General features: G+C 69.7%; 49 protein-coding genes and 2 pseudogenes (2 of these 51 cut by a window edge). 24 read left to right on the top strand and 27 right to left on the bottom strand.

The genetic code is table 11. The features are described 5' to 3' along the window. Together ABZW18_RS08510 and dapE are read right to left on the bottom strand one after the other, a co-directional pair. A protein-coding gene (locus tag ABZW18_RS08510; RefSeq protein ID WP_356183978.1) for a TIGR00730 family Rossman fold protein crosses the window boundary here: on the bottom strand, window positions 1–81 show its 5' portion. Its footprint begins 666 nt before the window's first position; the window shows 81 of its 747 coding nt (coding positions 1–81); the start codon lies at window positions 79–81; the stop codon falls past the left edge of the window. A gap of 145 nt (window positions 82–226) precedes the next feature. Continuing rightward, window positions 227–1297 (bottom strand): succinyl-diaminopimelate desuccinylase, encoded by a 1071-nt coding sequence (dapE, locus tag ABZW18_RS08505; protein ID WP_356183953.1) that lies wholly within the window; start codon window positions 1295–1297, stop codon window positions 227–229. 55 nt (window positions 1298–1352) lie between these two features. On the opposite strand from dapE, the gene ABZW18_RS08500 reads away from it, so the two are divergent. Both ABZW18_RS08500 and ABZW18_RS08495 read left to right on the top strand, forming a co-directional pair. Beyond that, window positions 1353–2306 carry a hypothetical protein gene (locus ABZW18_RS08500; RefSeq protein WP_356183950.1) on the top strand — a complete coding sequence of 318 codons (954 nt, stop codon included), beginning with the start codon at window positions 1353–1355 and terminating at the stop codon, window positions 2304–2306. Between the two features lie 298 nt (window positions 2307–2604). Next, window positions 2605–3036, top strand: a complete 432-nt coding sequence (locus ABZW18_RS08495; RefSeq protein ID WP_356183947.1) for an ATP-binding protein — start codon at window positions 2605–2607, stop codon at window positions 3034–3036. Window positions 3037–3172: 136 nt separating this feature from the next. Here ABZW18_RS08495 and dapC read toward each other — a convergent pair whose 3' ends face one another. Both dapC and fdxA read right to left on the bottom strand, forming a co-directional pair. Continuing rightward, entirely contained in the window at window positions 3173–4267 is a 1095-nt protein-coding gene (gene dapC / locus ABZW18_RS08490) for a succinyldiaminopimelate transaminase (RefSeq protein ID WP_356183944.1), read from the bottom strand. Window positions 4268–4436: 169 nt separating this feature from the next. Then, window positions 4437–4757, bottom strand: coding sequence for a ferredoxin (fdxA, locus tag ABZW18_RS08485; RefSeq protein ID WP_018089397.1), 321 nt, complete (start codon window positions 4755–4757; stop codon window positions 4437–4439). A gap of 138 nt (window positions 4758–4895) precedes the next feature. Between fdxA and ABZW18_RS08480 the strand changes: the two genes are divergently transcribed. Further along, the gene (locus tag ABZW18_RS08480; RefSeq protein ID WP_356183941.1) at window positions 4896–5939 is read left to right on the top strand and encodes a GNAT family N-acetyltransferase; all 1044 of its coding nucleotides are present in this window, start codon (window positions 4896–4898) and stop codon (window positions 5937–5939) included. 17 nt (window positions 5940–5956) lie between these two features. Next, window positions 5957–6796, top strand: a complete 840-nt coding sequence (locus tag ABZW18_RS08475) for a transglutaminase-like domain-containing protein (RefSeq protein WP_356183938.1) — start codon at window positions 5957–5959, stop codon at window positions 6794–6796. 68 nt (window positions 6797–6864) lie between these two features. Here the strand turns inward: ABZW18_RS08475 and ABZW18_RS08470 are convergent, their stop codons facing one another. Continuing rightward, on the bottom strand, window positions 6865–8265 hold the full coding sequence (locus ABZW18_RS08470) for a hypothetical protein (RefSeq protein WP_356183935.1): 1401 nt from the start codon (window positions 8263–8265) through the stop codon (window positions 6865–6867). Between the two features lie 358 nt (window positions 8266–8623). On the opposite strand from ABZW18_RS08470, the gene ABZW18_RS08465 reads away from it, so the two are divergent. After that, window positions 8624–8968, top strand: coding sequence for a hypothetical protein (locus tag ABZW18_RS08465; protein ID WP_356183932.1), 345 nt, complete (start codon window positions 8624–8626; stop codon window positions 8966–8968). A 210-nt stretch (window positions 8969–9178) separates the two neighbouring features. Here ABZW18_RS08465 and ABZW18_RS08460 read toward each other — a convergent pair whose 3' ends face one another. From ABZW18_RS08460 to ABZW18_RS08450, 3 genes are read right to left on the bottom strand one after another with little or no spacing between them, the layout of a single operon-like run. Then, on the bottom strand, window positions 9179–9547 hold the full coding sequence (locus ABZW18_RS08460) for a DUF6113 family protein (RefSeq protein WP_356183929.1): 369 nt from the start codon (window positions 9545–9547) through the stop codon (window positions 9179–9181). Beyond that, a complete protein-coding gene (mshB, locus tag ABZW18_RS08455; RefSeq protein WP_356183927.1) occupies window positions 9544–10425 on the bottom strand; it encodes an N-acetyl-1-D-myo-inositol-2-amino-2-deoxy-alpha-D-glucopyranoside deacetylase in 882 nt (293 codons plus the stop codon). The genes ABZW18_RS08460 and mshB overlap by 4 nt, the downstream gene beginning before the upstream one ends. A 31-nt stretch (window positions 10426–10456) precedes the next feature. After that, complete coding sequence (locus ABZW18_RS08450) at window positions 10457–10651, bottom strand: hypothetical protein (protein WP_356183924.1); 195 nt, start codon at window positions 10649–10651, stop codon at window positions 10457–10459. A 640-nt stretch (window positions 10652–11291) separates the two neighbouring features. On the opposite strand from ABZW18_RS08450, the gene ABZW18_RS08445 reads away from it, so the two are divergent. Further along, window positions 11292–13412 carry a prolyl oligopeptidase family serine peptidase gene (locus tag ABZW18_RS08445; protein WP_356183921.1) on the top strand — a complete coding sequence of 707 codons (2121 nt, stop codon included), beginning with the start codon at window positions 11292–11294 and terminating at the stop codon, window positions 13410–13412. A gap of 58 nt (window positions 13413–13470) precedes the next feature. On the opposite strand, the gene ABZW18_RS08440 is transcribed toward ABZW18_RS08445, so the two are convergent. Further along, window positions 13471–14424 carry a hypothetical protein gene (locus ABZW18_RS08440; RefSeq protein ID WP_356183918.1) on the bottom strand — a complete coding sequence of 318 codons (954 nt, stop codon included), beginning with the start codon at window positions 14422–14424 and terminating at the stop codon, window positions 13471–13473. Window positions 14425–14876: 452 nt separating this feature from the next. On the opposite strand from ABZW18_RS08440, the gene ABZW18_RS08435 reads away from it, so the two are divergent. The 5 genes from ABZW18_RS08435 (at window position 14877) to ABZW18_RS08415 (ending at window position 21084) form a co-directional block, all read left to right on the top strand. Then, window positions 14877–15929 carry an ABC transporter permease gene (locus ABZW18_RS08435; RefSeq protein ID WP_356183915.1) on the top strand — a complete coding sequence of 351 codons (1053 nt, stop codon included), beginning with the start codon at window positions 14877–14879 and terminating at the stop codon, window positions 15927–15929. Between the two features lie 56 nt (window positions 15930–15985). Continuing rightward, complete coding sequence (locus ABZW18_RS08430; RefSeq protein WP_356183913.1) at window positions 15986–17785, top strand: ABC transporter substrate-binding protein; 1800 nt, start codon at window positions 15986–15988, stop codon at window positions 17783–17785. A 110-nt stretch (window positions 17786–17895) separates the two neighbouring features. Then, window positions 17896–18873: an ABC transporter permease gene (locus tag ABZW18_RS08425; RefSeq protein WP_356183911.1), complete on the top strand. Its 978-nt coding sequence runs from the start codon at window positions 17896–17898 to the stop codon at window positions 18871–18873. Window positions 18874–18884: 11 nt separating this feature from the next. After that, entirely contained in the window at window positions 18885–19946 is a 1062-nt protein-coding gene (locus ABZW18_RS08420; RefSeq protein ID WP_356183908.1) for an ABC transporter ATP-binding protein, read from the top strand. Window positions 19947–19959: 13 nt separating this feature from the next. After that, window positions 19960–21084, top strand: coding sequence for an oligopeptide/dipeptide ABC transporter ATP-binding protein (locus tag ABZW18_RS08415; protein WP_356183905.1), 1125 nt, complete (start codon window positions 19960–19962; stop codon window positions 21082–21084). Between the two features lie 200 nt (window positions 21085–21284). On the opposite strand, the gene ABZW18_RS08410 is transcribed toward ABZW18_RS08415, so the two are convergent. Genes ABZW18_RS08410 through ABZW18_RS08390 form a run of 5 tightly spaced genes read right to left on the bottom strand, consistent with a single transcriptional unit; the run spans window position 21285 to window position 27006 of the window. Then, window positions 21285–22394 (bottom strand): dipeptide ABC transporter ATP-binding protein, encoded by a 1110-nt coding sequence (locus tag ABZW18_RS08410; RefSeq protein ID WP_356183902.1) that lies wholly within the window; start codon window positions 22392–22394, stop codon window positions 21285–21287. Continuing rightward, entirely contained in the window at window positions 22387–23421 is a 1035-nt protein-coding gene (locus ABZW18_RS08405) for an ABC transporter ATP-binding protein (RefSeq protein ID WP_356183900.1), read from the bottom strand. The genes ABZW18_RS08410 and ABZW18_RS08405 overlap by 8 nt, the downstream gene beginning before the upstream one ends. Before the next feature lie 11 nt (window positions 23422–23432). Continuing rightward, window positions 23433–24437 carry an ABC transporter permease gene (locus ABZW18_RS08400; RefSeq protein ID WP_356183897.1) on the bottom strand — a complete coding sequence of 335 codons (1005 nt, stop codon included), beginning with the start codon at window positions 24435–24437 and terminating at the stop codon, window positions 23433–23435. After that, the gene (locus tag ABZW18_RS08395; RefSeq protein ID WP_356183894.1) at window positions 24430–25353 is read right to left on the bottom strand and encodes an ABC transporter permease; all 924 of its coding nucleotides are present in this window, start codon (window positions 25351–25353) and stop codon (window positions 24430–24432) included. Before ABZW18_RS08395 ends, ABZW18_RS08400 begins: the two co-directional genes overlap by 8 nt. 30 nt (window positions 25354–25383) lie before the next feature. Continuing rightward, entirely contained in the window at window positions 25384–27006 is a 1623-nt protein-coding gene (locus ABZW18_RS08390; protein ID WP_356183892.1) for an ABC transporter substrate-binding protein, read from the bottom strand. A 614-nt stretch (window positions 27007–27620) separates the two neighbouring features. On the opposite strand from ABZW18_RS08390, the gene ABZW18_RS08385 reads away from it, so the two are divergent. From ABZW18_RS08385 to ABZW18_RS08370, 4 genes are all read left to right on the top strand, one after another. Further along, window positions 27621–28037 carry an SseB family protein gene (locus ABZW18_RS08385; protein ID WP_356183889.1) on the top strand — a complete coding sequence of 139 codons (417 nt, stop codon included), beginning with the start codon at window positions 27621–27623 and terminating at the stop codon, window positions 28035–28037. Beyond that, window positions 28034–28543 (top strand): hypothetical protein, encoded by a 510-nt coding sequence (locus ABZW18_RS08380; protein WP_356183886.1) that lies wholly within the window; start codon window positions 28034–28036, stop codon window positions 28541–28543. Before ABZW18_RS08385 ends, ABZW18_RS08380 begins: the two co-directional genes overlap by 4 nt. Further along, window positions 28543–33222, top strand: coding sequence for a putative T7SS-secreted protein (locus tag ABZW18_RS08375; protein WP_356183883.1), 4680 nt, complete (start codon window positions 28543–28545; stop codon window positions 33220–33222). The genes ABZW18_RS08380 and ABZW18_RS08375 overlap by 1 nt, the downstream gene beginning before the upstream one ends. Window positions 33223–33932: 710 nt before the next feature. Then, entirely contained in the window at window positions 33933–34790 is an 858-nt protein-coding gene (locus ABZW18_RS08370; RefSeq protein ID WP_356183881.1) for an oxidoreductase, read from the top strand. An 82-nt stretch (window positions 34791–34872) separates the two neighbouring features. Here the strand turns inward: ABZW18_RS08370 and ABZW18_RS08365 are convergent. Further along, window positions 34873–34974, bottom strand: a pseudogene (locus ABZW18_RS08365) (ATP-binding protein); the annotation flags it as partial. 272 nt (window positions 34975–35246) lie between these two features. Next, a complete protein-coding gene (locus ABZW18_RS08360; RefSeq protein WP_356183878.1) occupies window positions 35247–35585 on the bottom strand; it encodes a MerR family transcriptional regulator in 339 nt (112 codons plus the stop codon). Between the two features lie 1446 nt (window positions 35586–37031). Here ABZW18_RS08360 and ABZW18_RS08355 point away from each other — a divergent pair. After that, window positions 37032–38024, top strand: coding sequence for a diacylglycerol kinase family protein (locus tag ABZW18_RS08355; protein WP_356183875.1), 993 nt, complete (start codon window positions 37032–37034; stop codon window positions 38022–38024). Between the two features lie 313 nt (window positions 38025–38337). Here the strand turns inward: ABZW18_RS08355 and ABZW18_RS08350 are convergent, their stop codons facing one another. Beyond that, window positions 38338–38748, bottom strand: a complete 411-nt coding sequence (locus tag ABZW18_RS08350) for an ATP-binding protein (RefSeq protein ID WP_356183872.1) — start codon at window positions 38746–38748, stop codon at window positions 38338–38340. 112 nt (window positions 38749–38860) lie between these two features. Here ABZW18_RS08350 and ABZW18_RS08345 point away from each other — a divergent pair, with 112 nt between their 5' ends. Genes ABZW18_RS08345 through ABZW18_RS08335 form a run of 3 tightly spaced genes read left to right on the top strand, consistent with a single transcriptional unit; the run spans window position 38861 to window position 40094 of the window. Beyond that, on the top strand, window positions 38861–39685 hold the full coding sequence (locus ABZW18_RS08345; RefSeq protein WP_356183869.1) for a helix-turn-helix transcriptional regulator: 825 nt from the start codon (window positions 38861–38863) through the stop codon (window positions 39683–39685). Then, entirely contained in the window at window positions 39682–39888 is a 207-nt protein-coding gene (locus tag ABZW18_RS08340; protein WP_356183867.1) for a DUF397 domain-containing protein, read from the top strand. Before ABZW18_RS08345 ends, ABZW18_RS08340 begins: the two co-directional genes overlap by 4 nt. Beyond that, window positions 39885–40094 carry a DUF397 domain-containing protein gene (locus tag ABZW18_RS08335; protein WP_356183864.1) on the top strand — a complete coding sequence of 70 codons (210 nt, stop codon included), beginning with the start codon at window positions 39885–39887 and terminating at the stop codon, window positions 40092–40094. Before ABZW18_RS08340 ends, ABZW18_RS08335 begins: the two co-directional genes overlap by 4 nt. Window positions 40095–40283: 189 nt before the next feature. On the opposite strand, the gene typA is transcribed toward ABZW18_RS08335, so the two are convergent. Together typA and ABZW18_RS08325 are read right to left on the bottom strand one after the other, a co-directional pair. Next, window positions 40284–42155: a translational GTPase TypA gene (gene typA, locus ABZW18_RS08330; RefSeq protein WP_356183862.1), complete on the bottom strand. Its 1872-nt coding sequence runs from the start codon at window positions 42153–42155 to the stop codon at window positions 40284–40286. Between the two features lie 283 nt (window positions 42156–42438). After that, the gene (locus tag ABZW18_RS08325; protein WP_356183859.1) at window positions 42439–44493 is read right to left on the bottom strand and encodes an ABC transporter family substrate-binding protein; all 2055 of its coding nucleotides are present in this window, start codon (window positions 44491–44493) and stop codon (window positions 42439–42441) included. 316 nt (window positions 44494–44809) lie between these two features. Here ABZW18_RS08325 and ABZW18_RS08320 point away from each other — a divergent pair, with 316 nt between their 5' ends. From ABZW18_RS08320 to ABZW18_RS08305, 4 genes are all read left to right on the top strand, one after another. Next, window positions 44810–45106, top strand: coding sequence for a hypothetical protein (locus ABZW18_RS08320; RefSeq protein WP_356183857.1), 297 nt, complete (start codon window positions 44810–44812; stop codon window positions 45104–45106). Between the two features lie 157 nt (window positions 45107–45263). Further along, window positions 45264–46106, top strand: coding sequence for a hypothetical protein (locus ABZW18_RS08315; protein ID WP_356183855.1), 843 nt, complete (start codon window positions 45264–45266; stop codon window positions 46104–46106). Window positions 46107–46140: 34 nt separating this feature from the next. Further along, a complete protein-coding gene (locus ABZW18_RS08310) occupies window positions 46141–48087 on the top strand; it encodes a fumarate reductase/succinate dehydrogenase flavoprotein subunit (RefSeq protein ID WP_356183852.1) in 1947 nt (648 codons plus the stop codon). After that, a complete protein-coding gene (locus ABZW18_RS08305) occupies window positions 48084–48854 on the top strand; it encodes a succinate dehydrogenase/fumarate reductase iron-sulfur subunit (protein ID WP_356183851.1) in 771 nt (256 codons plus the stop codon). Before ABZW18_RS08310 ends, ABZW18_RS08305 begins: the two co-directional genes overlap by 4 nt. A gap of 440 nt (window positions 48855–49294) precedes the next feature. On the opposite strand, the gene ABZW18_RS08300 is transcribed toward ABZW18_RS08305, so the two are convergent. From ABZW18_RS08300 to ABZW18_RS08270, 7 genes and pseudogenes are all read right to left on the bottom strand, one after another. Continuing rightward, a complete protein-coding gene (locus tag ABZW18_RS08300; RefSeq protein ID WP_356183975.1) occupies window positions 49295–51850 on the bottom strand; it encodes a SpoIIE family protein phosphatase in 2556 nt (851 codons plus the stop codon). A 218-nt stretch (window positions 51851–52068) separates the two neighbouring features. Beyond that, the gene (locus ABZW18_RS08295; RefSeq protein WP_356183848.1) at window positions 52069–52539 is read right to left on the bottom strand and encodes an ATP-binding protein; all 471 of its coding nucleotides are present in this window, start codon (window positions 52537–52539) and stop codon (window positions 52069–52071) included. Window positions 52540–52644: 105 nt separating this feature from the next. Continuing rightward, window positions 52645–53046, bottom strand: a complete 402-nt coding sequence (locus tag ABZW18_RS08290) for a (deoxy)nucleoside triphosphate pyrophosphohydrolase (RefSeq protein ID WP_356183972.1) — start codon at window positions 53044–53046, stop codon at window positions 52645–52647. Between the two features lie 180 nt (window positions 53047–53226). Next, window positions 53227–53412, bottom strand: a complete 186-nt coding sequence (locus tag ABZW18_RS08285; protein WP_356183969.1) for an SPOR domain-containing protein — start codon at window positions 53410–53412, stop codon at window positions 53227–53229. A 323-nt stretch (window positions 53413–53735) separates the two neighbouring features. Then, window positions 53736–53975, bottom strand: a pseudogene (locus ABZW18_RS08280) (hypothetical protein); the annotation flags it as partial. A 235-nt stretch (window positions 53976–54210) separates the two neighbouring features. Continuing rightward, window positions 54211–54963, bottom strand: coding sequence for a GntR family transcriptional regulator (locus tag ABZW18_RS08275; protein ID WP_356183845.1), 753 nt, complete (start codon window positions 54961–54963; stop codon window positions 54211–54213). Between the two features lie 97 nt (window positions 54964–55060). Continuing rightward, the gene (locus ABZW18_RS08270) at window positions 55061–56242 is read right to left on the bottom strand and encodes an alpha/beta hydrolase (RefSeq protein ID WP_356183842.1); all 1182 of its coding nucleotides are present in this window, start codon (window positions 56240–56242) and stop codon (window positions 55061–55063) included. Window positions 56243–56525: 283 nt separating this feature from the next. Between ABZW18_RS08270 and ABZW18_RS08265 the strand changes: the two genes are divergently transcribed. Further along, complete coding sequence (locus ABZW18_RS08265) at window positions 56526–56822, top strand: hypothetical protein (RefSeq protein WP_356183966.1); 297 nt, start codon at window positions 56526–56528, stop codon at window positions 56820–56822. Between the two features lie 30 nt (window positions 56823–56852). On the opposite strand, the gene ABZW18_RS08260 is transcribed toward ABZW18_RS08265, so the two are convergent. Continuing rightward, on the bottom strand, window positions 56853–57671 hold the final stretch of the coding sequence (locus ABZW18_RS08260) for a SpoIIE family protein phosphatase (protein ID WP_356183840.1). It continues 1719 nt past the right edge of the window; only the last 819 of its 2538 coding nucleotides appear in the window; the start codon falls outside the window, past its right edge — the gene reads right to left on this strand; it ends in the stop codon at window positions 56853–56855.

Below are 57671 nucleotides of genomic sequence, written 5' to 3'. Positions count from 1 at the left end.
CGCACCCTGCGGCGAGTCCAGCAGACGCTGGTCGGTCGTGCTCGGCTCCACCTGGCCGCGGCGGCGCAGGACCGGCCCCATCCGCTTCCCGTCCGGCGTCCCCTGGGTGCCCTCTCCTTCGGCGTCGTCCACCGTGTGCTCCCTCCGCATGGGGCCTCCCCGCCGTGGGGCAGGGAGGAGTCTTTGCAGTTCAGCGTAGGCCCCCGGGGGTAAAGGGCAGGGGAACTCAGCGGGACAGCCAGGCCGTCAGCTTCTCCTCCGCCTCCAGGACGGCGGCGACCGCGACATGCTCCTCGCGGGTGTGCGCGAGCTTCGGGTCGCCGGGGCCGTAGTTGACCGCGGGCACGCCGAGCACCGAGAAGCGGGCCACATCGGTCCAGGCGTCCTTGGGCGCCGGCTCGGTGCCGATCGCCTCGACGAAGGCGGCCGCGGCGGGGTGGGAGAGGCCGGGGAGCGCGCCCGGCGCGGAGTCGGTGAGCACCACCTCGAAGCCGTCGAAGACCTCACGGACGTGCGCGAGGGCCTCGGCCTCGCCGCGGTCCGGCGCGAAGCGGAAGTTGACGATCACGGCGCAGGCGTCGGGGACCACGTTTCCGGCGTGGCCGCCCTCGATCATCACCGCGTTGAGACCCTCGCGGTAGGTGAGGCCGTCGATGTCCACGTGACGCGGCTGGTACGAGGCGAGCCGGGCGAGGACGGGCGCGGCCTTGTGGATGGCGTTCTCACCGAGCCAGCTGCGCGCGGAGTGGGCGCGCCGGCCGGTGGTCTCGACGCGTACCCGCAGGGTGCCCTGGCAGCCGCCCTCGACCTTGGCGTCGGTGGGCTCGAGCAGCACGGCGAAATCGCCTGCCAGCCAGTCGGGGTGCTTCTCGGCCAGCCGCTTCAGCCCGTTCAGCTCGGCCGCGACCTCCTCGTGGTCGTAGAAGACGAAGGTGAGATCCCGGTCCGGCTCCGGGAGGGTGGCGGCGATGCGCAGCTGGACGGCTACCCCGGACTTCATGTCGGAGGTGCCGCAGCCCCACAGAACACCGTCCCCGTCGAGATTCGACGGGAGGTTGTCGGCCACCGGCACGGTGTCGATGTGCCCGGCGAGGACGACCCGCTCGGCGCGCCCCAGATGCGTACGGGCCACGACCGCGTCACCGTCCCGGTCGACGGTCAGGTGCGGCAGCGCGCGCAGCGCCTCCTCGACCGCGTCGGCCAGGGCTTTCTCGTCGCCGCTCTCGGACGGGAAGTCGACGAGCTGGGCGGTGAGGGCCGCGGCATCGAGGGACAGATCGAGCTTCTGGTGGTCCATACGGCGACCATAGCCCGTCCCGGCACGGCCGGTTCCGGGCCGGTACGGTGGGCATGTGTCCCAGCCGTCCCCCACCCCTCGTCGAGGCCGCCTCCTGCGCATTGGCGCAGCCTGCGCCGTGCTGTTGGCACTGGCCGGGTATCTCGTCGTGCACTTCACCACCGGAGGAAAGGGCGCACCCCGCTGCACGGTAAGGGCCGCGGGCAAGGACGGGGCCGCTTACCGGATGCAGCCGGAGCAGGCCGTGAACGCGGCCACGATCGAGGCCGTGGGTTCCTCGCGCGGGCTGCCGGAACGGGCGGTCACCATCGCGCTCGCCACCGCCATGCAGGAGTCGGGGCTGCGCAACATCAGCTACGGCGACCGGGACTCCATCGGCCTCTTCCAGCAGCGGCCCTCACAGGGCTGGGGTGCCGCGCGGCAGATCCGGGACCCGGTCTACACGGCCGGGAAGTTCTACGACCACCTCGTACGGGTGCCGGGGTATTCGCGGCTGCCGCTGACCGTGGCCGCACAAAAGGTGCAGCGCAGCGGCTTCCCGCAGGCGTACGCCAAGCACGAGCCGGACGCCGCGCTGCTCTCCTCCGCGCTCACGGGCCGGTCGGCAGGGGCGTTCAGCTGTACGACGGGGTCGGACGACGGCACGCCCGGCAGCCCGGCGCGGGTACGGGACAGGCTCATCCGGGACTTCGGCCCGGGCGTGCTGCCGCGTACGGAGGCCGCCGGCGGGGATCAGGGTGCCGCGGGCGCCGGCAAGAGCCGCTCCGGCTCGGTCGTCGTGGTCCCGGTGGCTTCGGCGGCGACTCCGGGCAGCGCGGGACGGCGCGGCTGGGAAGTGGCTCACTGGGCGGTGGCCAAGGCCTCCGGGCTGCGTATCGCACAGGTCTCCTATGCGGGCCGGGTGTGGAGCGCCGAGGATTCCGAGAAAGGCTGGCAGAAGGCCGACGCTGACTCCGGCCCGGAAAAGATCCGGGGCTCCGACGAGGTACTCATCACCACCGCTCAATAGTGCGACCACTCCCCCTAAAGCGGCACGCATTCCGTTTCCCGGAGCCGCTCGCAGCCGTCTGCGGAGGGAATGCGACTTCCTCCAACTCCCTTGGAAATAAAGAGAAGTGACGATCCGGCAGACAGCCACTTCGGTCCTTGTTTGCCCGTTTTAATCCACACCGGATTATGCGACGCATTGCCAATTTTTTACCGGCGTCCGCCGCAACCTTCCAGCTCCTCACGCGGTAGTCACTGCGTCCGCCCTGCGGACATGCCAGATACACCAGAAGCTGAAGTCTTTCGGTCAAAGGAGCACAATGTCCCTCCCCCTCACGCGTCGGATCGCCCGAGCCGCGCTGCTGGTCGCAGCGGGCGCCGCTCCCCTTGTCGGCGCTGCCGGCACGGCAAGCGCCGCGGATCTGCCGAGCACGGCCACCCTCGGCAAGGTGGGCGCCCTCGACGGTGCGCACCTCGGGAAGACCCTCGACGGCACCTCGAAGCGCGTCGGCCAGCAAGCGGGAGACAGCGGCAGCAAGACCGTGAAGAGCTCCGTGCCGAAGGCTGCGAAGACCGTGGGCGGGGTCGGCAAGGCCACCGCTCCGGCCGCCCAGAAGGCCGCGCGTGACGCCGCGGGCACCACGCGCGGCGTGCTCGGCGACACGGCCACCACCGCGCAGAAGACCGGCGGCACGCAAGGGCTGCCGTCCGCGGGCCGACTGCCGGTGCAGGGCCTGCCGACCGGCGGCTGACACCCACGCGAAGGGCCCGGGGAGATCGCTCCCCGGGCCCTTCGCGCATCTCAAGTACGTACCTGCTGCTCGCCCTCGGCATCGGCGTCCCTGTGCGTCCCGCCCTCGTCAGCCGGCGCACGCACTGCCGCTGCCGTCAGCTCAGCCGCCGGACCGCCTCGGCCACCCGCTCGTCGGTCGCGGTGAACGCGACCCGTACGAACCGCTCGCCCGCCGGGCCGTAGAACTCGCCCGGCGCCACCAGAACGCCCCGCTTGGACAGGTCGCCGACCGTGTCCCAGCACGGCTCGTCCCGCGTCGCCCAGAGGTAGAGACTCGCCTCGCTGTGCTCGATACGGAAGCCGCAGCCCTCCAGGGCGCCGCGCAGCGCTGTGCGCCTGGCCGCGTACCGGGCGCGCTGCTCGGCCACATGCGCGTCGTCGCCGAGCGCCGCGGCCGTGGCGGCCTGCACCGGCGCCGGCACCATCATTCCGCCGTGCTTGCGGATCTGGAGCAGCTCCCCGAGGACGGCAGCGTCGCCGGCGAGGAACGCGGCGCGGTAGCCCGCCAGGTTGGAGCGCTTGGAGAGCGAGTGCACCGCGACGATGCCCTCGTAACTCCCGCCACAGACGTCCGGGTGCAGTACGGACACCGGCTCGGCGTCCCAGCCCAGCTCCAGGTAGCACTCGTCGCTGAACACCAGCACGCCGTGCTCGCGCGCCCAGGCGACGGCCGACCGCAGCTCGTCCTTGGCCAGCACCCGGCCGGTGGGGTTCGAGGGCGAGTTGAGCCACAGCAGCTCGAGTCCGGCAGGGTCCAGATCCGTCACGGAGTCGAAGACGACCGGCTCCGCACCGGCGAGCCGGGCCCCCACCTCGTACGTCGGGTAGGCGAGCCGCGGGTGGCCGACACGGTCGCCGGGGCCCAGGCCCAACTGTGTGGGCAGCGACGCCACCAGCTCCTTCGAGCCGACGACGGGAAGGACATTCCCATGCTCCAGGCCGGACGCTCCCAGCCGCCGCCCCGCCCAGCCGGTGATCGCGTCACGCAGCTGCGCGGTGCCCCATACGGTCGGGTAGCCGGGGCTGTCGGACGCGGCGGTCAGCGCGCGCCGGATCAGCTCGGGGACGGGGTCGACCGGAGTGCCCACCGAGAGGTCCACGATGCCGTCCCGGTGGGCGGCGGCGGTCGCCTTGTACGGCTCTAGCCGGTCCCATGGAAAGACGGGGAGACGGGAGGAGACTGTGGGCACGGTGCTCTCTTTCTCGTACACGGATCGGTGCCGGGCGGGCTGGGCCCGGCCGGCGGCCGGGCCGCGACCGCGGCAGGTGGCAGCGCCGCCCCGCCCGCACCTACGCCTCGGTCCCGTACGGAGTCCACCCCCGTACGGGACCGAGGCGGCGCTGTGGCAGCCGCCGGGCTTACTGGTTCTGCGGCGGCAGCGCTGCGATGAAGGGGTGGTCGCGCTCGATCAGGCCGAGCTTCGATGCACCGCCAGGCGAACCGAGCTCGTCGAAGAACTCGACGTTCGCCTTGTAGTAGTCCTTCCACTCCTCGGGAGTGTCATCCTCGTAGAAGATCGCCTCGACCGGGCAGACCGGTTCACATGCCCCGCAGTCGACGCACTCGTCCGGGTGGATGTACAAGGACCGTGAGCCCTCGTAGATGCAGTCGACGGGGCACTCCTCGATGCACGCCTTGTCCTTGACGTCGACACAAGGCTGCGCGATGACGTAGGTCACGCTGTCGTTCCTCCTCGGTAGGGCCGGCGGACCCATTGGCGGCTCCGCCGCGGGCGCGCGGGAGCGCGGCGTCGTCGATGCCCGCACCTAGTATCTCCGTTCCGGGGCACGAGACGAACAGGAGGGGCGGATCAAGCTGTGGAATTCACCACTGGTGGGCGACTCGAAGTCGCCATCACCGCTGCTGACGTGGGCAAAAGGGTATCGGTACGGTCCCTGACGGGTGCCGCCGCGGGTGCCGGGAAATTCACCGACACGGTCGGGATGCTCACATCGTGGGACAGCGGGGTGCTCTGCATCGAACGACGCACCGGTGAGGCCGTCCGGATCGTGGAATCCACGCTGGTCGCGGGCAAGGTCGTTCCTCCGGCGCCCGCCCGCCGCAGGGGCCCGTCGGCGAGCTGGCAGGAGCTCGACCGTATCGCGGCCCGCGGCTGGCCGCCGGTGGAGAGCGAGCGGCTCGGCGAGTGGGAGCTGCGCTGGGCGGGCGGATTCACCCGGCGGGCCAACTCGGTGCTGCCGCTCGGTGACCCCGGCCTCCCCCTGGACGATGCTCTGGAGCGCGTCACCGAGTGGTACGCCCAGCGGAACCTGCCCGCGTATATGCAGGTCAGCACCGGCGCGAAGGGATCCCAGGAGCAGCTGGCCGCAGAGCTGGAAGCGCGCGGCTGGACCCTGGAGGTCACCGCGCTGATACGCGTCGCCGCGCTCGCGCCCATCGCCGACCCCGAGGTGCCCGATCCGCGGCGGACACTGCCCGGCGCTGCCTCCCCGGTGGCGCTCTCCCGCACGATCGACGATGCGTGGCTGGCCCGCTACCAGCGGTCCGCCGAACCCGCCCCCGAGGTGCGGGACGTGCTGGGCGGCGGCCCGTCGGTGTGGTTCGCGACCGTCCCGGGCACGGAGGCCGGCGAGCCGCCGGCCGCGATCGGGCGGTGCGTGGTCGACGGGCGCTGGGCCGGGTTCATGGCCATAGAGGTCGACCCGGCACTACGGCGGCAGGGCCTGGCCTCCGCGGTGATGACGGCGCTCGCCCGCAAGGCCCTGGACGAGGGCGCCTCCGCCGCGTATCTCCAGGTCGAGACGGACAACGAAGGCGCCGGTGCGCTGTACGACGGCATGGGCTTCAGCGCCCACCACGCGTACCACCACTTCCGGGCTCCCGAGGATGGCACCCGCTGAGCGGGTACGAGGCACATATGCACACCAGCGACGGCAGGCGAAAGCGGTTCGCCGAGGCGGCACGTGCCGAGCGGCCCGACCTCGCGCTGCTGTGCCTGCTGGTGGCCGCGGAGGCGGATCCGGAGACGGGCGAGGCGGGGATCGACGAGGCTCAGATCGAACTGGACCGGCTGGCGGGCCTACTGCCGTACCGGCCCGCGGAAGGGGCCCTGGGGTGGGCACACGCGGTCGCCGATCTGCTGGGCGAGCGGTACGGCTTCCATGGCGGCCCGGCCGACTACCGGCGGCTGGAGTCCTCGCTGCTGTCGCATGTGCTGCGGCGGCGCCGCGGCCTGCCGATCCTGTTGTCGGTGGTGTGGATCGAGGTCGCACGGCGGGCGGGCGCCCCGGTGTACGGGGTCGCGCTGCCCGGCCACTTCGTGGTCGGCTTCGGCGACCCGGCCGCTCCGGACACCCAGGTGCTGACGGATCCGTTCGACGGCGGGCGGGTGATGACCGGGGAGGACGCCGAGCTGCTGGTGGCGGGCTCGACGGGAGTGCCGCTCACCTCCGCGATGCTCACCCCGGCCGAACCGCTGGAGATCATCCTGCGGATCCTCAACAACATCCGCGCGTGGGCGGCCGCCCGCCCGGAGCGTACGGATGTCCAGCTGTGGGCGGTGGAGCTGTCGCTGCTGCTCCCGAGCCATCCCGCGCGGCTGCGCTACGAGCGCGCCCGACTACTGGTCCAGCGCGGCGACTTCACGGTGGGGGCATCGGAGCTGGAGGAGTACGCGGAGGTGATCGCCCCGGTCGACCCGGAGGCGGCGGAATCCGTCCAGCGCCAGGCGCTCGCCGCGCGGGCCATGCTGAACTGAGCCGAGCGGGCCCACGGGTCCGCGCGGTCCCGGACGGCACCACGTCCGGGACCGGATGAAGCAGCGGCTTAACGGACGTTGACCTTGATCACGCCGATACGGTCGTCGGGCGTCTTCCCGCGCAGCGCCGTGCGGAGTACACCCGCCACGTCCTGCGGAGTGACCGGGGTCTTCTGGCCGTTGCCGCGCAGGACCTTGACGCCCTCGAACGTGCCGCCGTACAGCTTCTCGAGCGCCTTCAGGTCGTAGGTGTCCACGAGCTTGCCGTTGATCGCCTGCATGCCCAGGAACTTCGGCAGCGAGTTCTCCGGACTGAACGAGATCTTGTGCGCCGCGTCGGTCTGGACGGTGACCAGTCCGGACATCGCGGGCTGGGCGAAGTCCTTCATCGCACGGTCGATCTCGGCCCGGCTGATCGTCGGCTTCTGCAGGCTGACGGGCAGGTCGACGGATGGGCTCGTGCCGGTCTCCGCCCGCTCGCGGTACGCCTTGTCGACCGCCGCGACCGCCTGGCCGACGTCCAGCGCCTGGTGTGTCCGGCCAGGTGTCGGGATGGCCTTGCCCGGCTTGAAGGTGATCGTGCCGTCCTGGTCGCCGCCGGTGTCGCCGGCGAGGATCTTCAGCGCGGCGCTCAGCTTCTCCTCGTCGACCGAGATCTCCGGCTCGGCCTCGCGGGAGCCGCCGAAGAGCGAGCCGATCACCGAGACGGGGTTGTAGTCCCGTCCGGCGGCGGCGCGGACCGTCGACTCGGTGTCGATGGTCAGGCCTGAGGCGGACGGCTTGAGCTTGCCCTCCTTGCCGTCGACCGTGACGGTCAGCGGTGCGCTGCGCCGGTCGCTGAGGGCGTCGTCGAGCTTGTCGACCGCCGCTACCTTCGTCGAGCCGCCGATGTCCACGCCGAGGACGGTGGTGCCCTTCGGTACGTCCGCGTGATCGAGCAGCAGCCCCGCGCCGTACGCGACGGCGAGCAGGCCGAACAGCCCGGCTCCCGCGAGTACGAGCTTGGGGCGGCCCTTCTTCTTCCCGGCGGAGGAGGACGGACTCGACGACGACGCCTGGGGGCGGGCCTCGGAGGCCGCACCGGAGGGCTGGGCAGCGGGGAAGGGAGAGGGGCCGGTGCCGCCGACGACAGGAATGCCGCTGACCAGGGTGTCACCGGATACGTGCTCCGGCCCGTCGCCGGATCCCGCGCCGGGGCCGAACGGACCGGTGCCGGCCGGACCGGGGGCGGCCGGACCGGGGGCGCCGGGGCCCAGCGGACCGGTTCCAGGGCCCAGCGGACCGGTTCCGGCGCCCATCGGACCGCCGGTACCGAGGGGACGGCCGGCGCCGACGGCGCCGATGCCGTGAGCCGGCGGACGGCGGTCGTCGGGGGAGCCGGGGTGCTGCGGGGTCGGCCGCGCGGTGCCGTCACCGGGGCCCGCGGCTCCTCGGCCCTGCTGGAACCCGGACGGGGGCGTGACCGGCATATCGCCGGACGCCGGACCGGTCGTCGGCCCCGAGGGCCCGACGGGTCCCACAGGTCCTGCCGGCCCGCCGGGCCCCACAGGCCCGGTGGGCCCGGCCGGTCCGGAGCCGGAGCGGATGCCTGTACCGAACGGAGGGGTGGACCCGGAGCCGGGGCGGCTGCCGGGACCGTACGCCGGCCCGGAGCCCGAGCCGGACCCGGAGTCCTTACCCGCACCGAAACCCGCACCGAACGCGGGATTCGGACCGGTGCCGTGCGCGCCGGAGCCATCGGGGAAGTAGGGCAGATCGGCGCTCTGCCGCTCCCCCGCGGGTCCGGCAGGACCGGCGGGAGCAGCGGGCGGAGGTGTCGGGGTCGACTTGCGCGGCGCGAACCAGTCACTGGTGGTCTTCGCGTCGTCCCTGCCGCCGGTGCCGGGCCTCGGCTGCGACTCTTGCCTGGGCGGCGGCGCCGGAGCGGGAGCCGGGGCGGGCGAGGAGGGGGCGATGGCCTCGCTGTCCGCCTCATCCACCGGCTTGCGCATGACGACCGGCGGGATGGGCCTCGAGCCGGGGATGCTGATCCGGATCCGGGTGGTCAGCGTGGTCTCGGTCCTGGGCTCCTCCGGCTTGGGCGCCTCGGCGGCGTCCACAGCCTGGGAGTCGACCGCGGCGTCCTGCGACGGAGACTGGCGCGATCCGTACGGCGGCGTCCCCGAGGGGTAGGCGGCTCCACCGCGCCCCTGGGGCCCGGAGGACGATGTGTCAGATTCTCGGCTCAAGGCGGTTCTCCCGGTTAGCTCCGCCGCCCGTCATGACCTCGCTCGGGCGGCTCGGCGGCGCGCACCACCATACTGGGCAGCGCCGACGGGTACTCCAGGACCACCGCATCGCCGATCCCGGCGGCGGCCCCGCAGTGCGGTGCGTTTTGTCACGTCACTTGCCAAGTCGGGCGGGCTGCCCGCCCGGTGAAGGCAGTCGAGGCAGGGTGGCACACATCACAGCGACCAGCATCCCGCCGAGCAGGAAGATGTAGGACCCGATGCCCGCGCCGAAGAGGAAATCACCTTCCGGCCGGGTGGCGGTCAGCAGCAGTACGGCGATCAGCCAGCCCGCGGACGCCGCGGCCCCCCCGATCCTGGTGCCGGTCACCTTCACGCCGCCGTAGCAGAGCCCCCCGATGGCGAGCAGCGCGAGCAGCAACCCGCCGGGGAGCCAGCCGGCTTGGACGAGCGCGCCCGCCACCCCGACCAGCAGACCGAATACGGCGAATACGGCATAGGCGACGAGTCGCACGGCGGTCACCGTGCCACCCCGGCGAAGAGATCGGCCTCCGGCAGCTCGCCGCCCGGCTTCCCGGCGGCCAGCTGGTAGTACTCCTCCACGAGCAGCGGCTGGCCCAGGTCGTTCGAGAGCGCGAAGAACGGGCCGTCCACGGCGATCTGGGTGGCGTGGGCGCGCATCGCCGCCGTCTTGGCGGCCGCGTACTCCCGGCCGTCGATCCGGGCCGTCACCTCCGCGTCGTCGACCACACCCGGCAGATCCTCCGGCTCGGCGACACCGTCGAAACTCAGACCCGCCTCGCGCAGCTTCGCGAATCCGGCCTCGACCACCGAGCGCGGCAGGCAGTTCCAGTAGATCTTGTCGATGGTGTGCGGCTCGCCCAGGTCCCGCCGGAAGGCGGGCTCGGCGGCGAGCCCGGCTGCGCGCATGGCGACTCGGTGCGCCTGGATGTGGTCGGGGTGCCCGTAACCGCCGTTCCTGTCGTACGTCACCAGGACCTGCGGTCTGATCTGCCGTACGACCTCGACGAGCTCGGCCGCGGCCGCGTCGACGTCCGCCCGCCAGAAGGAGTCCGGGCGGTCGTTCTGTCCGAGGCCCATCATTCCGGAGTCGCGGTAGCGCCCGTGGCCGCCGAGGAAACGGTGGTCGGTGACGCCGAGCTCCGCCATGGCGGCGGCGAGTTCGCCCATCCGGTACGCGCCGAGGGTGTCCTCGCGGTCCGCGGCCAGATGAGCCAGCCCCGACGGGATCACCTCACCCTCCTCGCCGAGGGTGCACGTCACCAGAGTGACGTGGGCGCCTTCGGCCGCGTACTTGGCCATGGTCGCGCCGTTGTTGATCGTCTCGTCGTCCGGGTGCGCGTGCACCAGCAGCAGACGGCGGGAGGGCAGGTCGGTCATGGCTACAGCGTACGAGGCGGTGCGGCTGAACTCAGAACTTGATGTCCCCGATCATCCCCGCGACGTTCGTCGTCAGGTCGCTGATGGTCGGCGCGATGGACGAACTCGCCAGATAGAACCCCAACAGCATGCAGACCACCGCGTGTCCGGTCTTCAGCCCGGATTTCCGGACCAGCAGGAAGACGATGATCGCCAGCAGCACCACCGCCGAAATCGAGAGTGCCACGACGGTTCACCTCCAATATGCGCGGTCGGGCCAACGGTCGGACAACATACAGACGCCAGAGGCTTCGTACCCACTGCGCGCGACTGATCATAACTTTCCGTTCGCTCGCATGGATCGGTGCACGGGAGCAGACGAGGGGCGCACGGGTCGCCTCGTCGACGGGGCCGCCCCGCGGAGGCCGCTGCCACGGTGAATACGGGGTGCACCGGCCCCGCCCCGGCACTTCCCGCCCGTTCAACCGGTCCTGCCACCAGGCCGGTTCCCGCGCCCGGCGACCGGGGCGGCCGCGGACGGTCCCCTCGTCGCGTGCGCAGCCGCCGACGGCGGGCGACCGGCCGCGGGAAACCCGTACGCGTTCAACCACCCGCACGGGTGGCGCCGGCGGGAACTCCCCCTGGCCGCATACCGGGTATGCAATGACGGACCAGCGCCCCCGGACCGGCCGCGACCACCCTGCGGGTGGGACAAGGGGCGGCTCCCCGGCGGGCCCACGCGCTCAGGAACTCCCGGCCGCGGGAAGCGCACTCGCAGACCGGCGGCCCGCGCACCTCCAGACCGGCAGGCCCGCGCACCCCGGACCGGCGGCCCGCAGGCCCGCAGCCGCCGTACAGCGCCGCCCCTCCCGGATTAGGGTCACCGCATGACCGGACAGCTTTCATTTCCGCGCCAGCACGCCCGCACCCAGCGCTTCACCCTCGGTGCGCCCCGCGCCTTCACCGTGTCGCCGGACGGCGCCCGCGTGGTGTTCCTGCGCTCCCGGAGCGGCACCGACCGGGAGAATCTGCTCTGGGTCCACGACCTCGGCTCGGGGCAGGAGCGCATCGCCGCCGACCCCGCCGGGCTGCTGGCCGGCGCGTCCGAGGAGCTGTCCGCCGAGGAACGGGCGCGGCGGGAGCGGAGCCGGGAAGGATCCGCGGGAGTGGTCGGCTACGCGGTGGACGACGCCGTCGAGTTGGCGGCGTTCGCGCTCTCCGGGCGCCTCTTCGCGGCCGAGCTCCGGGCCGGTACGGCGCGTGAACTGGCCGTTCCGGGGCCCGTCGTGGACCCCCGCCCCTCCCCGGACGGACGGCGCGTCGCCTATGTCTCCGGCGGTGCGCTGCGCCTCGTCGACGCCGACGGCGGCAACGACCGGGCACTGGCGGAGCCGGACGGCGAGGACATCGGCTACGGTCTGGCCGAGTTCATCGCCGCCGAGGAGATGGACCGCTCCCGCGGCTTCTGGTGGTCGCCCGACAGCAGCCGGCTGCTCGTCTCCCGCGTCGACGAATCACCCGTGCAGCGCTGGTGGATCGCCGACCCCGCCAACCCCGGCCGGCCGCCGCAGGAGGTGGCCTACCCCGCCGCCGGAACGCCCAACGCCGACGTCCGGCTCGTCCTCCTCGGCCTCGACGGCTCCCGCACCGATGTCGAGTGGGACCGAAAGCGCTACCCGTACCTCGCGCGCGTGCACTGGTCCGCCGCGGGTCCCCCGCTGCTCCTCGTACAGGCCCGCGACCAGCGCAGCCAGCTCTGCCTGGCCGTCGACACCGCTACCGGCGGGACACGGATGCTGCACGCGGACGAGGACCCGGTCTGGCTGGACCTGTTCCCCGGCGTACCCGCCTGGGCGCCGGACGGACGGCTCGTACGGATCGCCGACGAGGGCGGGGCGCGCGTGCTGATGGTCGGGGACCGGCCGCTGACCGGGCCGCAGTTGCACGTACGGGCCGTACTGGACATCTCGGACGACGACATCCTGGTCTCCGTCTCCGCCGGGCCGGAGGCCGCGGCCCCGGAAACCGGCGAGATCCACGTCCACCGGGTGAACGACCTCGGCGTCGAGCGGGTCTCCGAGGGGCGGGGCGTGCACTCCGCGGTCCGCTCCGGCGCCGTCTGCGTGCTCGCCTCCACGTCACTGGAGCGCAGCGGCGCGACGGTCCGGGTGAACGACCACGGCAAGCCGGTCGGGACGATCGCCTCGTACGCGGAGCAACCGGCGCTCGCGGCCCGCGCACAACTCACCGTGGGGGGCGCACGCCGAATTCCGTGCGCCGTTCTGCTACCGACGCACTACCGGGAGGCGGACGGACCGCTTCCGGTCCTGATGGACCCCTACGGCGGGCCGCACGGCCAGCGCGTCGTGGCCGCCCACAACGCCCACCTCACCTCCCAGTGGTTCGCCGACCAGGGCTTCGCGGTGGTTGTCGCCGACGGCCGCGGCAGCCCCGGCCATTCGCCCGCCTGGGAGAAGGGCATCGCACACGACCTCGCGGGCGCCACCCTCGACGACCAGGTCGAGGCGCTCCGGGCGATGGCCGAAATCCACCCGCTCGACCTGACACGGGTCGGCATCCGAGGCTGGTCGTACGGCGGCTACCTCGCCGCCCTCGCGGTGCTGCGCCGCCCGGATGTGTTCCACGCGGGCGTGGCGGGCGCCCCGGTCACCGACTGGCGGCTCTACGACACCCACTACACCGAGCGGTACCTCGGCCACCCCGAGCAGCAGCCGGAGGTCTACGCGGCCAACTCGCTCGTCACGGACGAGGGCCTGCCGGAACTGGCGGACCAGGCCCGGCCGCTGATGGTCATCCACGGCCTCGCGGACGACAACGTCGTCGCCGCGCACACCCTGCGGCTCTCCTCCGCGCTGCTCGCCGCGGGCCGCCCGCACGAGGTGCTGCCGCTGTCCGGGGTGACCCATATGACGCCGCAGGAGCAGGTGGCCGAGAACCTGCTGCTCCTCCAGGTGTCCTTCCTCAAGCGCTCGCTGGGCGTCGGCTGACCCACGCGCCCCGCCTCACAGCGACCCCGCTGCCTCCCACGCCCGCCCCCGGGGCCGGTCACCAGCCCGGGGGCGGGGGCGAGGGAGGCGGCGGGGAGTGGACCCCGATTCCGTCGTGGCTGTACGCGCCCTCGTACGGCTCCGCGCCGGGTCTCTCCCCGCACCGGGCCAGCACCCAGAGCACCGCGATCCCGGCCAACGTCTCGAACAGCGCGGTGGCCGCGCTCAGTTGCTCGCGCACCGGCAGATCGCCGAAGTCCCGGAACGCGTCCGTCCGCTGGTGCACGGAGACCGCCGCCAGTCCCCAGGCCAGCAGCATCGCCGCCGCCGTCATACCGAGCGGCCGGGAGAACGTCGCGCGGCACAGCGCGGCGACCGCGCCCACCAGGCCGAGCCCGATGATCGTCCAACTGAGCCAGCCGTACGGCGGCTGGAGCAGCCCGTAGACGTTCTGCGGCCCGTCGCCGGTGAGCAGACTTCCGTACGTCCGCCGACCCCACTCCCGCGCCCAGTGGACCTGCCAGGCGGCGCCGGTTCCCGAGGCGGCGGCGAGGAGCAGGAAGACGATGACGGACGCGGTCGGCCCTGGCCGTACCGGCAGGACCCGGGCAGCGCCGTCAGCGCCGGCAGCGCCGTCAACTGGACGCCGTCCCACCGCGACGACGACGAGCAGGGCGGCACCGAGCACCACCCCCGCACCGGCGGTGAGCGTCGCCTGCGTACGCAGTTCCTCGTCGACGATCCGCATCCAGTCGGCCTGGAGCATCCACAGGACGGGGGACCGCAGCGCGAGGGTGACCGCCGCGGCCGAGACGAGGGCCCCCGCGGCGGAAGCGGAGCGCATCGCCGCGACCCCCGCAGCGGCGTGGACGCACAACAGCAGCGGGTCCGCCAGGGAGGTGCTCCAGAGTCCGCCCTCGGCCCGGGACGGCATTCCGGCCCAGAGCCACCACACATCGGCCGGCCCGGCGGCCACGGTGAGATCGGTGATGATCCATACCAGATTGATCAATGCGAGCAGGGTGCACGCCATTGCGCCGAAAAGGCGCGCTCCGCGCCCGAGTGTCCGCCCCTGCCCCATGACTGTCGGTTCTACCCCGCATCGCCGCGATCAACAAGCGGGCGACCGGCCGGGCGTCGCGCACCCGGCCGGCCTACGGCACCCGCACGGCCGTACGCAGTTCAGCATGGGGAGTCCGTATATCGGAGTTGCGTCAGTCAAGTTGCTTGTCTGTTAACGAATTTGATGGGCATTTAGCCGGAATATCCGGCAGAGGTGGGACGTGTCAAGCACGTGACGACCTCAATCTGCGCAATCTTCGCTCAAGATGTGAACGAGCCTCACATCTGAGCTCCGCACCCTCTTGACTGGGACATAAATAAGTTGCAAAAGTCCGCTCAACTCATGGCGCACATCGGCGTCGTGGCACATTTCCACACAACTCTTTGCGGGGGGCCATTCGCATGACGAGTCCATCCCAGGCCGCCGCGGCCGGGGCCGGCACCCCCTCGTCGTCCCCGGACGGCGGCAGCGGCATCGACGGGATCACCAAGGCGACCGAGGCGGAGTCCGGCGAGCTCACCGGCCGCTCCCCCGGCCAGCTGATGTGGCGGCGCTTCAGACGCGACCGTTCCGGCGTAATATCGGCTTATATCGTACTCTTCTTCTTCGCCATCGGTCTGCTCGCCCCGGTCGTCTCGTGGCTGTACGGCAAGGACCCGTACACCCGCTACGGCCAGGAGCAGCCGGACCTGCTCAACGGCTTCGGCTATCCGATCAAGCCCAACGGCGGTATCGACGGCGACTTCTGGTTCGGGATCGAGCCGATCCTGGGCCGCGATGTCCTCACCCAGCTCGTCTACGGCATCCGCACCTCGCTGCTCCTCTCGGTCGCGGTGACCCTTGTCTCGGTGCTCACCGGGATCGTGCTGGGGGTGGCGGCCGGATACCTGGGCGGGCGCACCGACTTCGTCGTCGGCCGCATCACCGACCTGCTGATGGGCTTCCCCAACCAGCTGTTCTTCGTCGCCTTCATGCCGATCGTGGTCGCCCTCTTCGTCGACCCGACGGATGAGACGCCCACATACATCCGCTGTGTGGCGATCGTTCTGGTGCTGTGGTTCCTGGGCTGGATGACCTTGGCGCGGATCCTGCGCGGTGCGGTGCTCTCGCTGCGGGAACGCGAGTTCATCGAGGCGGCCAAGATCAGCGGCGCCTCGCCCTGGCGGATCATCCGCAAGGAGCTGCTGCCCAATCTGGTCACCCCGATCCTGGTGCAGGGCACGTACATGCTGCCCAACACGGTGACATCGATCGCCGGTCTGTCCTTCCTCGGCGTGGGCCTCGTCGAACCCACCCCCGACTGGGGGCGGATGTTCGCCATCGGCGCCGATGTCTACGAGAACGACTTCACCTACATGTTCTTCCCGGGAGTCTCGATGGTGATCTTCATCGTCGCGTTCAACCTCCTGGGGGATTCGGTCCGGGACGCTTTCGACCCCAAGACCAATCGTTGATGCACGGCTCGGACAGCACAACCGGACTCAACCGACAGGCAGGTGCAGAGAACGCCATGAATGGTATTCAGGTACGCAGAGGGCGCGCCGCTGTAGTGGCGCTGGCCGCGGGGGCACTCGTCCTCAGCGCGTGCAGCAGCGGCAGCGGCGGCGACGGCAAGGGCGACGACGCGGGACCGCAGGCCAAGGAACAGGGCCTCATCGAGTTCGCCGACGCCAAGGCCTCCACCGGCCCCGCCGAGGACGTGCAGGGCGCCAAGCCGGGCGGCACGGTCCGGATCCTCCAGCGCGACAGCTTCTCCCACCTCGACCCGGGACAGATATACGTCTCCGACGAAGGCATGCTCGCGACGCTGATCCACCGTCGCCTGACCTCCGTCAAGATGGACAACGAGGGTGCCTACACCGTCGTCGGCGACCTGGCCACCGACAGCGGCCAGGTCTCGGACGGCGGCAAGACCTGGAAGTACACGCTCAAGGACGGCGTCAAGTTCGAGGACGGCTCGCCGATCACCTCGAAGGACATCCGCCACACCTTCGAGCGGCAGTTCGCGTCCTTCATCACCGAGGGCCCGACCTTCGTCCAGTCCTGGCTCGCCGACACCGCGGGCGCCGACTACCGCAAGCTGCTGCCCAAGGGCGGCTACGACGGCAAGCACCTGCCGGACTCGGTTCTCGAGACCCCGGACGAGAAGACCATCATCTTCCACTTCAAGAAGCCGCAGAACGACCTGCCGTACGCGGTCGGCATGGCGGGCTACGGCGCGGTGCCCGACGGCAAGAAGGACACCAAGGAGAAGTACGACAAGAAGCCGCTGAGCACCGGCCCGTACAAGGTCCAGGCGTTCAAGCCCGGCAAGTCGGCGACCCTGGTCCGCAACTCGGCCTGGGACCCGAAGACCGACTCCTCGCGCCACCAGTACCCCGAGAAGTTCGAGATCAGCTTCAACCACCAGTTCGAGGACTCGAGCAAGCGGATCATCTCCGACACCGGAGAGAACCAGTACGCCGCCACCTTCACCAACCAGGTGGACGCGGGCTCCATCCAGAAGGTGCTCGGCGACCCGGCCCTCAAGAAGCGCTCCGTCTCGGGCTACCAGAGCTACATCGCCCAGTACGCGATGAACATGAACACGATCAAGGACAAGAAGGTCCGCGAGGCCATCACCCACGCCCTGCCGATCAAGTCGGTGCTCGCACCGTACGGCGGCAGCGCGGGCGGCGAGCTCGCCGGCGGCCTGATCAGCCCGCTGCTCCCGGGCTACGAGAAGGGCTACGACCCGTACGGCAAGCTCAAGAACCCGAACGGCGACCCGGCGAAGGCGAAGAAGCTTCTCAAGGAGGCCGGCAAGACCGGCATGAAGCTGACCTACGCCTACGCGAACAGCAAGGAGGACCAGCAGGTCTCCGTCGCCGTCGCGGACGCGCTGAAGAAGGCCGGCTTCAACGTGCAGCGCAAGGAGCTGCCCGCCGACACCTACTACGACCTGGTCGGCAAGGTCGACAGCGGCTTCGACCTCTACCGCAACAACTGGGGCCACGACTGGCCGAGTTCCGCCACGGTGATCCCGCCGCTCTTCGACGGACGCAAGATCGCTGACGGCTCGAACAACTACTCCCACGTCAACGACCCGAAGATCAACAGCGAGATCGACCGGATCTCCAAGATCTCGGACCCGGCCAAGGCCGCCAAGGAGTGGTTCGCCCTCAGCAAGTACGTCCTGGAGGACGTCCTCCCGGTCGTGCCGGCGTACTACTACAAGCAGATGCAGATCAGCGGTTCCAAGATCGGCGGCGCCGTCTACAACGACGACCTCAGCGGCATCGACCCGACGAAGCTCTACGTCAAGAAGTAGCAGCCACCTCGGGTAGTGGGTGCCCGTCCGCCGGACCGGCGGACGGGCACCCTTCCCGGCCCCTCCCAGCCACTGCCGTCCCCTGGCCGTCCCTCGAAAGCACCCATCAAATGCTTCGATTCCTGGCTCGCCGGTCACTCGGCGCCGTGGTGATCCTTCTGATCATCAGCGCCCTGACCTTCTTCCTCTTCTACAGCATCCCGCGTGACCCGGCCCTGCTGGCCTGCGGCAAGAACTGCACGCCTGGCGCGCTGGAGATCATCCGCAAGAACCTGGCCATCGACGAGCCGATACCGGTGCAGTACTGGCACTACATGGTCGGAATCTTCGCCGGCCGGGACTTCGCGGTCGGCCCCTGCCCCGCGCCGTGCCTGGGCTACTCGTTCGTCGACAACACCCCGGTCTTCGAGACCATCCTCGACCGGTTCCCGACCACCGCGTCACTGGCCGTCGGCGGCGCCGCGGTGTTCCTCACCGTCGGCCTGGGCGCGGGCATGCTCGCCGCCTGGAAGCGCGGCACCATCGTCGACAAGGTCTTCAGCTCCGCCTCGCTGGTGCTCAGCTCCCTGCAGATCTACTTCCTCGGTCCGCTGGTGCTGGCGCTCTTCGTCTACCAGCTGCAGTGGTTCTCCCAGCCCAAGTACGTGAACCTCACCTCGGATCCGGTCGGCTGGTTCGTCGGCCTGATCATCCCGTGGTGCGTACTGTCCGTGATCTTCACCGCCAACTACACCCGTATGGCCCGGTCCTCGATGATCGAGCAGCTCCAGGAGGAGCACGTACGGGCCGCGCGGGCCAAGGGCATGTCCCGGAGCACGGTCTTCTTCCGCTACGCCTGGCGCGGCTCGCTCATCCCCATCGTCACGATCTTCGGCATCGACATGGGCGCGCTCTTCGGCGGGGCGGTGATCACCGAGTTCACCTTCACTCTGCCCGGCCTCGGCCGGCTCGCCGTCCAGTCGGTGCTCAACACCGACCTTCCCATGTTGATGGGCGTGATGCTGTTCGCGGCCACGGCGATCGTCGTGTTCAACATCTTCGTGGACGCCACCTACGCGTTCATCGACCCGCGCGTGCGCCTCTCCTAGGAGATCTTCCAGTGACCACCTTGACCAAGGAAGAGGACAGCCCCGCACCCGCCGGGTCGGGCACATTCCTGTCGGTCCGCGACCTCTATGTGCACTTCTCCACGGAGGACGGGATCGTCAAGGCCGTGGACGGCCTCTCCTTCGACCTGGAGCGCGGCCAGACGCTCGGCATCGTCGGCGAGTCCGGCTCCGGGAAGTCCGTCACCAACCTCTCGATCCTGGGGCTGCACGACCCGCGCAATACCGAGGTATCGGGAGAAATCCTTCTGGACGGCCAGGAGTTGACGGGCGCGGCCGAGCGGACGATGGAGAAGCTGCGCGGCAACAAGATGGCGATGATCTTCCAGGACGCGCTCACCGCCCTGTCGCCGTACTACACCGTCGGCCGCCAGATCGCCGAGCCGTACCGCAAGCACATGGGCGTCTCCAAGCACGAGGCCCGGCAGCGAGCCATCGAGATGCTGACCAAGGTCGGTATCCCGAATCCCAAGCTCCGGGTGGACGACTATCCGCACCAGTTCAGCGGTGGCATGCGGCAGCGCGCGATGATCGCGATGTCGCTGGTCTGCAACCCCGACCTGCTGATCGCGGACGAGCCGACGACGGCTCTGGACGTGACCGTGCAGGCGCAGATCCTGGACCTGCTCAAGGATCTCCAGCAGGAGTTCGGTTCCGCGATCGTCCTGATCACCCACGACCTGGGCGTGGTCGCCAACACCGCGGACGACCTGCTGGTGATGTACGCGGGCCGGGCCGTCGAGCGCGGCAGCGTCCAGGAGGTGCTGCGGGCACCCCAGCACCCGTACACCTGGGGCCTGCTGGGCTCCATGCCGCGGCTGTCCTCGGACGTCAACGAGGCGCTGACCCCCATCCCCGGCACCCCGCCGAGCCTGCTCGCGCCGCCGTCGGGCTGCCCCTTCCACCCGCGCTGTGCCTTCGTCGCGGACGTGGACGGGGTCAGCTGCTCCGATACGCGACCGGCCCTGCCGGACGGGCGCGGCGCCGCCTGTCATCTGACGGCCGAGCAGAAGCAGACCATCTTCGTCGAGCAGATCAAGCCTCGGCTGGGTTAGGGAGAGACACACGATGAAGAAAGACCTCACCCTTCCCGCACCGCGCGACGCCGCTCCGGCCGGGGGCGAGCCCCTCCTCGTCGCGCAGGGGCTGACCAAGCACTTCCCCATCACGGGCGGCTTTCCGATCAAGCGGAAGGTCGGCGCGGTGCAGGCCGTGGACGGCATCGACCTCACGGTGCACGAGTCCGAGAGCTTCGGCCTGGTCGGCGAGTCCGGCTGCGGCAAGTCGACCACGGGCCGGCTGCTCACCCGGCTGCTGGAGCCGACCGGGGGCACCATCTCCTACCGCGGCCGGGACATCACCCGCGCCAACCGCAAGCAGCTCGCACCGATCCGCTCCGAGATCCAGATGATCTTCCAGGATCCGTACTCCTCCCTCAATCCCCGGCAGACGGTGGGCACCATCATCGGCGGGCCGATGGAGATCAACGGCATCGCTCCGTCCGGTGGCGTCGAGAAGCGGGTACGCGAGCTGCTGGAGATCGTGGGCCTCAGCCCCGAGCACTACAACCGCTTCCCGCACGAGTTCTCCGGCGGCCAGCGGCAGCGCATCGGAGTCGCACGGGCCCTGGCCCTGAAGCCGAAGCTGATCGTCGCGGACGAGCCGGTCTCGGCGCTCGACGTCTCCATCCAGGCGCAGGTCGTGAATCTGCTCCAGAAGCTCCAGCGCGAGATGGGCATCGCCTTCCTCTTCATCGCCCACGACCTGGCGGTGGTACGGCACTTCTCGCAGCGCGTGGCCGTGATGTACCTCGGCAAGGTGGTGGAGGTCGGCGACCGCGACTCGATCTACAGCCGGCCACGCCACCCGTACACCCACGCACTGCTGTCCGCCGTTCCCGAGGCATCTCTGACGGACGAGGCGGACAGCGAGGGGCGCGAGCGCATCCGGCTCGCAGGCGATGTCCCCTCGCCCATCAACCCGCCCTCCGGCTGCCGCTTCCGCACCCGCTGCTGGAAGGCACAGGACACGTGCGCGTCCGAGGAGCCGCCGCTCCTGCGGATCGAGGGAAACCGGGAAGGACATCTGACGGCCTGTCACTTTCCCGAGGAGCCGACGACCGCGGCGCGCGACGAGGACGTGATCCTCGACCCCGCACTGGCCGCGGCCGAGGGGGTCAACGACCCGCGCTGACCGCGATTCAGCGGCCTTGCCGGCCGGACCCGCGTCCGTACAGCCCAGCCCAACGGACGCGGGTCCCGGCGTATCCGCGGGCCTGTGCGGCCGGTTCCGGCGAATCCCCGGCGCTGAAGGCCCCCGGCGAATCCCCGGAGTGTGAGGCCCGTCCCGGCGAATCCCCGGCTCTGTGCGACGGTCTCCGGCGAATCCCGGTGCTATGCCTCCCCGATCTCCGCCGGTACGACGACGCGTGCCCTCTCCTCGGCGAAGTGGCAGGCCGATTCGTGGGCGACCGGGCCGCGGTGGCCGCGGAACGCGGCCGGGACCGCCAGCGGCGGCGCCTCCTCCGCACACCGTTCCCGCGCCCTCCAGCAGCGCGTACGGAACCGGCAGCCCGATGGAGGGTCGGCCGGCGAGGGCACATCCCCGTCCAGCAGAATGCGCTCCCGCCGCCCGCGCGCCTCCGGGTCGGGTACGGGCACGGCCGAGAGCAAAGCCTGGGTGTACGGGTGCGTGGGGTGCTCGTAGATCTCCTCATCGGTGCCGATCTCGGCGACGCGGCCGAGATACATCACCGCCACCCGGTCGGAGATATGGCGGACCACCGACAGGTCGTGGGCGATGATGACGTAGGAGAGGCCGAACTCGTCCTGGAGCCTCTCCATCAGATTGACGACCTGCGCCTGTACCGAGACGTCCAGTGCCGAGACCGGCTCGTCGGCGACGATGATCTCGGGTCGCAGGGCGAGGCCTCGGGCGATGCCGATGCGCTGCCGCTGTCCGCCCGAGAACTGGTGCGGATAGCGGTTGATGTACTCCGGGTTGAGCCCGACGACATCGAGCAGATCCTGCACCTTCCGGCGGCGGTCCCCCTTCGGCGCGACCTCCGGGTGGATCTCGAAGGGCTCGCCGATGATGTCGCCCACGGTCATCCGCGGGTTGAGCGAGGTGTAGGGGTCCTGGAAGATCATTTGGATGTTCCGGCGTACGGCCTTCAGCGCGCGCCCGGACAGCCCGGTGATGTCCTCGCCCTGGTAGAAGATCTGCCCCGCCGTGGGCCGTTCCAGCTGCACCAGCATCCTGGCCAGCGTCGACTTGCCGCAGCCCGACTCCCCGACGATGCCCAGCGTCTCGCCGCGCATCAGCTCGAAGGAGACCGTGTCGACCGCACGGACCGCGCCCACCTGCCGCTTGAGGACGATGCCGCGGGTGAGCGGATAGAGCTTGGCGAGGTCGCGCACGGCAAGGATCGGCTCGGCCCGCTCGCTCGGCCCGGCCCGCTCATTCGGCCCGCCCCGCTCGGCCCGCTCGCTCGGCTCAGGCATGCAGCTCGTCCTTCCAGAAGTGGCAGGCGCTGGTACGGCCCGCGCCCCCGGTGCCTCCTGCGTCCCCGGCGCCCCGCGACACGGTGAGCCCCGGTCCGGTGACCGTGCACAGCGGCGGCGGATCCGTACGGCACACATCCCGGGCCCGGGGGCAGCGGGGGTGAAAGGGACAGCCCGCGGGCACGGCCATCAGATTGGGCGGCAGACCCTTGATCGCGTACAGCTCCCGCCCCTTGCGGTCCAGGCGGGGAATCGAGTCCAGCAGGCCCCGGGTGTAGGGGTGGGCCGGCCGCCGGTACAGATCGTGCACGGGCGCGGTCTCCACGATCCGCCCCGCGTACATCACCGCGATCCTGTCGGCCACATCCGCGACCACCCCCAGGTCATGGGTGATCAGGATCAGGCCCATGTTGAACTCCCGCTGGAGCTCCGCCAGGAGATCCATCACCTGCGCCTGCACCGTCACGTCCAGGGCGGTCGTCGGCTCGTCCGCGATGATCAGATCCGGCTCCAGCGCCAGAGCCATCGCGATCATGATGCGCTGCCGCATGCCGCCGGAGAACTGGTGCGGATAGTCGTTCACCCGCTGCCGGCCCGCCGGGATGCGTACCCGGTCCATCAGCTCCACGGCCTTCGACTTCGCTTCCCACTTGGACATCCCGCGGTGCACCCGGAACATCTCGCCGAGCTGCTCGCCCACGCTCAGCACCGGGTTCAGCGCCGACAGCGCGTCCTGGAAGATCATGGCCATCCTGGCTCCGCGCACCCTGCGGCGCTCCTCCCGCCCCAGCTTCAGCAGGTCCTGCCCCTGGAAGAAGATCTCACCGCCCGTCACATGGCCGGGCGGGCTGTCGAGAATGCCCATGACGGCCTGTGCGGTCACGGACTTCCCCGAGCCCGACTCGCCGAGTACGGCCAGTGTCTCGCCGGGGGCGACGCTGTAACTGACGCCGTTGACGGCCTTCGCGACCCCGTCCCTGGTACGGAATTCCACCCGCAGATCGCGTACGTCCAGCAGTGCGGTCATCGCGCGGCTCCTCAGCGCAGCTTGGGGTCGAGGGCGTCGCGCACCGCGTCGCCGAGCATGATGAAGGCCAGCACCGTGATGCTCAGCGCGCCCGCGGGCCACAGCAGCATGTGGGGTGCGTTGCGGATCTGCGGGGCGGCGTTGGAGATGTCGATGCCCCAGGAGACGGTCGGCGGGCGCAGGCCCACGCCGAGATAGGACAGCGTGGCCTCCAGCGAGATGTACGTCCCCAGGGCGATGGTCGAGACGACGATGACGGGGGCGACGGCGTTGGGCGCGACATGCCGCAGCAGCAGACGGCGGTTGCTCGCCCCGAGCGCGCGGGCCGCCTGGACGTAGTCGTTCTGCTTGGCCGTGATGACCGACCCGCGGGCGATCCGCGCGATCTGCGGCCAGCCGAGCAGTGCGATGAATCCCACCACCGGCCACACGGTGCTGCTGGTGACCACGGACAGGAAGACCAGGCCGCCGAGGATCACCGGGATGCCGAAGAAGATGTCGGCGGTACGGGAGAGCAGCGCGTCGGCCCAGCTGCCGTGGAAGCCGGCCAGCCCGCCGAGGACGCTGCCGAGCAGCGCGGCGCCGAGCGTCGCGCAGATGCCGACGGTCACCGAGGCCCGGGCTCCGTACACGGTGCGGGTGTAGACGTCGCAGCCCTGGGTGTCGTAGCCGAACGGGTGGCCGGGCCCGGCAGGGGCCTGGGACTTGGAGAGATCGCACTGGAGGGGGTTGCCGCCGGCGATGAGCTGCGGCCAGACGGAGATCAGTACCAGGAAGACGATCAGCAGTGCGGAGATGATGAAGACCGGGTTTCGGCGCAGTTCGCGCCAGGCGTCGGACCAGAGGCTGCGCGCCGGTACGGCGGCGGCTGTGGCGGCGGGATCGGGTCCGGCGGGGCCGGTGGGTGGGCCGGGTGCCCGCTCCAGCGACTCGGCCTCGCTCGTGGCCAGGTCCATGGAGCCCCCGGCGCTGCTGGGAGCGACGGCCTCGTTCATGTCGTACGGCTGCTCAGGCATAGCGGATCCGCGGGTCGAGTACGGCGTAGAGGAGGTCCACGAACAGGTTCGCCAGCAGGAAGACGATGACGAGGATGGTCACGAAGCCGACGACGGTCGGCGAGTTGTTCCGCAGGATGCCCTGGTAGAGCTGGAATCCGACGCCGTGGATATTGAAGATCCGTTCGGTGACGATCGCGCCGCCCATGAGGAAGCCGATGTCGGTGCCGATGAAGGTGACGACCGGGATCAGCGAATTGCGCAGCAGGTGACGGGTGATGACGCGCCGTCGCGGCAGCCCCTTGGCGATCGCGGTACGGACGTAGTCCGCGCGGACGTTCTCGACGATCGAGGTGCGGGTCAGCCGGGTGGCGTAGGCGAGTGACACCAGGGCGAGGACGACACCGGGCAGCAGCAGCTCGCCGAACGGCGCTTCGTAGGAGACGGACGGCGCGGTGAGCCCCCATCGGACACCGAACAGGAACTGCAGCAGATATCCCGAGACGAACGTCGGCACGGAGATGACGACGAGGGTGAGGAAGAGGATCCCGGTGTCGACGGTCCGGCCCCGCCGCAGGCCGCCGGCGACGCCGAGGACGACACCGACGGTCACCTCGATGACGATGGCCACCAGGGTGAGCCGGAGGGTGACCGGGAAGGACTCGCGCATCAGCTCGGTGACCGGCTGGCCGTTGAACGCGGTGCCGAAGTCGCCCTGGAAGATCTGCCCCATGTAGTGCAGGTACTGCTGCCACAGCGGCCGGTCGAGGTAGAGGTCCTTGCGGATCCGGGCGGCGGTGGCGGGGTCGGGCGCCTTGTCGCCGAAGAGCGCCGCGACCGGGTCTCCGAGGGCATACACCATGAAGAAGATCAGAAACGTGCTGCCGATGAACACCGGGACCATCTGCAGCAGCCGCCGGATCACATAGCGTCCCATGAGGGCTCCGGGGGTCGGTCGGGCAACGGGTCAGCTGACCTTGATCTCGTTGTAGACGGGGACGCTGAAGGGGTTGAGGGTGACGTCGGAGAGGCGCTCCGAGTACCCGGCGCTGCCGTTCTGGTACCAGAGCGGGATGGCGGGCATCTGCTGGGCGAGGATCTTCTCCGCGTCCTGGAAGGTCGTGACGGCCCGGCTCTGCTCGCTGTCGGCGTTGGCGTCATTGATGAGCTGGTCGAACTTCTTGTCGCTCCACTTGCCGTCGTTGGACGAGGCGCCCGTGTAGTAGAGCGGCTGGAGGAAGTTCTGGATCAGCGGGTAGTCCATCTGCCAGCCGGTGCGGAACGGCCCGGTCATCTTGCCGCTGTGGATACGGCTGCGGTAGTCCGCGAAGGTGCCCACGGGATTGACCGTGCAGGCCCGGTCGTTGCCGAGAGCGTTGTTGATGCTGTTGCAGACGGCGTCCATCCACACCCGGTGCGAGCCGGTGTCGACATTGGAGGTGATCGTCACCTTGCCGCCGGGCAGCCCGCCGGCCTCCTCGATCAGCTTCTTGGCCTGAGCGGGGTTGTAGTCGCACGCGTCGCCGCAGATGCCCTCCTTGAACCCGCCGTGGCCGCCGAGGACCGGGGAGGTCCAGTCGCTCGCGGGGGCCCGGGTCTTCTGGAAGATCTGCTCGGTGATCTGCGCGCGGTTGATCGCCTTCGACAGGCCGATACGGAGCTTCTCCTTCCCCGCGCCCCAGTTCTTGTCGTAGAAGGGGAAGGCCAGGGTCTGGATGATGCCCGCGGGCTGGTTGATGTACCGGCCGCCGAGGTCGCGCCGGACGTTCTTCAACTGGGCGGCCGGGATGTCGTCGGCGACGTCGAGGTTGCCGGCCAGCAGGTCGGTGTACGCGGCGTTGTTGTCGGTGTAGACCTTCAGGTCCACGCCACCGTTCTGCGCCTTGTCGGCGCCTGGGTAGCCGTCCCACGCCCGGAGCTTCATCTGCGAGCCCTTGGCGTACGACTCGATCGCGTAGGGGCCGTTGCCGACGGGCTTGCTCAGCCAGCCGGCGTGGTCGTCGAAGAAGGCGCGGGGCAGCGGGGAGAACGCGGGGTATCCGAGGGTGTTGGGCCAGGTCGAGAACTTCTGGTTCAGGGTGACGGTGAAGGTCCTGCCGTCCTTCACCCGCAGCCCGGAGAGCGTCTTCGCGGAAGGGCTGCCGGACTCCGGGTGAACCTTTTCGTATCCCTCGATCGTGCTGAAGAACGGGGCGTTCTTCTGCGCGTTGCGGAGGTGGGCGGCGTAGTTCCAGGCGTCGACGTACGACCGGGCGGTGACCTTCTCCCCGTTGCTGAAGGTCCAGCCGTCCTTGACGGTGACCGTGAAGTTCTGCGAGTCGGTGGTCGAGATCTTCTCGGCCATCATGTCCTTGGCCTCGCCGGTCTTCGGGTCGTACTGCTTCAGCCCCCGGAAGATCATGTCGAGGACCTTGCCGCCCTGGACCTCGTTGGTGTTGGCCGGTTCCAGCGGGTTCTGCGGATCGCCCCAGGAGGAACTCAGAACCGCCGAGTTGCCCCCGCCGCCACCACTGCCACCACCACAGCCGGTGGCCGCGAGAGCGATGGCCACCGCGCCTGCGGCCCCTCTGGCGTACGTGGCTCCGCGCATGGTGTGCCTCCTCAGCGTCCCAGGTCATATTTAGACACAAATAGGGCATCACGATGACGCATGCGCCCGTCCGGCACGGAGGAACGCGCGGACGGCGCCCCAGAAACCCCCGGATGCGCCAAGCCGCGTGCGTACGGGGACGGCGCCGGACCGCAGCAATGGGACTTCGTACGTCGGGCTTCGGACTCCAGGCCTCGACGTCAGCACTCGGATTGACCCGGATGGACGACCACGCCATCCGGTCGCGTCGACGGGGCCCGGGGGCGCCGGAGGTGGCGCGGCGCCGACCGCGACCGCACCCGACCGAGCGGTGCCGACACCGGCGGCGGTCCGAGTACCACCCGGCCGCACAGCTGCACAGCCCCGTCGCCTCCGTACGTACGCGCGCTTGGGGCGGGGCAGCCCCTCCCCCGCAGGCAGCCCCCACGTCGCTGACGTGCCACTTGCAATTGCAGACGGCCGCGGCTCCGCCCCTTCCGTCCCGGGGGCGGGCCATCGATGACCAAATGCCGAACTCAGCCTGGTTGTCGCATACTCGGTGAGATGCGACACCTCCCGGCGACACGTGCCGACTCCTGTTGCGATAGGGAATCGCACACTGCGATCGTGTCGCCATGGCGGCTGACGGGGACAGGGACGGGGACATAGCGCGCGCCCGGCGTGAATTCGCGGCGCTGCTGGGGGAGTTCCGGCGTACGGCGGTGCTGGTGCCGCTGGTTGACGGGGACGGTCTGTGGTCGGCGGAGTCGGAGGGCATCCGCTGGATCTACGCGTTCACCGACGAGGGCGCGCTCGCCCGCTGGGCCATGGCCCGGGGCGAGGCCGACCAGGAGTGGGCGTACCGCAGGGTTCTGGGCGCGCGGTTGCTGGACGTGGTGGCACCGGCGATGGGCGTGCCGTGCGGGGTGGCCGTGGATGTCGCGGACGGGGCGGACGCCGTCCTGTTTCCGCCGGTGGCGGGGATCGTGCCGGACTCGGTGGCCGTGAACGCGCGGGCCGTGGGCGCATCGGCTGCGGAGGGTACGGCATGAGCGGCGGTTACGGGGCGGATCCCGAGGCCCTGGCTGCGGTGGCGAAGGGCATCGACGCCGCGTTGGCGGAGCTCACCGAGGTGGGCATGATCGGTGAGGCCAGCACGGGCCGGGGCTTCGAGGGCATCGCGCTGTCCGGCCTGGAGGTCGGCCACGGCGAACTGACGGGCGCGCTGGAGGAGTTCTGCTCACGGTGGGAGTGGGGGGTGCGGGCGCTCATGACCGAAGGCAACGAGTTCGCGGCCGGTCTGGGTCTGGCGGCGGGCGCCTATCACGAGTCCGAGGAGTACGGCGTGGGCGCGCTGAAGGTCGCGGCGAATGCGGCGGTGGGCAATCCGCACGCCAGTGAGGACGAGGTGACGAAGCAGTCGTTCGGCGGGATCTGGGACAGCGGGCACGGGTCGACGCCGGACTACAGCGGAGAGTCTTTTCGGCAGGCACAGGCCAACCAGGACGCCGGATGGGACGCGGCCCTGGGCGACGACGAGGGCGGGGAGCAGCGCTGATGGGGGTGTTGGGCGCGCTCGGGGACGCGTGGGACGGGGCGAAGAAGGGTGTGGGCTCGGCGGTCGACGCCACCACCAATGTGGTGGGGGACGGCCTGGAGTCGGTCGGCGCCGAGGGCGCGGCGGACGCGGTGGAGGACTGGGGCGACGGTGTCGCCTCCGACCTGGGCGCCGGTGTCGGGGAGCAGCAGCTCGGTGAGACGGATCAGGCGAACGAGCTGGTCCACGGCAGGACGTCAGCGCTGGCCGGCAGCGTCAAGCACCTGAAGGACTTTCAAAAGGCGTTCGAGCGGGTCGGGCAGGGCATGGCCAAGCTCGATGCCGGGCACTGGCAGGGCCGGGCCGCGGACGCGTTCCGGGAGAAATTCGGGATGCATCCCAAGAAGTGGCTGCATGCGGCGGATGCGTGCGAGGACGCGGCCAAGGCCCTGGACGCGTACGCGGACACGGTCAGGTGGGCGCAGGACCAGGCGGCCGAGGCCATCAGGCTGTACGCGTCCGGAACGAAGGCCTCGAACGAGGCCAGGGACGCGTACAACGCCAAGGTCGGCTCCTACAAAGCGGCGTTCGAGGCCGGAGACGATCCGGGCGCGCACCCGGGAGACTTTGTCGACTCGGGGAAGGCCGACCGCGAGGAAGCGGTCCGGATCCTGTCCGAGGCACGGCGGCAGCGCAACGAGGCGGGCGCCGACGCGGGCGCCAAGGTCCGCGGAGCGCTGCGGCACGCCCCGGCCGCGCCGTCCGGCCTGGACCGGGTCAAGACGGAGCTGGCGGACTTCAAGGGCGCGGTCGACGTGGAGAGCCTTCACCTGGCGGGCGGGGTGCTCAAAGGCGGCGCGGGCCTTCTCTCCTCCGTCCGGGCGGTCAACCCCCTGGACACCTACAACCTGACGCATCCGGCCGAGTACATGCAGGGCATGAACCTGATGGCGGCCGGTCTGGTCACCACCGCGCGGAACGCGGAGAAACTCCCCGGCGCAATGGTCGACGCCTTCAAGAAGGATCCCATGGAGTTCATCGGCCGCCTGATCCCCGAGTTGATCGGGTCCAAGGGCGCAGGCGCCGTGCGCGGCGGGCTGCGCAAGGGGCTGAAGAACGGGCAGGACCTGGCCGAGTCGGGGACGGGCCGGGAAGCGCGGGACGCGGTCGATCAGAACCCGAAGGCGGAGGCGCAGGAGAAGGACACCAAGACCTGCGAAGGTGACCCGGTCGATGTGGCGACGGGGCGGATGCTGCTCGAGCAGACGGATGTCGCGCTGCCCGGTGTGCTGCCTCTGGTGTTCTCCCGCACCTTCGAGTCGTCGTTCCGTTCGGGCGGCTGGTTCGGCCCGACCTGGGCGTCCACCGTCGACCAGCGGCTGCTGATCGACGCCTCCGGCGTGATCTTCGTCCGCGAGGACCGTTCGCTGCTGGCCTACCCGCACCCCGCGCCCGGTGTCCCCGTCCTGCCCGTCGAGGGGCAGCGCTGGCCGCTGGACCGGGACCCGGCAGGCGGCTACACGGTCACCGACTCCGAGTCGGGCCGGGTGTGGCATTTCACCGACCACAACGACGAGTTGGCGCTACTGGACCAGATCGACGACCGCAACGGCAACTGGATCACCTGCGACTACGACGAGGACGGCACCCCCACCGCGCTCACCCACAGCGCCGGCCACCAACTGAGGTTCACCACCGAAGACGGCCGGATCACCGCGCTGCACCTGGGCGATCAGGAGCTGGTGCGCTACGGCTACACCGACGGCCACCTCACCTCCGTCACAGGCACCTCAGGGCGCCCGCTGCGGTTCGGCTGCGACGAGCAGGGCCGTATCACCTCCTGGACGGACACCAACGACAGCCGCTTCGACTATGTCTACGACGAGCAGGACCGCTGCGTCTTCCAGTCCGGTACGGAAGGGCATCTGCGCTCGGCTTTCACCTACGACACGACCGACCCCGCGACCGGCCACCGCGTCACCACGATCACGGACTCGCTCGGCCGCACCCGGCGCTACCTGATCAACGACGCGACTCAGGTCGTCGCCGAGATCGATCCGCTGGGCGCGGTCACCCGCTTCGAGCGCGACCGCTACAACCGGCTGCTCTCCCGCACGGACCCGCTGGGCCACACCACGCGCTTGGACTACGACGACCACGGCAATCCGAGCGTGGTGACGCGCCCGGACGGCCGCGAGACACGGGCCGAGTACAACGACCTCGGCCTGCCTGTGCGGCTGGTCGGGTACGACGGCGGCGTCACCGAGCAGACCTTCGACGCCCACGGCAACCGCACCTCGGTCACCGGCCCGGACGGCCGCACCACCCACTTCACCTACACCGCTCGCGGCCACCTCGCCACGGTCACGGACCCGCTGGGCAACAGCACCCGCGTCGACTGCAATGAGGCGGGTCTGCCCGAGGCGGTGACTGATCCGCTCGGTGGTGTGACCTGGTACCGCCGCGACGGGTTCGGCCGGGTCACCTCCGTCACCGACCCGCTCGGCGGAACCGCTCACCTCGTCTGGACTCCCGAGGGCAAACTCGCCGCCCGCATCGCCCCGGACGGGTCGGAAGAGTCCTGGATCTACGACGGCGAAGGCAACTGCACGTCACACACCGATGCTGTCGGCGGCATCACGACGTACGAGTACACGCATTTCGACCTCCTGGCCGCGCAGACGGGCCCGGACGGGGTGCGCTACGAGTTCACCCACGACACCGAACTGCGCCTCGCCCGCGTCACCAACCCGCAGGGGCTGACCTGGGACTACGACTACGACCCGGCCGGCCGCCTCATGTCCGAGACGGACTTCGACAACCGCACCCTCAGCTACACCCGCGATCCAGCCGGTCAACTCACCACCCGCACCAACGCTTTGGGCCAGGCGGTCACCTACACCCACGACGTGCTCGGCCGCATCGTGGAGAAGAGCGCGGACGGAGAAGTCACCGCCTATCGGCATGACGCGGCAGGCCGCCTCCTCCAGGCAACGGGCACGGACGCGACGCTCACCTACACCCGTGACCGCACCGGCCGCATCACCGCCGAGACGGTCAACGGCCGCACGACGGCCCACGCGTACGACGCGGCAGGCCGCCGTACACAGCGCACCACACCCAGCGGCGCCACCAGCACCTTCACGTACGACGCCGCCGGGCGCCGCACGACACTGACGGCCTCCGGCCGCACGCTGGCCTTCGAACACGACGCGGCAGGCCGTGAAATCTCGGCCCACTACGGCGGGATGCTCACCCTCGCCAACACCTTCGACGCCACGGGACGCCTCACCGCCCAGACGCTGACGGGCACCGAAGCCGAAACGATCCAGCGTCGCCGCTACACGTACCGCCCGGACGGCAACCTCATAGGCATCGAGGACCACCTCAACGGTCCACGTACGTTCGATCTCGACCGGGCGGGCCGGGTCACTTCGGTCCGCGCCCGGGACTGGACCGAGACGTACGCCTACGACGAAGCAGGCAACCAGACCCAAGCCGACTGGCCCGCCCGTCACCCCAGCTCAGAAGCCCGCGGCACGCGCACCTACACCGGCACACGCATCACCCAAGCCGGCCGGATCCGCTACGAGCACGACGCGCAGGGCCGTATCACCCTGCGCCAGAAGACCCGCCTGTCCCGCAAACCGGATACGTGGCGCTACACCTGGGACGCCGAGGACCGCCTCACCCAGGTCACCACCCCCGACGGCCAGACGTGGCGCTACGCGTACGACCCCCTCGGCCGTCGAATAGCCAAGCGCCGCATAGGCGCCGACGAATCGATCCTTGAGCAGATCGACTTCACCTGGGACGGCACAACCCTCACCGAACAAACAACCAAGTCACCGAGTGCGGACAACCCGGTCACCATCACCTGGGACCACAACGGCCTACGCCCCATCGCCCAGACCGAACGCAAAACCCTCGCCGACGCGCCCCAACAGGAAATCGACCAGCGCTTCTTCGCCATCGTCACCGACCTCGTCGGCACCCCGACCGAACTCGTGGACGAAACCGGCGCGATCGCCTGGCGAACCCGCGCCACCCTCTGGGGCACCACAACCTGGACCCAATCCAGCACGGCCTACACCCCGCTCCGCTTCCCCGGCCAATACTTCGACCCGGAAACCCAACTCCACTACAACTACTTCCGCCACTACGACCCCGAAACGGCCCGCTACACCTCCCCCGACCCTCTCGGCCTAACCCCGTCGCCCAACCCCAGCACCTACGTCCACAACCCCCACACCTGGACGGACCCCCTCGGCCTCACTCCATGCGACGGCGGCTGCAGCAATGGAGGGAGCTGGGACCCTGCCGAGGAGCCGTATCTTCATCGTGGAGTCGGTTACGCAGACGATCGGAGCCCTGCAGAATGGCAGAGAATGTATGAAAACGCCCAACATGGGGTGGCTGAACCACTCGGCGGGCACTCCGATCCTCAACTCCACGTCGGTGGCAGAACAGACAGCGATTTCACGTCTTGGACTACCGACTATGAGGGGATGGCTCTGGAGGAAAGCTTCAGAGGAAATGGGCCGGGAATTGTAATGCGCATACCCAATGGAGACGGTCCAGGCTACGCCCGAGTTCCTGGTCTATCATTCCCGTACGCGGAGGGTGAGGTAACAATCCGGGGCGTGGTTCGCGGCGCAGAAATCAGCATCAACGGAGGACCATGGATCCGTCCACGCTAAGAGAGATGGTCAGAAGCGCTGCGATGGAAGGGGTGTGCGATGAAAGGATTCTCACTGCTGTCGACGACCAATCCGTGATCGAGAGCGGCATTGTCGTTACGGCGTCTCTTCTGCAAACTTACACGAGACGTTTTCGGCGTACACACGAAGGAACGGAGCTCCGCGCACAAACCAAGGAGCTGATTGATTTCCTTCGGAGCTACCCGGAGGACAGCTTGTCAATGATCAGCATCAGGCCACACACAGGAGGATTTCACTTGCTATTGGCGGACCGCGAAGAATCACGAATCATCTTCTGGATGAAAATGTTCGACCAGTCGAGCGCCGACCCTGGCTCCACTTCATCTAACTAATCAGGCTCCGCATTTCGCCGTTCTCACTGCGGCCGGTCATGCGGCCTGGGATTTCCCTTTGCCGCAGTCTGCCAAAGGTCGTACGGGGTGAAGGTGCGGATCGCCCGTTCGCAGCCGTCGGGATGTCGTCCGTCCGGAGGCCCGTCTTGCCGCGGTGCTCCGCTCCTCGGCATTGAACAGAGCAGCAGGAACTAGGCATGGCGGCCACGAAGGAAGCATCATGAGTGAACCCCTAACGCTCCATGCTATGCGAAATGATGGGGATTGCGAGAGCATTGGTCTGACGCCGTCGTAATCGTTCACAACTACCTCCCACCAGCAAGAACACGATCCAGCCGGAGCGCTAGGGTGGTGGTCGTGACGACACAACGATGGGCATTAGGCGGCGACTTGAACGTCGCGAGGATCGGGTACGGCGCGATGAAGCTGACCGGTTGGCCGAAGGGCGACCGGCCCAACCGGGACACTGCACTGGCCATCCTGCGCCGGGCCGTGGAACTCGGGGTGAACCACATTGACACCTCGCACTACTACTCGCGTGACGGGGTGGCTGCCAACGAGCTAATCCGGGAGGCGCTGCACCCCTACCCGGACGACCTGGTGATCGCGACCAAAGTGGGCGCGCTGGTCGAGGGATCTGATCTCGCCCTGCCTGCGGTCGAGAAGACCGGCCTCACCCGCGACAACCTGCGCCGTGGCATCGAAGCGAACCTGCTCTCGCTCGGCGTGGACCGCCTGGACGTGGTGAATCTACGGATGGGCGACCTCGACCGGACCGAAACCCCGTTGACCGCGCCACTGGAAACCCTGCTAGCGCTGCGCGAGGAGGGCCTGATCCGCCATCTGGGCATCTCCAATGTCACAACCGTCGAATTCACCGAGGCCCGCAAAATCGCGCCGATCGCCTGTGTCCAGAACCTCTACAATCTGGCCCGACGTGACGACGACCCCCTCATCGATACCTGCGCGAAGGCCGGCATTGCCTACGTCCCCTTCTTCCCGGTCGGCGGTTTCCAGCCGATCATGGCCGAGCGCCTGGACACCGTCGCCGCCCACCACCGTGTGACCGTGCCGCAGGTGGCCCTGGCCTGGCTGCTTGCCCGATCCCCGAACATCCTGCCCATCCCCGGCACCGGCTCACTCGACCACCTGGAAGAGAACATCGCCGCCAGCGCGCTGAAGCTCAGCGCGGAGGACATCGCCGAACTCGGATAAGGGCGGCTGCACAACCCCACCGCGCCGTTGGCGTCGCGCCTCACCGGGGCGCGGTTCTCCGGCGCCCCGGCGGGCGACTTGCTCAGTTCAGCGACAACTCACACCAGACGATCTTGCCGGGGTTGCGGTCGGTGACGCCCCACTTGTCGGCCAGAGCCGACACCAGCAGCAAACCCCGCCCCCCTCGTCTGTAGCACCACTGCTCAAGCCGACCGGACGGGCGGTGATTAAGAATCGAGTCGATGAACGCCTCCCACGACGTGCGGGAGACGGAGGTGGTCGCCCTGGTTCCTGCGGCACAGCAGAACGCCCACGCCGAAGACGTGGGCGAAGGGACTTCCTGACCATGGCAGTTGACGCAGACGCTACGCGTCCGCACAGCCTGTCACCATAGGAAACGACCCACGCGCCACACTCCCGACAGGCGTGTGCGGTACCCGGCGGGCACGCACCACCTCAGACCTCGGGCGGTGAATTCACCGATTCGGCGGTGCGGCGGTATTCGGCGTTGATGCGCTGGGCTTCTTCGAGCTGGTCTTCGAGGATGATGATGCGGCAGGCGGCCTCGATGGGGGTGCCCTGGTCGACGAGCTCCCGGGCGCGCGCGGCGATGCGCAGCTGGTAGCGGGAGTAGCGGCGGTGTCCGCCCTCGGAGCGGAGCGGGGTGATGAGGCGGGCTTCTCCGATGGCGCGGAGGAAGCCCTGGGTGGTGCCGAGCATTTCGGCGGCCCGGCCCATGGTGTAGGCGGGGTAGTCGTCGTCATCGAGACGGCCGAACGAGTCTTCTGCTGTCATTGCACCTCTCTGTGGAACGCGTGGAGGGGCCCTGGTGCCATTGGCACCAGGGCCCCGAAGGAACTGCTACACCATCTGCCGACCCTGATACTGCGCCGGCCTTCTGTTTCCGCAGACCCGACCAAGTTGCTGTCGGGGGTGCGGGGATCGCGGTTGCTTGACCGGAGACCACCTCACTATCGATGTCCTGCGGTACCCGGGCTCAAGGCTTCCGCCCGGGCGATCCTGATGGCGCCTGGCTCCTCCGTTCTTCCCTCGGTGATCAACTGCTTACAAAGCGGGGTACTGCATAGTGCTGGTGATGCGAACTGCTCAGTGGCCTGTGACAGCGCCACTCTTCGGCAGCCAGCCCCGTCGCCTGTCCTGCGTCTGCTCTGGCTTGGAACCCCACTGCCGAACTTCCCGGTGCGCGCGTCCGCAGCCGACGCCTTCACTGAGGTGCTGCTCACTGACTTCACTGCTGGGTCCTGCGAACTGCACTTTGCGGGTACTGCCACTGCGTTAACTGCGGTACTGCTACGGCGGCCCCTGATCACTGCGGGCCACCCGGTCCAGTCGTCAGTCCCGTCGCCGTCCTGCAACAACCCTGGCTTCGGAACTCCACCACCGCACCGTCCTGCGAACTGCAACTGCGGGTACTGCTGCCCGGCAGTTCGTCTCTGCCGGGCCTTGCTCGATCTCGGCTACGAGAGAAACCATAACCACACCACCATCCAATGTCTACTCCGGCCGACATAGATTTTCATGAACCAGGCAGAGAGATAGTCGACCTCGACCACCGAATGGGTGCGCGGCGGTCCCACTCCAGCCCGGGACGCCCGCTCCGACCAGTGCCGTTACGCCAGCCTCGACGCCGCGAACAACCGCAGCCTCCCCATCTGACTACGTGGATGATCGGCCGGACACGCTCCACAGCCGGGGCTTCGTGCGGTTAACGCGCCGCAGGACGGGGCACGACCGCCGGGCAGACGGGACCGTGCACTGACGATCCGGAGACCAGGGTGACCTGATGGACACGATGAGCGTCAACGTGGCAACCGTCCGCTCCGCGGCATCCATCGCCGACGCACGCGAGAGCGCCCGGGATTTCCTCGAAGGTCTCGTACCGCCGGCGGCCACCGCGGTCGCGGTGCCTCGGTTTCGCCCTGACGGCCGATAGCAGCGGCCTCGCTTCGGAACGATTCCACGCCGCCCAGGCCCGTGCCGACGCCCGCCGGCCCTGGCCCAACCGGGAAATTGCGTACGCCCAGGCTGAGCCGCAAGCTGGTGCCGTAGGCCGTGGCTGTCGGAGGAAATATTCATGATGGAGGCGGTGGCCGGCGGTGCGATCGCTGGACCGGGCCGGTGGTGGACGGAGCAGTCAGCAGCAGCGGGCGTGGTGACGGCAGCTCTGCCGGTGCCTGTGCCGTGCGCAGGGCTGATGTACGCGGACCGTTGGCTGTTGCCATGACCGAGAACGCGTCCCGACCGGTGGCCGCTGCGCGGCGGCCGTACCTGATCGTGAATCCTCGTTCGGGAGGAGGGAAGGCGAGCCGGTTCCGGATCGCGGAAAGCGCCCGTGCTTTGGGCGCTGAGGTTCTCCTGCTCGATCCTTCCCGGCCCCAGGACCTCGCGGCTGTCGCCCGACGCGCGGTGGATGACGGTGCGGATCTGCTCGGGGTGGCCGGCGGAGACGGTACACAGGCACTTGTCGCCGGGGTGGCTGCGGAGAGCGGTCTTCCTTTCGTGGTCGTTCCGGCCGGTACCCGCAACCACTTCGCGATGGACCTCGGCCTGGACCGTGAGGACCCTTCGGCCGCGCTGGAGGCCCTCACGGACGGCGTCGAACTGCGCGTGGATCTCGGGTTCGCAGGCGATTGGGTGTTCGTCAACAACGTGTCGTTCGGTGCGTATGCCGCCCTGGTGCAGGACCCGGCCTATCGGGAGGACAAGATCGGGACGATAGTGCGGATCCTCCCGGATTTCCTGGCCCGCCACGAGGGTCCGGAGCTGGTAGTACGGGCCGGGCTGCTCACTGTGGACCGTCCTGATGCCGTGCTGGTGAGCAACAACCCCTACCGGGTCGATGACCCGGCCGGGCTCGGCAGGCGTGCGCAACTGGACTCCGGGCTCCTGGGAGTCCTTGCCGCCAGGGCGGAGACGCCCGCCGAGACGGCCGCCCGGCTGCGAAGTGGGCAGACGCACGGCCTGACCAACCTGGCCACCTCTGACGAGGTCGTCGTCGATGCCGACGTCCCGGTCGTCCCCGTCGGGCTGGACGGTGAAGCCGTAACCCTGCCGACTCCCGTGCGGTGCCGGATCAGTCCCCGGACGCTACGGGTACGGGTTCCCCGCCATCGGCCGGGCGCCGCGCCCGCCGGGCCGCCGCCGGGCCGGGTCACCATCCGGCGGGTGGTCTCAGCTGTCGGGCGAGCTGTTCACGGCCGTCATACCGGCTGACCGAAGCCGGAACCGGACAGAGCGCGGACTTCATCGGTCACTACGTGTGCACGCAGCGCACGACCCTGGCAGGCCAGGCGCTGCGCAGCAATGAATCGATGTGCCCACCTCCGGCCGTCAATGGAATGGGAACGGGGAGTGGATCCCAAATCCCACCTACGGAGGAACTTCATGAGTGAATCCCTGACACTCACTGCCGTGCCCGATGGTGTGACAAGGGCCGTTGGTCGGGCCTGGTCGGTGTCTTTCCCGTTTCTTGCAGGGCGTCGCGCCTCACCGGGACGCGGTTCGCCGTGCCCGGCGGGCGACTTGCTCAGTTCAGCGACAACTCGCACCAGACGATCTTGCCGGGGTTGCGGTCGGTGACGCCCCACTTGTCGGCCAGAGCCGACACCAGCAGCAAACCCCGACCCCCCTCGTCCTCCGAGCCGGCCGTCACCTCCCGTACGTGCAACAGCCCGGGCCCACTGTCGTGCACCTCCACGTGCAGGAGGCCACCACAGCCCAGGTGCAGCTGCATCCGGTAGCCGCGCCCCGGCGGAACGCCATGCACCAGGGCGTTGGTCGCGAGCTCGCTCACGCACAGCAGTACGTCGTCCCTGCGGCCCGTCAGACGCCAGTCGAAGAGCGCCCGCTCCGTGAACTCCCTGGCCGCAGCGACCGAGCGGCGCTCCCGTCGGAAGAACGCCTCGCGGAAACAGGGGAGTTGGATGTCCTCGTTCATGTGACGACTGTCACAGTGCGTCACTACGCTGGGCCAGTGAGTCAGGTCGTACGGACGCGTCGTACGACGTCGGACCAGCTCGCGTACGGCACAGGGCGGGAACGGAGAACCCATGCACCCGGCGAAGAAGCCCAAGAAGAACGGCTCATGGCACGTGATCGGTGCCCAGGTCAGCCATTTCCGCAAAGCAGCCCGCATCACCCAGCCTGAACTGGCCGAGCGATTGTGCGTGCACGAGGACACGATCGGCTCGATCGAGCAGGGCCGCCGCGCACTCAAGCCCGACCTCGCCGAGCAGCTCGATGTGCTGCTCGGTACCAAGGGCGCGCTCGCGGTGGCCGTGGCCAAGGTCCCCGAGCGGGAACGATTCCCAGCCTTCGCCCAGGATTTCGTCGACTACGAGCAGGGTGCGCTGACCTTGCTTTGGTACGAGAACCATGTTGTCCCGGGCCTTCTTCAGACCGAGGAGTACGCCCGCGCAGTGTTCTCCTGCCTCTACCCGCCGATCAGCTCGGAGGAGTCGGAGGAGCGGGTCTCTGCGCGGCTCGACCGGCAGAAGCTCCTGGACCGCAGGCCTTGGCCGCCGATGATGAACTTTCTGCTGGAGGAAGTGATCCTGCACCGGCCCATCGGCGGGCATGAGGTGCTGCACGGGCAGATCCGGCATCTGCGGCAATGCGCCGAACTCCCCTTTCTGGGGCTACAGATCATGCCGACCGACCGGAGGAAGCATGCTGGGCTCAACGGGCCCATGGTGCTGCTGGAAACACCGGAGCACGATCAACTGGCTTACCTTGAGGGGCAGCGAGTCAGTTTCCTCGTCGACGATCCAGACGAGGTGAGTGTGCTTCAGCAGAAGTATGGGATGCTGCGCTCGCAGGCCCTCACTCCAGAGGAGAGCATGGGCCTTCTGGACGACCTGGCAGGAGGGTCATGAACAGCGCAGCCAGCCCGCGCCACTCCGACGGCCTCACCTGGTTCAAGTCCAGCTACAGCGGCGACGAGGGCGGCGCGTGCATCGAAGTCGCCGTCGGCACCGGCACCGTCCACGTCCGGGACTCGAAGAACCCCGGCGGACCCGTACTCACCCTCACTCCAGACGCCTGGGCAGACTTCGTCCGCCTGGCAGCAGGGTCATGAGCAACGCAGCCAGCCCGCGCCACTCGGACGACCTCGCCTGGTCCAAGTCCAGCTACAGCGGCGACGAGGGCGGCAACTGCATCGAAGTCGCCGCCGACGCCAGCGCCGTCCACGTACGCGACTCCAAAGACCCCGACGGACCCGTACTCACCCTCACTCCAGACGCCTGGGCAGACTTCGTCCGCTTCGCGGACGGTATCGGCTGACTCACGTACGACGACATCCCGACTGCCCGGCAGCTCACGTGAAGAGCGGGCCGGGCAGTCGCGCGCACGGGCTCTGCAATGGGCCCCTGCCCAGAACGACTTCCGGCCCGGCACCCCACTCAAGGGGTGCCGGGCCGGAAGCATGAAGCGATGCGTCAAGCGTACGTACGGCCTGAGCTCAGCGCAGCGTCACCGCTTCGCGCGCGAGGCCGCGCGGCCGCGCTCCTTCTGGTCCAGGACGACCTTACGGATGCGCACCGTCTCCGGCGTCACCTCGATGCACTCGTCGTCGCGGCAGAACTCCAGCGACTGCTCCAGGGAGAGCTTGCGCGGGGGCACCACGTTCTCGGTGGTGTCCGCCGACGCGGCGCGCATGTTGGTGAGCTTCTTCTCCTTGGTGATGTTCACGTCCATGTCGTCGGAGCGCGAGTTCTCACCGACGATCATGCCCTCGTACACCTCGGTGCCCGGCTCGACGAAGATGACGCCGCGCTCCTGGAGGTTGATCATCGCGAACGGAGTCACGGAACCGGACCGGTCCGCCACCAGCGAGCCGTTGTTACGGGTGCGCAGCTCGCCGAACCACGGCTCGTGGCCCTCGAAGATGGAGTGCGCGATGCCGGTGCCGCGGGTCTGGGTGAGGAACTCCGTACGGAAGCCGATGAGGCCGCGGGACGGAACGATCCACTCCATACGGATCCAGCCGGACCCGTGGTTGGTCATGGTCTCCATCCGGCCCTTGCGCGCCGCCATCACCTGGGTGATGGCGCCGAGGTGCTCCTCCGGGGAGTCGATGGTCAGCCGCTCGATCGGCTCGTGCAGCTTCCCGTCGATCTGCTTGGTGACCACCTCGGGCTTGCCGACGGTCAGCTCGAAGCCCTCCCGGCGCATGGTCTCCACCAGGATGGCCAGCGCGAGCTCGCCACGGCCCTGGACCTCCCAGGTGTCGGGGCGCTCGGTGGGCAGGACGCGCAGCGAGACGTTACCGATCAGCTCGCGGTCGAGGCGGTCCTTGACCAGCCGGGCGGTGACCTTGTGGCCCTTGCCGCCCTTGCCGACCAGCGGCGAGTTGTTCGTACCGATGGTCATCGAGATCGCCGGCTCGTCGACGGTGATCAGCGGGAGGGCGATCGGGTTCTCGGGGTCGGCGAGCGTCTCGCCGATCATGATGTCCGGGATGCCGGCGATGGCGCAGATGTCACCGGGGCCGGCCTTCTCGGCGGGCTTGCGGGTGAGCGCCTCGGTCATCATCAGCTCGGTGATGCGGACGTTGGAGACCGTGCCGTCACGCTTGATCCACGCGACGGTCTGGCCCTTCTTGAGCTCGCCCTGCTCGACACGGCACAGGGCGATACGGCCGAGGAAGTTGTCGGCGTCCAGGTTGGTGACGTGCGCCTGCAGGGGGGCCGCATCGTCGTACTGCGGGGCCGGGACGGTGGACAGCAGCGTGGAGAAGAACGGCTCCAGGCTGTCGCTGTCCGCCGGGACGGTGCCGTCCTCCGGCTTGGTGAGCGAGGCGATGCCGTCACGGGCGCAGGCGTAGACGATCGGGAACTCGATCTGCTCCTCGTCCGCGTCCAGGTCCAGGAAGAGGTCGTACGTCTCGTTGACGACCTCGTCGATCCGGGAGTCCGAGCGGTCGGTCTTGTTGATGCAGAGAATGACCGGCAGGCGGGCGGTGAGGGCCTTGCGGAGCACGAAGCGGGTCTGCGGCAGCGGGCCTTCGGAGGCGTCGACCAGCAGGACCACCGCGTCCACCATCGACAGGCCGCGCTCGACCTCGCCGCCGAAGTCGGCGTGGCCGGGGGTGTCGATGATGTTGATCGTCACCACGTCGCCCCCGTCCTTGGGGTGGTACTTGACCGCGGTGTTCTTCGCCAGGATCGTGATGCCCTTCTCACGCTCCAGGTCGTTCGAGTCCATCATGCGTTCGTCGAGGTGCTCGGCGGCGTGGGCGGCGAAGGCACCGGCCTGCTTGAGCATGGCGTCGACCAGCGTGGTCTTGCCGTGGTCGACGTGGGCGACGATGGCGACGTTACGAATGTCGTGGCGCGTGGGCATACTGGCGGCGCTTCTCCCGGAATCGTGGATGACGTCGCATACGGTGCCGTACACGCGCCCGCCGGGCATGACAAGCCGCGGCCTTTTACCCCATGGTACGGGGCCCGGTCGAGCACGGCCTCCCCAGCCCGGCGGGGCAGGGCCCCCGGCCGTCCCGCGGGAAGCGTCTGAGCAGCGGGGCCGCCGGGCTTCGGTGGCTCACATCACACCGCCCGGCAGACCCCTTCCTCCTCGCCGCCGGCCCCGGGGCTGCTTACGCCTTACGCCGGGCTGCGTACGCCGTTTACTTACGGAAGCCGATGTCCTGGTAGCGCGGGGTCGCGAAACCGAACGCTCCCACGTTCGCCAGGTTCGACTTCGCCGCCATCAGCTGCGGCCGCTGGTAGAGCGGGATCGAACCGGCCGCGGCCCAGATCCGGGCGTCCGCGCGCCGTACGAGGGCACGGGAGGCACCGGCATCCAGCTCGGAGACGGCCTGGTCGAAGAGCTGGTCGATGTGGTCGGTGCCGACCCGGGTGTAGTTCTGTTCGACCAGCAGGGAGCCGTCGGCCGCGGGCTGGGGCTTGGCGAAGATCGGGCGCGCGTCGGTGGCCGGATAGGCGCTGGCGGGCCAGGACCAGAGCGCGAGGTCGAAGTCGCCTGCGGCGATGTGGTCCTTGAAGTAGCTGTCGTCGGCAACCTTGGTGATCTCGGTGCGAATGCCGATGGGTGCCAGCATCCGGGAGATGCTCTCACCGACCGTACGGAGCGATTCGCTGTCGGAACCGGTCGGCAGGACGAAGCGGAGGGTCAGGGACTTGCCGTCCTTGTGAAGGACATGGACGTCATCGGGCCTGGCCTTGCTGCCGCCCTTCCCGGCCTCTGCCTTCTTCTCGTCCTTCTTCTCGTCCTTCTTCTCGTCCTTTTCGCTCTGCGGGTCCACCTTGGCGCCCGCCTTCGGCATCACCGACCCCCCGCCCTCGTGCCAGCCCGCGGCCGAGAGCAGGGCCTGCGCGGCGGCGGTGTCCTGGTCACCCAGCGCCTCGCTGTTGTCCTGGTAGCCCTGCTGCCCCGCCACCATCAGATGGCTGCCCAACGGCTTCGAGGGCAGTGCGAGCGGCTGGAGCACCGACTTGGCGATGGCCTTCCTGTCGATCGCCCGGGCGACGGCCCGCCGTACCCGCTCATCGGCGAGCGGTCCGGACGCGCCGTTCAGGGCGAGCTGTGTGTAGGCCGGCTCCAGGGATTTGCGGACGGTGTAGGCGCGGAGTGCGTCCTGCTGTGCCGCCTCGGTCCGGCGCGCCTGCTCGGCCGCGCGCTCCTGCCGCGTACCGTGCGCCCTGGCCCAGGACCTGAGCGCCTCGGCCGGACCGGTGTGGGCGGCGTACCGGGCGCCGGAGAGCGGCTCGGCGCCGGCCGCCACCTCTTCCTCCCCGGCCTTCTTCTGCCCGGCCGTCGGCTTCGCCGCCTCCTGGATCTTCTCGGCGGTCGCCCGGCTGACATCGGCGACGTCCAGCTCGCCCGCGGCGATCGCCGCCGTCCGCCGGTCACGCGGGACGGCCTCGAAGACCAACGTGTCGATCTTGGGCTTGGCCCCCCACCACCCCGGATTCCGTACGAGGGTCGCCCGGCCCTTGTCCTTGGCGCCGTCGAGACTCTTCAGCGCGAAGGGTCCCGCCGTGGCCTGGAGGGTTTTGCGGGCTCCGTCGTTGAAGGCATCAGCACTGCCCATGACGCCCTTGGGGTACAGCGGGGTGAACAGCGAACGCCAGTCCGTGTACGGCTTGGCGAAGGTGACGTCGACCTCCTGCGCGTTCCCGCCCTGTTCGATCTTCTCGATCCGGTCGTACCCGGCGTTGCGCGCCGTCCAGTAGGCGCGGTCCTTGCCGCTGAGCGCCTTCCACTGCGCCACGAAGTCCTCGGTGCCGATCTTCCGCCCGTCACTCCAGGTGGCGGTGGACTTGAGCTTGTAGCGCACGACCTGCCGAGGCTCGCGCTCCGTCACTTCGGCGGCGTCGAGGTAGTCCGGGTTACGCCGCGGCCGGGCCCGCTCGTCGAGGGTGAACAGCGCGGGCAGTACGGCGCCCGCGATGCGGTCGGTGGCACCGTCGGCGTCGGACTGGAAGGTGTTGAGGGTCGCCGGCATCGAGTCGATCGCCCAGCGCACCGTGCCGCCGTTCCGCACCTGGCTGCGCGCGGCGGCTGCGATGTCCTGCGGTACGGCCGCGACCGGGGCCTCACCCCCGGGGCTGCTGCATCCGGCCATGAAAGGCAAGGGAAGAAGCACGCCTGCCACGAGGAGCGCGGTGCAGCGGCGCTTACGGAATGCCGCCCCGCCTCTGACGCCGTCGATGGACATGAGTGAAACCTCCGGCCTGAACACGTTTAGCCGCTTATACCGCTCATCACATCTATTGCTGGGCCACTGAAATCGAGAGATTCCACTCCGACGCGCCGACACGACGCGAAACCGCGGTTTGCCACCCGTACGGCGGCAGATATGAGGGGCCAGGGGTCACTCGGCTCGAAAGAGCCCACACGAAGGGGGCCAATCGTGGTAGATCCCTAGCCAAGATAAGATGTGACGCGCGACACTCTCAGGCGCATCAGCGATGTCACTCTCCCTCCTCACCCCATGAGGGGAGGAGGGGCCCATGCGGAAGAGAGGGCAAGCAATGTCCGTATCGGACGATCTGACAGCCGCACAGCGCTCCCTCGACGAGCTGACCCGCTCCCTGGCGCGGCTGGAGCTGCAGGTCGGTGGTGAGCTGGAGATCCGCCGGGTGCGCCACGACGCGGATCATCTGCGCGAGAGCCTCGCCCTGCTGCGTGAGACCACGGCACAGGAACGGACGTCCGCGGGATCCCGCCGCCCCGAGCTGGTCACGATTCCGGACGCGCCGTACGACAGCGCCCTGTGGACGGATGCCGAGGACGAAGGTCTCGGCGCCCGCGACCGGCACGCACCCTGAGCCCCAGACCCCCTGAGCCCAGACCCCCAGAAGCCCTGGAAGGGCACGCGGGAGCCGGAGCGCTACGGGCCACACGCCGTACGAGCCCCGGACCCCGAGGCCCCGCACCACCGCATCGCTTCCACCGTCCCCCACCACTCCACCACGGAGTCCTCCTTTGGCCACTGGCACCGAACCCCGACCGGGCACCGACGATTCCAGTGACGCGCGTGGCGGAGTCCAGTCCGCCACGCGCGCCGCCATTCCCGTCGGACATCTGCGGACCGACCGCTGGTGGTTTTCGCCAGCCCTCACCGCGGCCGGACTGCTCGCCTTCATCGTCTACTCGACCTGGCGCGCCTTCGCGAACACCGACTACTACTCCGCCCCGTACGTTTCGCCGTTCTACTCGCCGTGTCTGGCCGAGAACTGCGAAACGATGAGGGGCGGGCCCAACTGGGAGATCTTCGGCAGCTGGTGGGGCCTCTCCCCCGCGCTGCTGATCCTGATCTTCCCGCTCGGCTTCCGGCTGACCTGCTACTACTACCGGAAGGCGTATTACCGGGGCTTCTGGGCATCACCCCCGGCCTGCGCCGTCGCCGAGCCGCACAAGAAATACACGGGCGAGACCCGTTTCCCGCTGATCCTGCAGAACATCCACCGCTACTTCTTCTACGCGGCGCTGCTGGTGGCCGGGATCCTGACGTACGACACCGCGCTCGCCTTCCGGAACAGCGAGTACGAGTGGGGCCACATGGGCCTCGGGACGCTGGTCCTCCTGATCAACATCGTGCTGATCTGGGCGTACACCGTGTCCTGCCACTCCTGCCGGCATATCGTCGGCGGCCGCCTCAAGCACTTCTCGAAGCACCCGGTGCGCTACCGGCTGTGGGGCTGGGTCGGAAAGCTCAACGAGCGGCACGCGCTCCTGGCCTGGGCCTCGCTGATCAGCGTCGCGGTCGCCGACTTCTACGTCTATCTGCTCGCGACCGGCGCTTTCGACGACCCGCGGCTGTTCTGACGCTGACGCAACGCTTGAGAGGGATACACACACAATGACCCAAGTCGACCGGCAGTCGTGGGACGTGGTCGTGGTCGGCGCGGGGGGCGCCGGCCTGCGCGCCGCCATCGAGGCCCGAGAGCAGGGCCTGCGCACCGCCGTCATCTGCAAGTCGCTCTTCGGCAAGGCCCATACGGTCATGGCCGAGGGCGGTATCGCGGCCAGCATGGGCAATGTCAACGAAGGCGACAACTGGCAGGTCCACTTCCGCGACACCATGCGCGGCGGCAAGTTCCTCAACCAGTGGCGGATGGCGGAGCTGCACGCACGCGAAGCACCCGACCGGGTCTGGGAGTTGGAGACCTGGGGCGCGCTGTTCGACCGTACGGCCGACGGGAGGATCTCGCAGCGCAACTTCGGCGGCCATGAGTACCCCCGGCTGGCGCACGTCGGAGACCGTACGGGCCTGGAGCTGATCCGCACCCTCCAGCAGAAGATCGTCTCGCTCCAGCAGGAGGACGAGCGCGAATTCGGCGACCACGAGGCCCGGCTGAAGGTCTTCCAGGAGTGCACGATCACGCGGGTGCTCAAGGCCGACGGAAAGGTCGCCGGAGTCTTCGGCTACGAGCGCGAATCCGGACGGTTCTTCGTCATCGAGGCCCCCGCGGTGGTGATCGCGACCGGCGGCATCGGCAAGTCCTTCAAGGTGACGTCGAACTCCTGGGAGTACACCGGGGACGGGCACGCGCTCGCGCTGCTCGCCGGGGCGCCGCTGATCAACATGGAGTTCGTGCAGTTCCACCCGACCGGGATGGTCTGGCCGCCCTCGGTGAAGGGCATCCTCGTCACCGAGTCCGTCCGCGGCGACGGCGGGGTGCTGCGCAACAGCGACGGCAAGCGGTTCATGTTCGACTACATCCCGGACGTCTTCAAGGAGAAGTACGCGCAGTCCGAGGACGAGGGCGACCGCTGGTACGAGGACCCGGACAACAACCGCCGGCCGCCCGAGCTGCTGCCCCGCGACGAGGTGGCCCGCGCCATCAACTCCGAGGTGAAGGCGGGCCGCGGCTCCCCGCACGGCGGGGTGTTCCTCGATGTGTCGACGCGGATGCCCGCCGAGGTCATCAAGCGGCGGCTGCCCTCCATGCACCACCAGTTCAAGGAGCTCGCGGATGTCGACATCACCGCCGAGCCGATGGAGGTCGGCCCGACCTGCCACTACGTGATGGGCGGCGTCGCGGTCGACCCGGACACGGCCGCCGCGGTGGGCGTGCCCGGCCTCTTCGCGGCGGGCGAGGTCGCGGGCGGTATGCACGGCTCGAACCGGCTCGGCGGCAATTCGCTGTCCGACCTGCTGGTTTTCGGACGGCGGGCCGGGCTGCACGCGGCGCAGTACGCGGCCGGGCTCCCGGCGGACACCCGGCCCGTACCGGACGCCCTGGACATCGACTCCGCGGAGGCGGAGGCGCTTCGCCCGTTCAGCGCGGAGAGCCCGGACCCGGAGCACCCGGACGCCCGCCCGGCGGAGAACCCGTACACCCTCCACCAGGAGCTCCAGCAGACGATGAACGACCTCGTCGGCATCATCCGGCGGGAGCCGGAGATGACCGAGGCGCTGCACCGGCTGGCTTCGCTGCGGCAGCGGGCGAGGCGCGCCGGGGTCGAGGGCCACCGCCAGTTCAACCCCGGCTGGCACCTGGCGATCGATCTGCGGAACATGCTGCTGGTCAGCGAGTGCGTGGCGCGCGCGGCCCTGGAGCGTACGGAGAGCCGCGGCGGCCACACCCGTGACGACCATCCGCAGATGGACCGCGACTGGCGGCGGATCAATCTGGTCTGTTCCCTCGCCGACCCCACGGGCGAGCTGGCGGCCACCGACCCCGAACGCGGCCAGATCCGGCTGGAGCGGCGCGACGTGCCGCCGATCCGCGCGGATCTTCTGGGCCTGTTCGAGAAGGAAGAGCTGGTGAAGTACCTGACGGACGAGGAGCTGACCCAGTGACGGCGTACGAGGCGCACTTCAAGGTGTGGCGGGGCGACGCGAACGGCGGCGGCCTGGAGGACTTCAAGGTCGAGGTCAACGACGGCGAGGTGGTGCTCGACATCATCCACCGGCTCCAGGCGACGCAGGCACCCGACCTGGCCGTCCGGTGGAACTGCAAGGCGGGCAAGTGCGGTTCGTGCAGTGCGGAGGTCAACGGGCGGCCGCGGCTGACGTGTATGACCCGGATGTCGATCTTCGATCGCAACGAGACCATCACCGTCACGCCGATGCGGGCCTTCCCGGTCGTACGGGACCTGGTGACCGATGTGTCCTTCAACTACGCGAAGGCACGCGAGGTTCCCTCCTTCGTACCGCCTCCGGGCGTCGCGCCGGGTGAGTACCGGATGCAGCAGGAGGACGTGGGACGGTCGCAGGAGTTCCGCAAGTGCATCGAGTGCTTCCTGTGCCAGGACACCTGCCATGTGGTGCGCGACCACGAGGAGAACAAGACGGCCTTCGCCGGGCCTCGCTTCCTGATGCGCATCGCGGAGCTGGACATGCACCCGCTGGACGCGGCCGCCGAGACGGGCCTTGACCGCAAGCGGGCGGCGCAGGACGACCACGGCCTGGGCTACTGCAACATCACCAAGTGCTGCACCGAGGTCTGCCCGGAGCAGATCAAGATCACCGACAATGCGCTGATCCCGCTGAAGGAGCGGGCAGCCGACCGTAAGTACGATCCGCTGGTCTGGCTCGGCGACAAGATCCGGCGCCGTTCGGACTGAGCGGCCGGTCCACCCGTCGCCCGCGGCCGGGCCGGCCACCGTCTGCTTGCCCGGCCGCTTCCGGCGGTGACTTGGTGTGAATGCGCTGACAGGCGCATCATCGGCTGCGCGGCACTGCGGCAGAAGCGGTAGTCGGTCGAGTGATCGCCCCCACGGTGTACGACGTCGCCGAGCGGGTCAGCGATCACATGCTCGCTCTCGACCAGGGCACGAGCGCCGCCGCACTCGCCCAGCAGCTGCGTCCCGGGCTGCTCCAACGCCCCTTCCGCACAGGCGGTTCGCCTCCCGCGTCCGCCCGCTGCTCGCCGGGGAACGCTTCAGCATCTGAGCGGGCTGCTTGCCGGAGCGGGCCACAACCCGCTCGGCCCGCTGCCCCGTTGAACACAGCCGGCCTCACCCGCGAAGAGGCCGGCTGTGGCATGTCCGACGGGCGGGGTGGCTCAGTACAGACTGAGCAGCGCCTCCACCGGGTCCGCGGCCAGAGTTCCGCCGTTCGGCAGGGCGAGTTCAAACCAGACCGTCTTGCCTCGCGGGGTACGGCGGCTGCCCCACCCCGCGCTGAGCAGCCCGACCAGCTGCAGACCGCGCCCGCCCTCGTCGGTGTCCCGGGCGCGCCGGCGGCGGGGCTGGACCAGGCCGCCGTCCCAGACCTCGCAGACCAGATTTCTGTCCAGCAGCAGCCGTAGCCGGATCTCGCCCTCGCCGTACCGCAGGGCGTTGGTGACCAGTTCGCTGACCAGCAGCTCGGTGGTGTCCACCAGGGAATCGAGGCCCCACTCGACCAGCTGTCCGCGCGCCTGCTCGCGGGCTCGCGCGACGGACCGCGGCTCGGGGGCCAGCGCCCAGTCGCCGACCGAGTCGGCGGGCAGGCCCTGCACCCGGGCCATCAGCAGCGCGATGTCGTCCTCGCCATGGTGGGTGTCGAGGGTGTTCAGGACGTGGTCGCAGACGTCCTCGAGCGGGCGGGACGGGTCCGTGAGGGCGGTACGGAAGGCCTCGAGGCCCTCGTCCAGCGGGTGGTCACGGGATTCGACGAGGCCGTCGGTGTAGAGGGCGAGAAGTGCGCCGTCCGGGAGATCGACCTCGGTCTCCTCGAACGGCTCGCCGCCCACGCCCAGCGGCATTCCGGTGGGGACCTCGAGCATCATGGCGGACTCGCCGGGCTCGACGAGTACGGGCGGCAGATGCCCGGCGTTGGCGAACGTACAGCGCCGGGTGACCGGGTCGTAGACCGCGTACACGCAGGTGGCGAGGTAGACCTCGGAGAGGTCGGAGGCCGGGTCGGCGGCCCGTCCGTTACGGGGCCCGGTGCGCGACGCGGGCTGCGCGCCGCCGTGCGACCCGGCGGGCGCCGCCAGTCCGCGGGCGATCTCGTCCAGGGCGGAGAGCACTTCGGCAGGCTCCAGGTCGAGCAGCGCCAACGTTCTGACGGCGGTGCGCAGTTCGCCCATCGCGACCGCCGCCCGCAGTCCGCGGCCCATCACATCGCCGACGACCAGCGCCGTACGGTGTCCGGGCAGCTGGATGACGTCGAACCAGTCACCGCCGACCTCGGTGGCGGTGTTGCCCGGAAGATAGCGGCAGGCGATGTCGAGACCGGCGGCCTCGGGGTCGCCCGGGGGCAGCAGGCTGCGCTGGAGTATCAGCGCGCGCTCGTGCTCTCTTCGGTAGAGGCGGGCGTTGTCTATGCAGACGGCGGCACGCGAGGCGAGTTCGAGGGCGAGGGCGGTGTCGCGCTCGCCGAAGGGCTCGCTGCCCTTCGTACGGGAGAACTGGGCCAGCCCGACGACGGTGTCGTGGGCGACCATCGGCACGGCGAGCGTGGACTGCACGACCGCGCCCAACTCCGGGGCGTCGTCGCTGTCCTGGCCGGGGATGACCTTGGGGTGGGCGGTGCGCAGGGCCCCGGCGCACAGTGAGTTGAACGGGTAGCGGTGCACCGCGCCGACCTCGACGGCGCCGAGATCTCCGCTTTCGGAGGCACCGCGGGCGGTGAGGGCGGTCGGGGCGTCGGACACGGCGCTGGCGAAAGCGACCCGGCGCAGTTCCGCGCTGCCGTCGGCCAGCCCTGGCGGTGCCTCGTCGCCGGAGAGCAGCCCTTGGTAGAGGTCGACTGAGGCCAGGTCGCAGAACTGCGGTACGGCCACATCGAGGAGTTCGCGGGCGGTGGTCTCGAGGTCGAGGGAGTTGCCTATCCGCGCGCCCGCGGCGTTGAGGAGGGCGAGGTTGCGGCGGGCGCTGGCGGCCTCGCGCTCGGCATTGCGCCGCCGGGTGATGTCGGTGCCGAGCCCGGCGACGCCGATCGGCCGTCCGCTGCCGCTGTGCAGCCGGAAGAGGTTGACCGACCAGCGGCGGCGCTCCCCGTCGCCGGGTGCGGTGCCGACGAGTTGAAGCTCCGTCACCGGGCTTCCTGTCTCCAGGACTTGACGGAGCGCGGCATTCAGCCGCTCGGCCTCGCCGCGCGGAAGGTAGTCGACCGGGCTCCGGCCCCGGTGGGATTCGGCGGTGCCGCCGAAGACAGCGGCGAAGCGTTCGTTGGCCCGGAGGATCTTGAGGTCGGTGCCGAAGAGCAGGAAGCCCATGGGAGATTGACCGAAAACCGCCTGCGAGGCCGCGAGGTCGGTCTCGATCTGGCGCAGGGCGCGGACGTCCACGACGATACAGAGCGCGCCCCGGCCGCCGCCGTCCGCGGCGGTGGGCATGACGTAGACCTCGGCGAGGCCGTGCGGTTCGGCGCCCTCGATGGCCCGGAAGGGCACGAGGCCGATCCACTCGCGGCCGTCCAGGATCTCGGAGATCTTGCGGTGCCCGAGGTCCCGCAGCTCGTCGGGGACGAAGGCCTCGATGGGGTCCTTGCCGATGGCGGCGGCCGCCGGGATGCCCAGCAGTTCCGCGGCCCGCTCACTCCACTGATCGATACGGCCTTCCGGTCCCAGCGAGAAGGACGCAACCCGGATGTAGTCATAGATCGACCCGGGCGGGCTGCTCTGCCACATCGGAGCAGTCACTGTCTCGTCGGGCGTCTCCGCCCCCGCTGGTATGTCGCTCACGCGCCCGTCCCCTCCAGCTCACCTTGCCCGGACCGGCCTGCGCCAGTATCCAGCACCACAGCCATCCGGAACACGGCCCTCACGATCACAGCACGGTTTCAAGTATCTCCGCGGAGATCATTTCAACATCGGCCCGCGCCGTGATCAGCGCTACCCCCCTTCTCCTAACCAGGCAGGGCGAGCTCGAACCACACCGTCTTGCCCGTAGTTCCCTGCCTCGTGCCCCAGCGCCGTGAAGTATGGGCCACCAGTTGCAGACCGCGCCCCCCTTCGTCATCGGGCTCCGCGTCCCTCGCCAGCGGCGGATCCGGCAGCGGATCGGACACCTCGACGAGCAGTGCGTCGTTCCGGAGGCGCCGGATGCTGACGCCGATGGGGCCGCTCGCATAACGCAGCGCGTTCGTGACGAGTTCACTGACCAGCAATACGGTCACGTCGCCAACAGCGTTCAGGCCCCACTCATTGAGGGTCGAGCGGACGACGGACCGGGCGGTGCGTACGGAATCCGGCTCGGCCGGGAAGCTCCACTCGGCGCAGCGGTCGTCCGACGGGTCGCAGAGGGCAGGCGGTACGGACTCGGAGGCCCCTGCGGTGTCGCTCACGCCGACCACTTCCAGACCGATGGCAGACCCCACTGTCCGGTATCGGGGGGTTTTCGGGATGGCTACTGGGGACATACCCGCTATCCGGAGCCTGCTATCGCCACATTTGACACACTGTGGCACGAAAAGCCCATGTGATCATCCCGGCGCCCGCCCGTAGTCCGCCGCCAGTCGCCGTGCCGCTTCCTCGACCGCGGGGCGGTCCTGGTCGAGCCATTCGACCTCGTCCAACCGGTCCGGCGTGAGCCAACGCAGTTCGTCGTGGTCCTCCAACGGCTGCGGTTCGCCCGCCACCAGGCGGGCCGTCCAGACCCGGAGCACGTAACCAGGTGCGAGCGGCCACTCCCCCGGAATCCGTGCGAGCGGTTCCGCCTCGACGCCCAGCTCCTCGCGCAGCTCGCGTACGAGGCCTTCCTCCGGCGTCTCGCCGGGTTCCAGCTTGCCGCCCGGCAGCTCCCAGCGTCCGGCGAGGGCGGGTGGGGCGCTGCGGCGCGCGGCCAACAGCCGGCCCCGGTCCATGAGCGCCGCGCCGACCACGATGCACGTCTCGTCTTCGGTCACGCGGCAAACCTTACGGCGCGGGGGTCCCGGCAGTGTGGGTCCGCCCTGGCGGATCCGCGAGGGCCGACCCACGGTCGGGAAGCCGCGCTCTCTGGGTGGCGCGCTCTCGGGTGCCGCTGCGCGCGAGCGTCGGTGCCGACCCGAGCAGAACGGGAGCGGCTACGCCGACGACGTCCTGCGTCCCGCCCTCTCGACCGTATAGACCTGTCCGGGAGCGTTCGCGTCGAGCCGGTCGGCGACTCGCTCGGCCTCCGACCGGGTGGCATAGCGCCCCACGCGATAGCGATTGCCGTTGTCGTCCTGGCGTATGACCAGCCATGGCAGGAGAGGGCCGCTGTCGGTCACCGCTCCGCCCCTCGCGTCGTCGTGTGCGCCCGGACGCACAGCGCCCTCCCGGTCCTTAAGGAAACCGCAATCCGCATATGCCCGACCCTACGCCCGACCTTCACTCACCGGATACACGTTTTCACGAAGAGGTACGCATCCGGCCACACGTTCGAACTTGGACTAGCGAAGGCCCGCCTCGCCGATCCGGGCAAGGCGGGCCTTCACCGACGTACGGAATCACAGGGATGCGGGGGCACGAGGTACGGCGGTGATGCCCACGGCCTCGCCCTCGGAGCTCCCCGCGGCCCTCGACTGAACCCACGACCGGGTTCGTACGGGGCGAGGGACGCACCGCCGAGTTGTTCGGCGGCCCCGATGACCACCCAGCCGGGCCCCGCGGCGAGTACGGCCCGATTTCAACGCCGTCTGTTCGCCTCCGCTTTGGGAGACGTGAAGCGCAAGCAGTCGGCCTGCTCACCGATTTGAGCGATCGGCGACAGCGAAATCCCGGTACCGAGTCTGAAGCGGATCCAGGAGAAGCCCGAGCCCACCCCTTCCGTACCGCCGAAGGAGCCGGACGCGCCCCGGGCATGGGGGCGCCGTCGGGTGCCTCCACGGGTGTCGCGGTATCCGTCATCGCTGCCTTCCTGTGGTCCGGCGCCCCCGCTTCCGACGAAGCGGTGTTGCGGGTACGGACGGGGAAGCAGGAAACGCAGGTGTCAGGTGTTCGCAAGAGGCGATTGCCGCCCAGTTGAGTCAGCTGACCTGTGGCTGACTCCCGGTCACAGCAGGCGGACCGCACTGTCCGCCCATCGGTCACTTCACCGGCAGGTGGTAGGAGATCCGGAAGCGGTCGGCCGGGACGACCACGTCAGCCGTCTCCACCGGCCGCCCCGAGGCGAAGAACGTACGGGCGACCACCAGCACCGCATGCCCCGGCACTCCGCCCAGGGCGAGGATCTCCTCCGCCAGCCCCGGCCGCGCGCCGATCTCCTCCAGCACGTTGTCCACAATCACGTCGATGGCGGCCATCCGCTCGACGACTCCGTGCCCGGCCAGCGGCCCTTCCTCGGGCAGCATGACGGGCGAACGGCCGGTGACGGCCAGCGGCTCCCAGGAGGTGGCCAGCATCACCGGCTCGCCCTCCGCCCGGTAGAGGTAGCGGGTACGCATCACCCGGTCCCCCGGTTCGATCTCCAGCCGCGCCGCGACCTCCTCGGTCGCCTCCTCCTGCTCACTGCCGGACTCCCAGGTGCCGTTGACCCGCTCGTCGGCCTGCTCCTGGCGGAAGGGGCTGGAGTCGCCCGCCGCGCGGTAGCCGGTGCGGGCGATACGGCGCGGTACGAGCTGCGGCCGGACGTACGTCCCGGAGCCGGAGCGGCCCTCGACCAGGCCCTCGGCCATCAGCACCTTGCGCGCCTCCAGCGCCACGGTGTCGGAGACGCCGTACTCCTGACGGATGCGGGCCTGGGAGGGGAGCCTGGTGTGCGGCGGCAGCGAGCCGTCGACGATCTTCTGCCGCAGGTCGCCGGCGACCCGGAGGTACGCAGGCTGCTCACCGAAAGGCACGTGCCCCTCCCAAGGTTGACATTCTGCAACACCCTGGCAACCGAGGGTGGTCGACTGCAAGCGCAGGCCAGAGTTTCACCTGAAGTTGTGATCTTGGTCAAGAGTGCAGATGAGACCGTAGGAAACGCGCCAGCACGGGCCTGGCGATCTGCGTGCCCCAGTTGCCCCAGTTGTAGTCGAAGGCATGGTCCGCCCAGGGAATCTCGACGTACTCGTGCACCGCCCCGGCCGCGGTCAGCCGCTTGTCCAGCTCGCGCGCCTGCTCCACCGGCACGATCCGGTCGTGGCTGCCGTGCAGCAGCAGCGTCGGCGGCACATCGGCCCGTACGAGCTGCGCGGGCGAGCCCAGCCGGAAGCTGTCGGATGCCGATCGGTAGGAACCGCCCATGAAGCGGCGGACCGCCGGGTCCCCCGGGTTCTCCTGGCCGGCGATCATCCCGGCCATGTCGGTGGGCCCGTAGAACGACACCACGGCCCGTACGGAGGCGTCCCGGGAGGCGGGGCAGGACGCCCTCGGCCGGTCGTCCCGGGCCGTATACGCGGCGGAGAGCGCGAGGTTGGCGCCTGCCGAGGTGCCGGCGAGGACGATCCGGTCGGGGTCGACGGCGTACTCCGCGGCGTGCCCGCGCACCCAGCCGATCGCGCACTTCACATCGCTGATCTGCTGGAGCTGGGTGGCCCGCGGCGCGAGCCGGTACTCGATGTCGAAGACGGCGTAACCGCGGTCGTTGAGCCACTCGTTCCAGCGTGGGGTCTGGCTGCGGTGACCGGACTCCCAGCCGCCGCCGTGCACCCATACGACCGCCGGGCGCGGTGTGCGCGGCGCGCTTCCCGGCGGCAGCCAGACGTCCATTTTCAGCCGGTGCCTGCCCACGCGCGCGTAGACCAGGCTGCGGTCGCGGTCGGGCTCGAGTGCGTAGTTCGACCCGGCGAACTGGTCCGCCAGGGCCAGCCCTTCGCCGTGGTCGTACGCGGTCCGCCAGGCCGCGGCATACGGGGCGAAGGCGCTCAGCAGCGCCGCGGCCGAGGTGACCAGCGCGATCCAGGCCGCCCAACGCGCCCGGCTGTGCCAGACGGCCCGTACGAGCAGGAAGCCCGGCAGCGCGGCGGCGGCCAGCACTGCGGTGCTCCACGATCCGGCCAGTACGGAGGCGGCCGCCAGCAGCGGCCGGCGGGGCAGGGGCACGAACACCAGCACGAGCAGCAGCGTTTCCAGCGCGGCGAGCAGGAGCAGCACCGCGACGATCAGCCACCGCCCGACGCTTCGCCGCAGCGCCATGGCCGCCTCCTCGCCCGGGCCGCGGGGGCCCGTCGGGCCCACACTTCCCGTCCTGACCAGGGCCACCACGCGGACTGCTCCGATCGGCGCAGCGGCCCGACACGCGCGGCTGACCTGGAGAGGGACGGTGGGGCGACAGGGCAGCGGGGAGCGGACGCAGCCGGCGGCGGCCGTTGCGGCACCGATCACACGGGAGGACGCTGGAGGTGAGACGCGTGATCGGGACCTCCGAGCGCGACGGAGCGCCTGTCCCGGTCCGCCGGGAGAGGTGAGTTCCGTGCGCATGCTCCTGAGGGCCCGGATAGCGACGGAGACGGGAAACCGGGCGATCAGGAACGGCACGATGGAGAGGACGCTGATGTCGGCGCTCGAGGCCCTCCGGCCGGAAGCGGCCTACTTCTTCTCCGACAAGGGTGAGCGGAGCGTCTTCATCGTGTTCGACATGGAGAGGTCCTCGCAGCTGCCGGCTGTCACCGAGACCTTCTTCATGGAGTTCGGGGCCGAGGTCCAGGTCCAGCCCGTGATGAATCTGGACGATCTGCATACCGGACTCGGGGAGCTGATGGGCGGCCGGCGCTGAGGCCGGCCGCCCCCGCCCCGTCCGACGTGGTCACCTGCCGTCGTAGACGGTGAGCAGCAGCGCCACGTCATCGGGCCGGTCCGTGGCCCGCCGCGCCTGCTGTACGAGCCGGTCGGCCATGATCTCCAGCTCCTCCGGCTCCGAATCGGCGAGGCTGACGCGCACTGCATCGACTCCCGCCTCGATGTCGTGGCCCGGCTGCTCGACGAGCCCGTCGGTGTAGAGCGCCAGCACGGCGCCGCGCTCCAGCCATATCTGTGTCACCGGGTACACGGCGTCGGGGTCGACGCCGAGCAGGGTGCCGCCGACCACGTTCAGCATTTCGGTGCTCCCGTCTGCGCGGCGGACCAGTGGCGGCGGGTGCCCGGCCCGTACGGCCAGACCCCGGCCCGTCCTCGGGTCGAGTTCGATGTAGCAGCAGGTCGCGAAGACGCCCGCGTCGAGGTAGGCGAGCAGCCGGTTGGTCCTGCGGAGGACCTCCTCGGGGGTGCTGTCGCTGGTGGCGAGGGCGTTGACGGCGCTGCGCAGCTGACCCATCACCGCGGCGGCGGCGACGTTGTGGCCTTCGACGTCGCCGATGACGAGCGCGACTCCGCGGCTGCTCACGATCACGTCGTACCAGTCGCCGCCGATTTCCATGCCCTGGGTGCCCGGGAGGTAGCGGCCGGCGGTCCGCAGGCCCGCGACCGGGGGCAGCCGGTGCGGCAGGAGGGCGTCCTGCAGTCCTCGGGCGAGGGTGAACTCCGCGTCGTAGAGCCGGGCGCGTTCCAGGGCCTGGGCGACCAGGCCGCCGAGGGCGGTCATCGCGGCGCGCTCGTCGGCGGTGAAGGTGTGCGGTGTGTCGTAGCC

The organism is Streptomyces sp. NPDC004647, from assembly GCF_040609575.1.
Lineage (GTDB): Bacteria > Actinomycetota > Actinomycetes > Streptomycetales > Streptomycetaceae > Streptomyces.
This window is presented reverse-complemented; position numbering and strand designations above follow the sequence as displayed.

Coding starts and splice junctions, on each gene's coding strand:
- ABZW18_RS08345 (WP_356183869.1), top strand. CDS start 38,861: ATGCACCCGGCGAAGAAGCCCAAGAAGAACGGCTCATGGCACGTGATC.
- dapE (WP_356183953.1), bottom strand. CDS start 1,297: ATGGACCACCAGAAGCTCGATCTGTCCCTCGATGCCGCGGCCCTCACC.
- ABZW18_RS08335 (WP_356183864.1), top strand. CDS start 39,885: ATGAGCAACGCAGCCAGCCCGCGCCACTCGGACGACCTCGCCTGGTCC.
- ABZW18_RS08495 (WP_356183947.1), top strand. CDS start 2,605: ATGTCCCTCCCCCTCACGCGTCGGATCGCCCGAGCCGCGCTGCTGGTC.
- ABZW18_RS08265 (WP_356183966.1), top strand. CDS start 56,526: ATGCTCCTGAGGGCCCGGATAGCGACGGAGACGGGAAACCGGGCGATC.
- ABZW18_RS08320 (WP_356183857.1), top strand. CDS start 44,810: ATGTCCGTATCGGACGATCTGACAGCCGCACAGCGCTCCCTCGACGAG.
- ABZW18_RS08410 (WP_356183902.1), bottom strand. CDS start 22,394: ATGCCTGAGCCGAGCGAGCGGGCCGAGCGGGGCGGGCCGAATGAGCGG.
- ABZW18_RS08380 (WP_356183886.1), top strand. CDS start 28,034: ATGAGCGGCGGTTACGGGGCGGATCCCGAGGCCCTGGCTGCGGTGGCG.
- ABZW18_RS08475 (WP_356183938.1), top strand. CDS start 5,957: ATGCACACCAGCGACGGCAGGCGAAAGCGGTTCGCCGAGGCGGCACGT.
- ABZW18_RS08350 (WP_356183872.1), bottom strand. CDS start 38,748: ATGAACGAGGACATCCAACTCCCCTGTTTCCGCGAGGCGTTCTTCCGA.
- ABZW18_RS08435 (WP_356183915.1), top strand. CDS start 14,877: ATGACGAGTCCATCCCAGGCCGCCGCGGCCGGGGCCGGCACCCCCTCG.
- typA (WP_356183862.1), bottom strand. CDS start 42,155: ATGCCCACGCGCCACGACATTCGTAACGTCGCCATCGTCGCCCACGTC.
- ABZW18_RS08355 (WP_356183875.1), top strand. CDS start 37,032: ATGACCGAGAACGCGTCCCGACCGGTGGCCGCTGCGCGGCGGCCGTAC.
- ABZW18_RS08340 (WP_356183867.1), top strand. CDS start 39,682: ATGAACAGCGCAGCCAGCCCGCGCCACTCCGACGGCCTCACCTGGTTC.
- ABZW18_RS08385 (WP_356183889.1), top strand. CDS start 27,621: ATGGCGGCTGACGGGGACAGGGACGGGGACATAGCGCGCGCCCGGCGT.
- ABZW18_RS08300 (WP_356183975.1), bottom strand. CDS start 51,850: ATGTGGCAGAGCAGCCCGCCCGGGTCGATCTATGACTACATCCGGGTT.
- ABZW18_RS08325 (WP_356183859.1), bottom strand. CDS start 44,493: ATGTCCATCGACGGCGTCAGAGGCGGGGCGGCATTCCGTAAGCGCCGC.
- ABZW18_RS08270 (WP_356183842.1), bottom strand. CDS start 56,242: ATGGCGCTGCGGCGAAGCGTCGGGCGGTGGCTGATCGTCGCGGTGCTG.
- ABZW18_RS08470 (WP_356183935.1), bottom strand. CDS start 8,265: ATGCCGGTCACGCCCCCGTCCGGGTTCCAGCAGGGCCGAGGAGCCGCG.
- ABZW18_RS08310 (WP_356183852.1), top strand. CDS start 46,141: ATGACCCAAGTCGACCGGCAGTCGTGGGACGTGGTCGTGGTCGGCGCG.
- mshB (WP_356183927.1), bottom strand. CDS start 10,425: ATGACCGACCTGCCCTCCCGCCGTCTGCTGCTGGTGCACGCGCACCCG.
- ABZW18_RS08405 (WP_356183900.1), bottom strand. CDS start 23,421: ATGACCGCACTGCTGGACGTACGCGATCTGCGGGTGGAATTCCGTACC.
- ABZW18_RS08390 (WP_356183892.1), bottom strand. CDS start 27,006: ATGCGCGGAGCCACGTACGCCAGAGGGGCCGCAGGCGCGGTGGCCATC.
- ABZW18_RS08360 (WP_356183878.1), bottom strand. CDS start 35,585: ATGACAGCAGAAGACTCGTTCGGCCGTCTCGATGACGACGACTACCCC.
- ABZW18_RS08430 (WP_356183913.1), top strand. CDS start 15,986: ATGAATGGTATTCAGGTACGCAGAGGGCGCGCCGCTGTAGTGGCGCTG.
- ABZW18_RS08445 (WP_356183921.1), top strand. CDS start 11,292: ATGACCGGACAGCTTTCATTTCCGCGCCAGCACGCCCGCACCCAGCGC.
- ABZW18_RS08400 (WP_356183897.1), bottom strand. CDS start 24,437: ATGCCTGAGCAGCCGTACGACATGAACGAGGCCGTCGCTCCCAGCAGC.
- ABZW18_RS08425 (WP_356183911.1), top strand. CDS start 17,896: ATGCTTCGATTCCTGGCTCGCCGGTCACTCGGCGCCGTGGTGATCCTT.
- ABZW18_RS08395 (WP_356183894.1), bottom strand. CDS start 25,353: ATGGGACGCTATGTGATCCGGCGGCTGCTGCAGATGGTCCCGGTGTTC.
- ABZW18_RS08415 (WP_356183905.1), top strand. CDS start 19,960: ATGAAGAAAGACCTCACCCTTCCCGCACCGCGCGACGCCGCTCCGGCC.
- ABZW18_RS08375 (WP_356183883.1), top strand. CDS start 28,543: ATGGGGGTGTTGGGCGCGCTCGGGGACGCGTGGGACGGGGCGAAGAAG.